The organism is Sphingobium sp. OAS761, assembly GCF_024168485.1.
Taxonomy (GTDB): domain Bacteria; phylum Pseudomonadota; class Alphaproteobacteria; order Sphingomonadales; family Sphingomonadaceae; genus Sphingobium.
Window position 1 is genome coordinate 1 of record NZ_JALJVY010000013.1, and the last position, 57671, is coordinate 57671.

The 57671-nt window shown below is 62.6% G+C and carries 53 protein-coding genes (1 of these 53 running past the window's edge); 24 read left to right on the top strand and 29 right to left on the bottom strand.

The window, feature by feature from the left end; translation table 11 throughout:
• Nucleotides 1-76: 76 nt before the first annotated feature.
• The 6 genes from J3E64_RS16695 to J3E64_RS16720 all read right to left on the bottom strand — a co-directional run bounded on the left by J3E64_RS16695 (nucleotide 77) and on the right by J3E64_RS16720 (nucleotide 6763).
• Entirely contained in the window at nucleotides 77-760 is a 684-nt protein-coding gene (locus J3E64_RS16695) for an MFS transporter (RefSeq protein WP_253344172.1), read from the bottom strand.
• A gap of 41 nt (nucleotides 761-801) precedes the next feature.
• The gene (locus tag J3E64_RS16700; protein ID WP_253344173.1) at nucleotides 802-1305 is read right to left on the bottom strand and encodes a nuclear transport factor 2 family protein; all 504 of its coding nucleotides are present in this window, start codon (nucleotides 1303-1305) and stop codon (nucleotides 802-804) included.
• 114 nt (nucleotides 1306-1419) lie between these two features.
• Nucleotides 1420-2628, bottom strand: a complete 1209-nt coding sequence (locus J3E64_RS16705; RefSeq protein ID WP_253344174.1) for an MFS transporter — start codon at nucleotides 2626-2628, stop codon at nucleotides 1420-1422.
• Between the two features lie 178 nt (nucleotides 2629-2806).
• Nucleotides 2807-4765 carry an NAD(P)/FAD-dependent oxidoreductase gene (locus J3E64_RS16710; protein WP_253344175.1) on the bottom strand — a complete coding sequence of 653 codons (1959 nt, stop codon included), beginning with the start codon at nucleotides 4763-4765 and terminating at the stop codon, nucleotides 2807-2809.
• Between the two features lie 245 nt (nucleotides 4766-5010).
• Entirely contained in the window at nucleotides 5011-5700 is a 690-nt protein-coding gene (locus J3E64_RS16715; RefSeq protein ID WP_253344176.1) for a hypothetical protein, read from the bottom strand.
• A 37-nt stretch (nucleotides 5701-5737) separates the two neighbouring features.
• Entirely contained in the window at nucleotides 5738-6763 is a 1026-nt protein-coding gene (locus tag J3E64_RS16720; protein WP_253344177.1) for an alcohol dehydrogenase catalytic domain-containing protein, read from the bottom strand.
• A gap of 242 nt (nucleotides 6764-7005) precedes the next feature.
• Between J3E64_RS16720 and J3E64_RS16725 the strand changes: the two genes are divergently transcribed.
• The 8 genes from J3E64_RS16725 (at nucleotide 7006) to J3E64_RS16760 (ending at nucleotide 14164) form a co-directional block, all read left to right on the top strand.
• Complete coding sequence (locus J3E64_RS16725; protein ID WP_253344178.1) at nucleotides 7006-7716, top strand: TetR/AcrR family transcriptional regulator C-terminal domain-containing protein; 711 nt, start codon at nucleotides 7006-7008, stop codon at nucleotides 7714-7716.
• A gap of 146 nt (nucleotides 7717-7862) precedes the next feature.
• Complete coding sequence (locus J3E64_RS16730) at nucleotides 7863-9029, top strand: amidohydrolase family protein (protein ID WP_253344179.1); 1167 nt, start codon at nucleotides 7863-7865, stop codon at nucleotides 9027-9029.
• A gap of 66 nt (nucleotides 9030-9095) precedes the next feature.
• On the top strand, nucleotides 9096-9485 hold the full coding sequence (locus tag J3E64_RS16735; protein ID WP_253344180.1) for a VOC family protein: 390 nt from the start codon (nucleotides 9096-9098) through the stop codon (nucleotides 9483-9485).
• Nucleotides 9486-9581: 96 nt separating this feature from the next.
• Nucleotides 9582-10748, top strand: a complete 1167-nt coding sequence (locus J3E64_RS16740; protein ID WP_253344181.1) for an acyl-CoA dehydrogenase family protein — start codon at nucleotides 9582-9584, stop codon at nucleotides 10746-10748.
• Between the two features lie 2 nt (nucleotides 10749-10750).
• Nucleotides 10751-11869, top strand: a complete 1119-nt coding sequence (locus J3E64_RS16745; protein WP_253344182.1) for a CaiB/BaiF CoA-transferase family protein — start codon at nucleotides 10751-10753, stop codon at nucleotides 11867-11869.
• Nucleotides 11866-12666: an acyl-CoA dehydrogenase gene (locus tag J3E64_RS16750; RefSeq protein WP_253344183.1), complete on the top strand. Its 801-nt coding sequence runs from the start codon at nucleotides 11866-11868 to the stop codon at nucleotides 12664-12666. Before J3E64_RS16745 ends, J3E64_RS16750 begins: the two co-directional genes overlap by 4 nt.
• Before the next feature lie 115 nt (nucleotides 12667-12781).
• Nucleotides 12782-13090: a hypothetical protein gene (locus tag J3E64_RS16755; RefSeq protein ID WP_253344184.1), complete on the top strand. Its 309-nt coding sequence runs from the start codon at nucleotides 12782-12784 to the stop codon at nucleotides 13088-13090.
• Nucleotides 13091-13339: 249 nt separating this feature from the next.
• A complete protein-coding gene (locus tag J3E64_RS16760; RefSeq protein ID WP_253344185.1) occupies nucleotides 13340-14164 on the top strand; it encodes a hypothetical protein in 825 nt (274 codons plus the stop codon).
• A gap of 518 nt (nucleotides 14165-14682) precedes the next feature.
• On the opposite strand, the gene J3E64_RS16765 is transcribed toward J3E64_RS16760, so the two are convergent.
• The 8 genes from J3E64_RS16765 to J3E64_RS16800 all read right to left on the bottom strand — a co-directional run bounded on the left by J3E64_RS16765 (nucleotide 14683) and on the right by J3E64_RS16800 (nucleotide 24198).
• Nucleotides 14683-15861: a replication initiator protein A gene (locus J3E64_RS16765; protein WP_253344186.1), complete on the bottom strand. Its 1179-nt coding sequence runs from the start codon at nucleotides 15859-15861 to the stop codon at nucleotides 14683-14685.
• A 151-nt stretch (nucleotides 15862-16012) separates the two neighbouring features.
• Complete coding sequence (locus J3E64_RS16770) at nucleotides 16013-17104, bottom strand: ParB/RepB/Spo0J family partition protein (RefSeq protein ID WP_253344187.1); 1092 nt, start codon at nucleotides 17102-17104, stop codon at nucleotides 16013-16015.
• A gap of 56 nt (nucleotides 17105-17160) precedes the next feature.
• The gene (locus tag J3E64_RS16775; RefSeq protein WP_253344188.1) at nucleotides 17161-18357 is read right to left on the bottom strand and encodes an AAA family ATPase; all 1197 of its coding nucleotides are present in this window, start codon (nucleotides 18355-18357) and stop codon (nucleotides 17161-17163) included.
• Between the two features lie 344 nt (nucleotides 18358-18701).
• A complete protein-coding gene (mmsB, locus tag J3E64_RS16780; protein WP_253344189.1) occupies nucleotides 18702-19580 on the bottom strand; it encodes a 3-hydroxyisobutyrate dehydrogenase in 879 nt (292 codons plus the stop codon).
• 45 nt (nucleotides 19581-19625) lie between these two features.
• Nucleotides 19626-20405, bottom strand: a complete 780-nt coding sequence (locus tag J3E64_RS16785; protein WP_253344190.1) for an enoyl-CoA hydratase-related protein — start codon at nucleotides 20403-20405, stop codon at nucleotides 19626-19628.
• Nucleotides 20406-20409: 4 nt separating this feature from the next.
• Nucleotides 20410-21468 (bottom strand): enoyl-CoA hydratase/isomerase family protein, encoded by a 1059-nt coding sequence (locus J3E64_RS16790; RefSeq protein ID WP_253344191.1) that lies wholly within the window; start codon nucleotides 21466-21468, stop codon nucleotides 20410-20412.
• Between the two features lie 14 nt (nucleotides 21469-21482).
• Complete coding sequence (locus tag J3E64_RS16795) at nucleotides 21483-22628, bottom strand: acyl-CoA dehydrogenase family protein (RefSeq protein ID WP_253344301.1); 1146 nt, start codon at nucleotides 22626-22628, stop codon at nucleotides 21483-21485.
• 73 nt (nucleotides 22629-22701) lie between these two features.
• Nucleotides 22702-24198, bottom strand: coding sequence for a CoA-acylating methylmalonate-semialdehyde dehydrogenase (locus J3E64_RS16800; RefSeq protein WP_253344192.1), 1497 nt, complete (start codon nucleotides 24196-24198; stop codon nucleotides 22702-22704).
• 109 nt (nucleotides 24199-24307) lie between these two features.
• Here J3E64_RS16800 and J3E64_RS16805 point away from each other — a divergent pair, with 109 nt between their 5' ends.
• A complete protein-coding gene (locus J3E64_RS16805; protein ID WP_253344193.1) occupies nucleotides 24308-25198 on the top strand; it encodes a LysR family transcriptional regulator in 891 nt (296 codons plus the stop codon).
• A 13-nt stretch (nucleotides 25199-25211) separates the two neighbouring features.
• On the opposite strand, the gene J3E64_RS16810 is transcribed toward J3E64_RS16805, so the two are convergent.
• A complete protein-coding gene (locus J3E64_RS16810) occupies nucleotides 25212-26366 on the bottom strand; it encodes an AraC family transcriptional regulator (RefSeq protein WP_253344194.1) in 1155 nt (384 codons plus the stop codon).
• On the opposite strand from J3E64_RS16810, the gene J3E64_RS16815 reads away from it, so the two are divergent.
• Genes J3E64_RS16815 through J3E64_RS16840 form a run of 6 tightly spaced genes read left to right on the top strand, consistent with a single transcriptional unit; the run spans nucleotide 26365 to nucleotide 31966 of the window.
• Nucleotides 26365-26997, top strand: a complete 633-nt coding sequence (locus J3E64_RS16815) for a nuclear transport factor 2 family protein (RefSeq protein WP_253344195.1) — start codon at nucleotides 26365-26367, stop codon at nucleotides 26995-26997. The genes J3E64_RS16810 and J3E64_RS16815 overlap by 2 nt on opposite strands.
• Before the next feature lie 5 nt (nucleotides 26998-27002).
• Complete coding sequence (locus J3E64_RS16820) at nucleotides 27003-28076, top strand: alkene reductase (protein WP_253344196.1); 1074 nt, start codon at nucleotides 27003-27005, stop codon at nucleotides 28074-28076.
• Between the two features lie 33 nt (nucleotides 28077-28109).
• Nucleotides 28110-28901: an SDR family NAD(P)-dependent oxidoreductase gene (locus J3E64_RS16825; protein ID WP_253344197.1), complete on the top strand. Its 792-nt coding sequence runs from the start codon at nucleotides 28110-28112 to the stop codon at nucleotides 28899-28901.
• 5 nt (nucleotides 28902-28906) lie between these two features.
• A complete protein-coding gene (locus tag J3E64_RS16830; RefSeq protein ID WP_253344198.1) occupies nucleotides 28907-29704 on the top strand; it encodes an SDR family NAD(P)-dependent oxidoreductase in 798 nt (265 codons plus the stop codon).
• A 19-nt stretch (nucleotides 29705-29723) separates the two neighbouring features.
• A complete protein-coding gene (locus tag J3E64_RS16835; RefSeq protein WP_253344199.1) occupies nucleotides 29724-30479 on the top strand; it encodes an SDR family NAD(P)-dependent oxidoreductase in 756 nt (251 codons plus the stop codon).
• A 26-nt stretch (nucleotides 30480-30505) separates the two neighbouring features.
• Complete coding sequence (locus tag J3E64_RS16840; protein ID WP_253344200.1) at nucleotides 30506-31966, top strand: FAD-dependent oxidoreductase; 1461 nt, start codon at nucleotides 30506-30508, stop codon at nucleotides 31964-31966.
• Nucleotides 31967-32018: 52 nt separating this feature from the next.
• On the opposite strand, the gene J3E64_RS16845 is transcribed toward J3E64_RS16840, so the two are convergent.
• The 5 genes from J3E64_RS16845 to J3E64_RS16865 form a co-directional block, all read right to left on the bottom strand.
• Nucleotides 32019-32777, bottom strand: coding sequence for an SDR family NAD(P)-dependent oxidoreductase (locus J3E64_RS16845; RefSeq protein WP_253344201.1), 759 nt, complete (start codon nucleotides 32775-32777; stop codon nucleotides 32019-32021).
• Nucleotides 32778-32852: 75 nt separating this feature from the next.
• On the bottom strand, nucleotides 32853-34265 hold the full coding sequence (locus J3E64_RS16850) for an efflux transporter outer membrane subunit (RefSeq protein ID WP_253344202.1): 1413 nt from the start codon (nucleotides 34263-34265) through the stop codon (nucleotides 32853-32855).
• Nucleotides 34266-34273: 8 nt separating this feature from the next.
• Nucleotides 34274-35824, bottom strand: a complete 1551-nt coding sequence (locus J3E64_RS16855; RefSeq protein WP_253344203.1) for an MDR family MFS transporter — start codon at nucleotides 35822-35824, stop codon at nucleotides 34274-34276.
• Nucleotides 35821-36996 (bottom strand): HlyD family secretion protein, encoded by a 1176-nt coding sequence (locus J3E64_RS16860; protein ID WP_253344204.1) that lies wholly within the window; start codon nucleotides 36994-36996, stop codon nucleotides 35821-35823. The genes J3E64_RS16855 and J3E64_RS16860 overlap by 4 nt, the downstream gene beginning before the upstream one ends.
• Before the next feature lie 370 nt (nucleotides 36997-37366).
• On the bottom strand, nucleotides 37367-39508 hold the full coding sequence (locus J3E64_RS16865; RefSeq protein WP_253344205.1) for an FAD-dependent oxidoreductase: 2142 nt from the start codon (nucleotides 39506-39508) through the stop codon (nucleotides 37367-37369).
• Between the two features lie 124 nt (nucleotides 39509-39632).
• Here J3E64_RS16865 and J3E64_RS16870 point away from each other — a divergent pair, with 124 nt between their 5' ends.
• Both J3E64_RS16870 and J3E64_RS16875 read left to right on the top strand, forming a co-directional pair.
• On the top strand, nucleotides 39633-40145 hold the full coding sequence (locus J3E64_RS16870) for a nuclear transport factor 2 family protein (RefSeq protein WP_253344206.1): 513 nt from the start codon (nucleotides 39633-39635) through the stop codon (nucleotides 40143-40145).
• Nucleotides 40142-41215, top strand: coding sequence for an alcohol dehydrogenase catalytic domain-containing protein (locus tag J3E64_RS16875; protein WP_253344207.1), 1074 nt, complete (start codon nucleotides 40142-40144; stop codon nucleotides 41213-41215). The genes J3E64_RS16870 and J3E64_RS16875 overlap by 4 nt, the downstream gene beginning before the upstream one ends.
• Before the next feature lie 5 nt (nucleotides 41216-41220).
• Here J3E64_RS16875 and J3E64_RS16880 read toward each other — a convergent pair whose 3' ends face one another.
• On the bottom strand, nucleotides 41221-41622 hold the full coding sequence (locus J3E64_RS16880) for a VOC family protein (RefSeq protein WP_253344208.1): 402 nt from the start codon (nucleotides 41620-41622) through the stop codon (nucleotides 41221-41223).
• Between the two features lie 99 nt (nucleotides 41623-41721).
• Between J3E64_RS16880 and J3E64_RS16885 the strand changes: the two genes are divergently transcribed.
• Genes J3E64_RS16885 through J3E64_RS16900 form a run of 4 tightly spaced genes read left to right on the top strand, consistent with a single transcriptional unit; the run spans nucleotide 41722 to nucleotide 45061 of the window.
• Nucleotides 41722-42816: a DUF1214 domain-containing protein gene (locus tag J3E64_RS16885; protein WP_253344209.1), complete on the top strand. Its 1095-nt coding sequence runs from the start codon at nucleotides 41722-41724 to the stop codon at nucleotides 42814-42816.
• On the top strand, nucleotides 42816-43268 hold the full coding sequence (locus J3E64_RS16890) for a nuclear transport factor 2 family protein (protein WP_253344210.1): 453 nt from the start codon (nucleotides 42816-42818) through the stop codon (nucleotides 43266-43268). Before J3E64_RS16885 ends, J3E64_RS16890 begins: the two co-directional genes overlap by 1 nt.
• A 28-nt stretch (nucleotides 43269-43296) precedes the next feature.
• Nucleotides 43297-44592, top strand: coding sequence for an MFS transporter (locus J3E64_RS16895; RefSeq protein ID WP_253344211.1), 1296 nt, complete (start codon nucleotides 43297-43299; stop codon nucleotides 44590-44592).
• A gap of 16 nt (nucleotides 44593-44608) precedes the next feature.
• Nucleotides 44609-45061, top strand: coding sequence for a VOC family protein (locus J3E64_RS16900; RefSeq protein WP_253344212.1), 453 nt, complete (start codon nucleotides 44609-44611; stop codon nucleotides 45059-45061).
• Between the two features lie 112 nt (nucleotides 45062-45173).
• On the opposite strand, the gene J3E64_RS16905 is transcribed toward J3E64_RS16900, so the two are convergent.
• Nucleotides 45174-46244, bottom strand: a complete 1071-nt coding sequence (locus J3E64_RS16905; RefSeq protein WP_253344213.1) for an alcohol dehydrogenase catalytic domain-containing protein — start codon at nucleotides 46242-46244, stop codon at nucleotides 45174-45176.
• Nucleotides 46245-46712: 468 nt separating this feature from the next.
• On the opposite strand from J3E64_RS16905, the gene J3E64_RS16910 reads away from it, so the two are divergent.
• A complete protein-coding gene (locus J3E64_RS16910) occupies nucleotides 46713-47714 on the top strand; it encodes a cyclase family protein (protein WP_253344214.1) in 1002 nt (333 codons plus the stop codon).
• Between the two features lie 65 nt (nucleotides 47715-47779).
• On the opposite strand, the gene J3E64_RS16915 is transcribed toward J3E64_RS16910, so the two are convergent.
• The 4 genes from J3E64_RS16915 to J3E64_RS16930 all read right to left on the bottom strand — a co-directional run bounded on the left by J3E64_RS16915 (nucleotide 47780) and on the right by J3E64_RS16930 (nucleotide 52014).
• On the bottom strand, nucleotides 47780-48973 hold the full coding sequence (locus J3E64_RS16915) for a DUF1214 domain-containing protein (RefSeq protein WP_253344215.1): 1194 nt from the start codon (nucleotides 48971-48973) through the stop codon (nucleotides 47780-47782).
• A 17-nt stretch (nucleotides 48974-48990) separates the two neighbouring features.
• Complete coding sequence (locus J3E64_RS16920; protein ID WP_253344216.1) at nucleotides 48991-49926, bottom strand: NAD(P)-dependent oxidoreductase; 936 nt, start codon at nucleotides 49924-49926, stop codon at nucleotides 48991-48993.
• Nucleotides 49923-51086, bottom strand: a complete 1164-nt coding sequence (locus tag J3E64_RS16925) for a sulfotransferase (RefSeq protein WP_253344217.1) — start codon at nucleotides 51084-51086, stop codon at nucleotides 49923-49925. The genes J3E64_RS16920 and J3E64_RS16925 overlap by 4 nt, the downstream gene beginning before the upstream one ends.
• 277 nt (nucleotides 51087-51363) lie before the next feature.
• Nucleotides 51364-52014 carry a TonB-dependent receptor gene (locus J3E64_RS16930; RefSeq protein WP_367398642.1) on the bottom strand — a complete coding sequence of 217 codons (651 nt, stop codon included), beginning with the start codon at nucleotides 52012-52014 and terminating at the stop codon, nucleotides 51364-51366.
• On the opposite strand from J3E64_RS16930, the gene J3E64_RS16935 reads away from it, so the two are divergent.
• Nucleotides 51999-52403, top strand: a complete 405-nt coding sequence (locus tag J3E64_RS16935) for an MBL fold metallo-hydrolase (protein WP_253344219.1) — start codon at nucleotides 51999-52001, stop codon at nucleotides 52401-52403. The genes J3E64_RS16930 and J3E64_RS16935 overlap by 16 nt on opposite strands.
• On the opposite strand, the gene J3E64_RS16940 is transcribed toward J3E64_RS16935, so the two are convergent.
• Entirely contained in the window at nucleotides 52370-53278 is a 909-nt protein-coding gene (locus J3E64_RS16940; protein WP_253344220.1) for a LysR family transcriptional regulator, read from the bottom strand. The genes J3E64_RS16935 and J3E64_RS16940 overlap by 34 nt on opposite strands.
• A 114-nt stretch (nucleotides 53279-53392) precedes the next feature.
• Between J3E64_RS16940 and J3E64_RS16945 the strand changes: the two genes are divergently transcribed.
• Nucleotides 53393-55696, top strand: a complete 2304-nt coding sequence (locus tag J3E64_RS16945) for an arylsulfatase (protein ID WP_253344221.1) — start codon at nucleotides 53393-53395, stop codon at nucleotides 55694-55696.
• A 76-nt stretch (nucleotides 55697-55772) separates the two neighbouring features.
• On the opposite strand, the gene J3E64_RS16950 is transcribed toward J3E64_RS16945, so the two are convergent.
• Nucleotides 55773-56858, bottom strand: a complete 1086-nt coding sequence (locus tag J3E64_RS16950; protein ID WP_253344222.1) for a hypothetical protein — start codon at nucleotides 56856-56858, stop codon at nucleotides 55773-55775.
• Nucleotides 56859-56992: 134 nt separating this feature from the next.
• Nucleotides 56993-57671, bottom strand: partial view of a mycofactocin-coupled SDR family oxidoreductase gene (locus tag J3E64_RS16955; protein ID WP_253344223.1) — the 3' portion only. It continues 275 nt past the right edge of the window; 679 of the gene's 954 nt are visible here — the last part of the coding sequence; its start codon lies beyond the right edge, outside the window; its stop codon occupies nucleotides 56993-56995.

Consider the following 57671-nt stretch of genomic DNA (forward strand, 5'->3'; position numbering starts at 1 on the left):
AGCTTGGAACAGGCTCGTCGATCAGCCGTGGCGCATCATGACAATCGGACGCCGCAAATGGGCATGTGGGTCGTGATCAATGCAGGTTGGTATAAACGGTCAGCAGCAGATAGAGGGGCCAGCGCGCAAGGACGGGTCGCCAGCTGAGCAAGGCGCCCGGCGCCGAACGACCCCGATGCAGACCGATCAGGGTGCTGGGCAGCAACAGCAGGCCCAAAGCGTAAAGGACGAAGGGCGCACGCCAGCCGAATTGTTCGACCACCAATCCCATGACGACCAGCAGGGCGAGCGAGGCGCCGGACCCAGCCGTGGACATGAGGCCTAGGATCGTTTCGCGGCGAGAGCCCTCGAAATATTCGCCGATGACGGCATAGACCGCTGTGAGCAGGACCCCGCCGGCAAATCCACTCACTGCGCGGGCAACGACCAGCAGCATGAGCCCGGGCGCGATCCCGCCCGCCAGACCCGCCACCGAATATATCAAAAGACACATGGCGATCACGGCGCGACGGCCCCAGCGTTCGGACAGATAGCCTGCGCCGGCCGCGCCCGCGATCATCGTGAATGCCGGAAGGGTCAGAACCAGTTGCGCCGTCAGCGCGCCGAATTCCTTTGCCATTTCCAGCACGCCCGGGGCGATCGCCAACGCGAGCATGGAGATGAGAACCGGAATGCCAAGCGCCAGAATGATGACGTGCGGCCCTCCATGAAAACGGGCGGCCTGTCCCGGCAATGGTCCGTCACTCTGTTCAGCTTCCACCGCCACCCTCCCCGTTTATGTTGTCCCGCTGTCCGCTGCTATTACGTGGCAGGCACCGCGCCGGAAGCGATCACGCTGATCGATCCATCCTCTCCAATCTGTTCGGACAGCATGGATGTCACCCGGCTGACCGAGCGCGCGATCCACCAGCGACCGTCCACCCGGCGATAAATGTCGTCATACTCCACTGCCAGCCGATTGATCTGGCGCGGACCGGTAAGGATCGTGCGAAAATTGAGCGACCATATGCCTCTCGCCTCATCCGGGCCGGTCAATTCGATGTCCCAGTTGGCGGCGTGGTGAATATCATACACCCCGCCCTGACAGGCCATGCTTTCATATGTCGCGACGAAGGCGTCACGATCGGTGAAAAGCGGAAAGCCCTGATATTCGATGTGCACGGCTTCAGGCAGGAAACAGTCGCGCACTTGCGCCGGCTGCTTGAGATCGCAGGCGCGCAGGTAGCGGGACTTCAGCACACGAATGGCTTCCTTGTCCTCCAGGACACTCAGGCGCTCCGCCAGTTGTTCGATCGTCGCGGTCAACTTTTTCTCTCCCTTCCCGAGTCCGGCTCCGGTTCGTTGCCCTTCCTAAGCACACCATCATCATTGCGCAAACGAACTTGGTAATCGCTACGCATTTCTGCATTTGGATATCGGTCAGGACCGTTCGATCGGGTTCTTGCGCGCCGGTTCCCTGCGACCAATCAGGCTGAAGAGAATGGCGATGAGGAACCCGCCACACATGATGGCGATCATGACCGGGAGGTAATTCCCCACTACGTCGTGCATCCAGCCAGCGAGCGGGGGCAGGCAGAAGGTAAAGGGCACGCTGAACATGCTGAACAACCCGATCGCCCGCGGCATCGACGCCCCGCCGAAAAGATGCCCGAACAGAAGGCTGAGGCTCGTGAACACACCCGGTCCTGCGGCGCCCAGCATCAGAATGGCGAGGATCATCATGGGCAACCAGCCGGTAATGGCTATGAGCGCCCAGCTGATGGCGAAGCCTATGGCGATCAGCGCGAGCGACCATGCCCCGCCAAGGCGGTCACCCAGCCAGCCGACACCGACCGCGCCGAAAATGCTCGCTGCCCCCATCAGGGACGCCAGCATCGCCGCCTGCGACGGGGGTAGCCCGCGTTCAATTCCAACCGCGACCATATGGACCGTGCCGATGATGCCCGCGGCGTTGAGCAACCCGCCTCCGATCAGGATGATCCAGAACAGGCGACGCGATACAATGGCCTGCAAAGTCATCACCCGGCCATGCGGAGGCGCCGACATGGTGGACGGCGATGCCCGCTCCGGAACCGGAGCCTCTTCTATGCCGAGCAGCATCGGCACGGTCAGCAAGTGCAGCCCGGCCAGCGTCAGGAAGAAGGCTGGCAGGCCGAACCGTGTGATGATCGCAACACCAGCTATCGGCGTGATCGCCAGCACGACCGGCATCGTGGTCACCCCGATCGCTCGGCCGCGCGCATGCGGATACCATCCGCTTGCCAGCATGCTGGACGGCAGCGTCCCCGCCAGTCCGACCCCCGGACCCAGAAGCAGGGCATAGGCCATCAGCGCCAGCGGCAGACTGGGCGCGATGCTGAGGGCGGCATAGCCCAGACAGCACAGCATCGAGCCGGTGACGATAATTCTCCGCAAGCCGAAACGCTGCGCCAGTGAAGCGACCAGCGGCGCCGCGAGCCCGGTGGACAGCACGACAAGCGAAAGTCCGAGCGATACCGCCCCACGCCCCGCATCGAAACGGTCCTGCATCGGCAGGATCGTCACGCCGAAACCGCCATAGGCAAGGCCCACGGCACTATTCTGCGCCAGAAACGCGCGCAACGCCATGCGTCGCGGCTTCCCGGGCATCTGGGCGCCATCGTCGGTTGCGGTCGGGGTCAATTGAGCATTCGGATCGTCGCCGCTCCTTCGGTCGGGCTGGCGACGGCGCGCTTTTCCCTGTTCGCCGGTTCCTAGCGGTCTAGGGTGGTCGAGGTCCAGGCCCGCCGCTCACCTTCCCGCTCCGTGGAAAAACTGGCTGTCGACCTCATGGTGAAACGGTTTCCATCGCGCGCGCTAGAGCATGGAAGTCATAATCCGCAAGTTGGGGAGCACGACTTTCCCTCCAATAGTCCACAAGCCGGAACGGCCAGGAAACAATGACCTTGCCCTTGCTGTTCTTGTAGTAGGTCTTGGCCTTCGGATGGGTCCAGATCATGTTCGGCATCTGGGCCTGCACCCGCGCATTGAACGCATCACAGGCCCCCTGGGTCGGTTCCATCGCCGCCTGCCCGTTTTCGACCAGATGGTCGAGGCATTCTATGACATAGTGAATCTGCGCCTCGCTCAACAAGTTGATGCCCGCCCCATGGTTGGGGCCGCTGTTAGGGCCAGTCATATGGAAGTAATTCGGGTAGCCGGGCACCGTCAGGCCCAGATAGGCTTCCGGATCCTCGTCACCCCATTCCTCACCCAGATTACGACCATCGCGCCCGATGATGTCGAGCGAGCCGGTCATACGGGCAAGATTATAGCCCGTTGCAAAGATGATCACGTCGAACGCATGGTCGGTACCGTCGGTGGTTCGAATTCCACTAGGCGTAATATGTTCTATTCCTGCCGTCTCCAGCGACACATTGTCGCGCATGAACATGGGCAGCCAGTTTGTGTCCATGACGATCCGCTTGGAAAAGACCGGGGCGTCGGGTGTGAGCTTTTCGATCAGGTCGGGGCGTCCCGCCAATTTGGTGTGCAGATTATGTAGGCAATAATCGCGCAATGCCGCGTTGGCCGCCGATATCGAAAGGTCGCCGCCATTCCATTCCGGGTCCTTCAGCAAATTTGGATATAGTCCGTCCGATCCCGTCCAGTAGACTGAAAAGCGGAACCATTCGAGATAGTTGGGTATGTGGCGCATCGCCCATTTGACCATCTCGGGTACGGGCTTTCCGGCGATATGATTGGGCAACACCCAGTGGCCGGATCGCATGAATACCGTCAGGCTGCCGACCTCCCCGGCGATGGCCGGGCCGCATTGTGCGGCGCTGGCGCCGGTACCGACCAACGCGACGCGCTTGCCTTTCAGGTCGACATCCGCCTTCCAGTCGCCGGTATGCATCTTCACGCCCTGGAAATCCGCGAGCCCGTCGATCTTAGGCCATTCCCAACGGCTAATCGGTCCATGGGCGTTGATGACGGCATTGGCGCGCAGCACGGAGTGGGTACCGTCGGCCGATCGAACCGTCACATCCCACAACAAGTCCGTTTCATGCCAGCGGATGCCGACCACCATCGTGTTAAACCGGGTATGCGTGCGCACGCCATATTTGTCGGCGGTGCGGACCAGATAGTCCTGCATCTCACCGCCCGCCGGCGTGTATGTCGTCCAGTCGGGATTGAGTTCGAAGGAATAGGAATAGAAGTGGCTGGGCGTATCGACCCCGACGCCCGGATAGCGGGCGTTCCACCAGGTCCCGCCAACCTCGGGGTTCTTCTCGATGATCTCATAGGCATAGCCGGCCTCGGCCAGCTTGATGCCGGTGGCAATGCCGGTCAGGCCCGCACCGATCACCAGGACCTTGTAATCGGCCGGAATGGACCGACGCGCCGGACGCCCCGAACGTTCATGCTGGGGGCCAAGCCCGGTTTGTTCCAACAGCAGCGGAATGAACTCGTCTTCGACCGGTTCGCCCATGCCGATGCTCATGATCCGGTTGAGCAGGGCCAACGACATCGGTTCCGCCGGCACCGCGCCCGGCGTCGTCAGCAAGACGCGCATCCGTTCATGCAAGGAAGCCAGCAGTTCGTCCGACGGATCGGGCACGCCACCCAGGCTGGCGGATGGCAAGTGCGGCGCAAAACGATCGAGCATCGTTTCATCCCGACTCAGATGGACATAGGTCATGAGCAACGCGCGAATATCCGTCGCCGCGATCGACTCCCGCAAGGCGGCGCTGTCCTCCAGCGGAAGATTTTCCAACTTGTGGGGTATGACGCCGTCCTGCACCGTTCCGCTCCTGTCTGCCGTCCAAGGGGAGATCGCCGAATCCGGCTTTCAAGCCCCGTTGTCAGATCAATATGGGATAACTCGCATTTATCAAGTGAGTATTTACTTATATAACATGAACATTGGGGATTTTTGCGCATCAATAAGAAAACGGACGCCCTCCCCTCGGCCGGCGTCCGCCTTTACAATGTGATTTCAGCGCAGATCACGCTGTGCCGCTGGCGTTCAAACAGCAGCTTTCCTGCCTATTCCCACTCGACGATCGACAGGACATGACGATCATAGCCGGGAAAGACATAGTCGAATTCCAGCATCATCGTCTCGCCCAAAATACCGCTGGACAACAGGTCGGTTTCCAGAAAGGCCTGCACGCCATTCTTGCCATAGGCGTAGCGGGTAACCCCTCCATAGATCGGCGACGCATCGAGACGCGCATCGACATCCGGATTGCCCGGCAGCGCACGATTATAGACCAAACGCAGCCGCCCCTTGAGTTCGGGGTCATTCTGATTGGCATCCTCGAGCGCCAGGAAAATGGCTTCGAGATCCTCCAGGCTTTCGAGCAGCGTGCCATAATGGAAACTATATTCCGGGTCCTGGTCCATCTTCTCGCGCATGGCGACGACGGCGGCATGCTCATGATCGGTGCCGACATCCAGCGCCTTGTGAATCGCATCCATAAGATCGCGCTGCGCATCGGGAATCAGCGAGAGATAGACGATGCCGTCGCCGCGCGGCGAGTGCTTCGGGTCGACCACGAACCGATAGAAATGCGCGCCGTTCGGCAGCAGCAGATCCTGGGTCAGTTCGTAGCCCAGCATCGTCAGCAGGCGAGCGGCCAGAGGGCCTTCCTCCTTGTTCTTGTAGTGCAACGCCATGTGGCCCATCGACCGGGCGCCCTGCATCTCCACTGATTTCTCCAGCACTGTCGCCATCGTCATTCTCCTGGTTTTCAAGTTCGCGCCGCCGCTTTCAGGACGGCTTAATCAGCACCTTGCACTCCCGGGGCTGGCCCCGCAGCGCTTCAAACGCTGCGGGCAACTCATCAAGGCCGACGGTCGAGGTGTGAATGGGACCAGGCTTCACTTCCCCCTTCGCGATCGCGCCGATCACCGCCTCGAAATCGCGCTCGGTATAGGCCTGACTATACTGTATCGTCACCTCTTTGCCCAACGCGACGATCGGCAGGAAGCTGTCCTGCTTCAGGATCACGCCCGCAACAACGATCTGTCCCCGCACGCCCACCAGAGCGATAGCCTCATCCAGCATGCCCGGAAGCCCGACGCATTCGAACACCACCTGCGGCTTGCACCCGCCGGCAATGGCGGCGAACGCGCGCCCGACATCGCCGGCCGCCGGATCGATGACGTGCGTGGCGCCGGACGCCCGCGCAAGCGATCGCCGGTCCGGCGATCGTTCGCTTACGACCACTTTCCGCGCCCCGGCGTGGCGGGCGAACAATGCCACAGCGATACCGATTGGCCCTCCGCCAAGAATTAGCACGTCGGCATTGTGCGGCATGCGCGCCATCGAAACGATGTGATGGCCCACCGCGAGCGGCTCCACCATGGCACCTCCCTCGAATCCAACACCATCCGGCAGGCGTTGCAGCATCGACCCCCGGGCCTTCACGAGCTGGGCGTAGGCACCCTGAATGCGAAGCGTTGTGCCGGTAAACAGATTATCCGGGCACAGGGCAGGCAGGTCGGCATCGCACGCATCGCAATGGCAGCAGGCATTCAGCGGAAGCGCCGTCACCCGATCGCCTATGCGCCAAGACCCGCTTACATTGCTGCCGATTTCCGCAATCGTTCCGGCAAATTCATGCCCCAGGATGATGCCGGGCGTCATATTGGGATTTTCGGTCATGTGCAGATCGGATCCGCAGATACCGGCATAGGCGACATCCAAAATCACCTGGTCGGGATCTGGCACCGGGTCTGTGACGGTTTCAACGACCAGCGGCTGTCCGGTCGCAATAAAAACGGCGGCCCGCATCAGATCGCTCTTGCGCCACGAGGCATCTGACAGGTCATCTCGCTCATCCTGCTCCTCAATCCGTGCCGGTTTTCGTCGGTGCTGTCCGCAGACCGTTCCGCAACAAGGCGATCTCGCCCTGTCGCACCTGCTTATAGCGCAGCACATAGCATTAATTGCAACGCACGATACAAATTTCCGACCGACCATATATGCAATATCGCGGCCTTGAAAACCAATATGGTCACCCGCTAGCTAGAAGCATGTCCGTCACTACGCCCTCACCCATCGGCAACGGGCCGGCAATGAATGCAGGCACCGGATCGCCGCGACGCGCCGGACGCCCCCGCCGATTGACGACCAATCAGGTGATCGAGGCGGCAATCGCATTGGGTCTGGACGACCTGACTATGGCGGCTCTGGCCAAAAGCCTGGGCGTACGGGTCGCGGTCCTCTACAACTATGTTAAGAACCGCGAAGAACTGATCAGCCTCGCGGCCCGCCACGCGATGGCCGACCAGCGCTTCCCCATCGATGAAGGGCAGGACTGGCGTGCTTATGCCCGCGCTTACGCCCGGGCAGCCTACGGATTGTTTCGCAGCGATGCGCAATTGCTGCCGCTCCTCATCGCTGGCAAGATCAGCCCTGCCGCCAAACTCGACAGCGCCGAAGGCTGGCTCGCAGTCATGACATCGCGGGGTTTTTGCGCGGATCGCGCCCTGCGTCTGCTGCGCGCCGTCGATGCGATCATCATGGGGTCCGCCTTGTTGGCATCGCACGCCAGAGCCCATGCCGCCGACTACCCCCGGACCGTGCGCGGCACCATCCTCGCCCGTCCCCGTTCAGACCTGCCCCTGCTCTCGACCCATGCCGAAATGCTGGCCGCGACGGCCGATCCGGACAATTGGGAAACATCGCTGGACATGCTGCTGGACGGCATCGAGCCACATGCGGGCCATGCGACGGACACATAAAAGAACGCTTGTTCGTAATTGCCTTGCCTCAGGTAAGCGACGGAATAGAAGTAGCAGGTGACAATGCGGCGCGCGGAGTCCCGGACGCCACCGGAACACCGTGTGACGGCTGAAACGCGTGGCCAAGATGAACTGGAGAGAGGCAGATGCGCATCATCGATGTTGATAGTCATTTCAACGAACCGGCCGACTGGTTCGCCAAGGCCAACCCCAGCCTGGCGGCGAAGCTGCCGAAGATGACTGTTGCCGAACAGTTGCTCGATGTCCTGGTCGGCGATCTCTTTTCCTCCGTGCCGCCGGCCCTGCGCCCTGATCCGCTGACGCTGATCCCGGAATATGTCGCCGATGCTTATAAAAGGTCGCTGGAGGGCGGCGACCCGCCCCAGATCGCGATCGATTCCGGCTCCTATTCGCCCGAAGCCTACCAGCCCGAACCGCGTATCAAATGGATGAACCAGCGGGGCATCGACAAGCAGATATTGTTGCCGTCGAACGGCTATCACCCCTATCGCCACGCCATGCGCAATGCTCCTGAGCTCGCGCTGGCAACCCTGGACACATATAATCGCTGGTCGACCGAACAGCTCGCAGGCTACACTGATCGCCTCATTCCCGCGACGGTCATCGACCTGATGGACGTCGAATGGTCAATCGCGCAGGTCGTCGCCGGCCGTGAGCGCGGCGCGCGCGCCGTATTCGTGAAGGCCGATCCACATGGCGGCAAGGCGCTCAATCATCCAGACTTCGAACCCTTCTGGGCCACGTGCGAAGATCTGGGCGTCGCCATCCTGTTCCATGTCGGCGGCGGTCGCGCGGCCATGCACCCGGGCTGGGCGAACAATGGCGGCGACATGGCGGCCTTCTACCGGATAGCCAATCTTTCGCGCCGTCTCGTGCCTCAATTGGCAGTCGCGTCGCTGGTGTTCGGCGGCGTGCTGGAGCGCTATCCTCGCCTGGCTGTCATCGTGTCGGAACTTGGCATCGACTGGCTTCCGGACTTTCTGGAGGCCATCGACCTGGAAGCCGACGAAAAACGACCGCGGATGCTCAGTTTCGCGCCCTACGAATATCCGCTGAAGCCAAGCGAATATGTGCAGCGCCAAGTGCGCGTGTCGGTCGTCCACCAACAGGATGTTCTGCGCCCGACGATCGACCGGGTGCCCGAAGGCATCATCGTCTTCTCGTCCGACTTCCCCCATGTCGAGGGTCATCAGGAGGCCGTGGCATTGTATGACAAGCAGCTTGAGGGTCTGCCGCAGTCGGCCCGTGAGAGTTTCTTTGGAAAGTCGGCGGCCGATCTGCTCGGCATCTGATCACCGACGATGGAACGGAAATGACGGCGGGATATTCGCCGTCATTTCGGATGGGGAGAACTTTGCATGCTTATCAAGAGCTTCGCCTTCACCAAGATCATCGTCGCGGACGTCAAGGCGATGGAGCGCTTTTATTGCGATACGCTGGGACTGACCGTGGCCGCAAGGATCGACATCAATGAACGAGGCTGGGATCTGGAGGAAGTGGTCCTGTCGGTCGGAGGCGGGGCGACGCAGCTCAACCTCCTTCAGTATCGCGACCGCCCCGCCCCGCCGCTGGGCGAAGCCGTGGTCGGGCTGAACGTGGACGACATGGATGCAACGATCGCCGCAGCCAGGGCCGGTGGCGGAGCTCTGGTAACGGAGCCGGTCGAAATTCCCGATCACGGAATCAAGATATGCTATGTCGCCGATCCCGAGGGACATCTTCTGGAACTGTTGCAGGTGATCCGCTGATATGCGCTGATGACATATCTCAGCATGAAGTGGCGACTTTACGGCAATGTTGCCGTTGCCTAGTCGTCTATGCTTCCGCAACGCCGACGGATCGTCATGAGCATCGCCCAGACCGAAGAAACATTTCCCGATATTCGAGAGGGCGTGCGCCGACTATGTGCACGATTCCCCGGTCCTTACTGGCAGGCGCTGGACGCTGACCGGCGATACCCGACCGAGTTCGTGACCACGCTGGCGAACGAAGGCTGGCTTTCGGTCCTTATTCCCGAAGCCTATGGCGGATCGGGCCTGGGCCTTGCCGCGGCAACCGCAGTGCTGGAGGAAATACACCGGTCAGGCTGCAACGGGGGTGCCGCCCACGCCCAGATGTACACGATGGGCACGCTGCTACGGCACGGGTCGGAAGGCCAGAAGGCGAAATATCTGCCAAAGATCGCGGCAGGGGAATTGCGGCTTCAGGCCTTTGGCGTGACAGAACCGACCAGCGGTACCGACACGACCCGTATCCGCACCTTCGCCCGGCGCGAGGGAGATCATTTTGTCGTCAACGGGCAAAAAATATGGATCAGCCGTGCCGAGCACAGCGACCTTATGGTGCTGCTGGTGCGGACAACGCCGCGCGAGGATTGCGCCAAGCCGACCGACGGCATCAGCGTCCTGCTGGTCGACATGCGCGACGCGGTGGGCAATGGCCTTTCCATCAGGCCGATCCGCACGATGTTGAACCACGCAACAACCGAGCTGTTCTTCGACAACCTGCGCGTCCCGGTCGAAAATCTGATCGGCGAGGAAGGCAAGGGTTTCCGGTACATCCTTTCCGGCATGAACGCCGAACGTATCCTGATCGCATCCGAATGCATCGGTGACGCGCGCTTCTTCATCGACCGCGCCAGCGCCTATGCAAAGGACCGGCAGGTATTTGGTCGCGCCATAGGGCAGAATCAGGGCGTCCAGTTTCCCATCGCCCGGGCCCATGTCCAGATGACGGCGGCGGCGGCCGTCGTGGAAAAGGCGGCCGCCTTGTTCGATTCCGGTGTTCAGCCGGGGACCGAGGCCAACATGGCGAAAATGCTGGCGTCGGAGGCATCCTGGTTTGCCGCCGACATGTGCGTGCAGACGCATGGCGGCTTCGGTTTCGCCGAGGAATATGACATCGAGCGCAAGTTCCGCGAAACGCGCCTCTATCAGGTCGCGCCGATCTCCACCAACCTGATCCTCAGCCATGTGGCGACGCATGTGCTGGGCCTGCCCAAGAGCTTCTGACTGTGGCGGCGCTGGACGGTATCCTGGTCGTTTCGCTGGAACAGGCTGTTGCGGCACCGCTTTGCACCGCCAGACTGGCCGAAGCGGGCGCGCGCGTTATCAAGCTCGAACGACCGGACGGTGATTTCGCGCGCGGCTACGATCATGTCGTCAACGGCCAGGCATCCTATTTCATATGGCTCAACCGCGGCAAGGAATCGGTGCGGATCGATCTAAAAAATCGGCACGACGCCGCGATGATCGGCCGCATGATCGGAAAGGCGGATGTGTTCGTGCAGAATCTGGCACCGGGCGCAGCCGCAAGGGCCGGTTTCGGGTCGGCTGACCTGAGGGCTTCCCACCCCCGGCTGATCACATGCGACATTTCCGGTTATGGCGAAAGCGGACCGGCTGCAACGATGAAGGCCTATGATTTCCTGATCCAGTGCGAAGCGGGGCTGGCCAGCATCACCGGAACTGAAGAGGGGCCCGCCCGGGTCGGTGTGTCGGTCGCGGACATAGCATGCGGCATGAACGCGCATGCCGCGATCCTTCAGGCACTGCTGGAACGAGCACAGACCGGTCGGGGTCGGGGCATCGCGGTTTCGCTGTTCGATGCCTTGGCTGACTGGATGGCCGTCCCGCTGCTCCATTATGATTATAGCGGCAATGCGCCCGCGCGCGCGGGGCTCAAGCATCCCTCGATTGCGCCCTATGGCGCCTTCGTCATCGCCGACGGGTCGCAACTGGTGGTGTCGATCCAGAATGAGCGCGAATGGGCGAAATTCTGCGCAATCGTCTTGGGCGACGCTACCGTCGCCACCGATGAGCGCTTTGCGTCCAACGCGTTGCGGTGCGCCAACCGGACCGTACTGGACGCGCTGGTCGGCGAGACGTTCGGCGCGCTGATGCCCGATATGCTGATCGACCGGCTGGAGCGTGCGGGCACTGCCTGGGCACGGCTGAATGGGGTCGATGGCCTGTCCCGTCACAGCCAGTTGCGGCGAGTGACCGTCGAGACCGAAAGCGGACCGGCCAGGGTACCAGCGCCGCCCGCGCGTTGGGACGGCGACGAGTACCCCGCCCTCCCCGTGCCGGCGCTAGGCGCGCATGATGTGGCCATTCGCGCGGAATTCGGATGAGCACCCTCCCGGTCGCCTTAGATCTGGCAGCCGCGCGCCACGCGCGCCTGCTCGCCGCGCTGCTCGATCATGACGATCCTCCATGGGCATCCGGCGTCCTGCCGCCGCTCGCCCACTGGCTGATGTTTCCGCCCGACACGCGCCAGTCTGAACTGGGTGCGGACGGCCATCCCCGCCGCGCCGACGACGGATTGCCACGACGAATGTGGGCCGGGAGCCGCATATGTTTCCTGGCGCCGATTCCGCTCGGCAGCGTGGTTGAACGCCGAACCGAGCAGGTTGCGGTTGAGGACAAGCAGGGGCGGAGCGGCCGCATACGCTTCACCACCCTGCGTCATCGACTGTCTGTGAACGGCACGGTCTGCATCGAGGAAAAACAGGACATCGTTCACCGCGAAGCGGCTGACGGCACGATGGCGCTACCTGCAGTAGATGTGCCCGCATCCGTCCCTGCCCTCGCCCGCACGGTCATGACCGATCCGGCATTGCTGTTCCGATATTCGGCGCTGACCTTTAATGCGCACCGCATCCATTATGATCTGCCCTATGCACGCGATGTCGAGGGCTATCCGGGGCTTGTCGTCCATGGACCGCTGATCGCTACCCTGCTGATCGACCAGTATCTGCGGCATCATCCAAAAGCGCCAATTACAGCGTTTCGCTTCCGCGCGAGGCGTCCCGTCATCAGCGGGACGCCGCTCATCCTCGGGTTTTCCGGGGCCACCCATGACGGCGCGCTGACCGCGATCGATTGCATGGGCGGCGCGGCGATGGAGGCTATGGTCGAGACGGCATGATATAGAGGCACGAAGCGGGAGGAGACAGGCACGGCGACCCTGATGGAACGTCCTACGACCGACTGGAGCGAGTTACGCGACCGTTTCAGCGATACACAGGCTGTACGCGATCATCATGGCCGGAGCGGAGCCGGCTCATCTGGAACGCGTCCTGCCCCTGCTTGAATTGATGGGTACGCCCATCGTCGATTGCGGCGGTCCGGGCACGGGCACGAGGAATAAGATCGTCAATAATTTCGTGGCGATTGGCTTCACCCAGCCCAACGCGGAAGCTTTGTCGCTCGGCGCGGCGCTGGGACTGGAGGTCGAACGGGACTTGAAAACCATTGCTGCCGAAATGAGCGCTTTGGACAGGCTCGGCGCCGCAGGTGGAGGACTGCCTCCGCTTGCGAGCCGATGGCGCAGCCGGGCAATGGGCTATTGATAACTGGCGTCAGGATCACAAGGATGCTATGGAATTGATGCCTCCCGAACGGCATCTAGTTGCCATACTCGGCCCTCTCAAAGCATCAAAGACAATGTAACCAACTTTGACTTTGGTTACATTACACGATCGGCTATAATGCCGATTATGGCGGTTTCTCGCGACTTTTCCGATCTTGCCCTGCTCCTGCTGGGTCGCCTTGATGGGCGTCTATCCAACAGTATCGCAGCAGATATATGGATGGCGAGGATGCGACTGCGCGGTGCGTCGATACTGGCCACCCTGGCCGGCGTGCCCATCGGTATCGAAGCGCTTGAGGACTGGATCTGCGCACGTACCCCACCCCCCCGCCACAGCGAGGGACTGGATGACCCCCTTTCCATCGCAGCGTTGTTCCATTTCGCCCTGTCGGCCGAGGAAAGCGGCGCCGACCCGATTGCCCGGGCGACGCTCAACATGGTGCGGACTTTGCTCGACGACCGTGCCGAAGCGGCGCTTTGGGCGCCGGACGACCTCGTACGCTTTGGGCCCGTGTGGAGAGAAGCCGAAACGCTTCTTCGCGCACCCTACCCTTCTGTCGGTCTGGCCCCGCTGGCGGACCGCGTTCTGGCGGTTCGTGCGGCTTTGCCTGCCATGCTCACCGCCCGGGATCAGCTTGTGACGACGATTGATGGGCGTCAGTTGCGCTTTGAAGGGCGCAGTTTCGATCTCAACTGGATCATAGCCTGTCATTTTCCGGCAGCGCTGGAGGCGAACGGACTGGCATTGCGGCGCCTTCCGCTCATGGTCGCCCTTCCCCGCTTGCTACCGGACAACAGGGAAGCCCTGGAAGAACAACTTCAGGTGATGATCGTGGATCAGGCGCGGAGCGGCTTGTCGGAACTGGACCGATTGGAACGGCTGCTGCGGGCCTTGCCTGAGGACGCTGGCCTGACACGAAGAAGTCATGTGCCTTTGTTCCGGCGCCTCAATCTCGTTTATCCGGGGTTGTCACGGGTTGCGGTCGCGCGCCTGTTGGGGATTTCGCATCAGGGTGCGACCAAATTGATGGAACGCGCAGCCAGCGGTTGCTGACAATCTTCCTCATTTCCAAAATGGAAATCTCTGCGTGGTTACCAGGTTAATTGTTTAGTTAGAAGGTTACCGGCCTGCCATTGGCCGAGTCGAGCCGCCGATGCTCAGGAGTCGCGACATCGACTGGTTCCCGATGGATCGATATTTCGTTCCCGGAATGTCGAAAGTGTTGTTCCCGAAATGTCGGGGGATCGTTCCTCGAATGTCGAATGCCGTTCCCGGAGTGTCGATGATACAAGGAAATGGCCAAATGCAGCATTGCAATTGAATCACTTTCACAGGTCCCTGGCGATAAGTGGTTCAAAACAGTTTCTCGCTACGCGGCATGTCACCGGATTGATCAATCATAGCTGCGTGGACGACGTCTGTGCCCGACACTTCGGGAACGGCTGTTACCATAAATACGATGCGTCACATTGATCGCACGGCGATCCTGCAAATTCCGGCATAACCGCGCGACGAAGCCTGGGATGCAGCATTAGCCCGCGGCAATGGCGCAGAGCGGCTTGGAAGAGCATCTACAAGAGGTGCCGGTTCTTCTCATTGAACCGGCGGACGAAGCCGATGAAGGCTTTCTGGTAATTGACCGGTGTGCGCTCAGGATCGGCCCCGATCCAGTCCCGGAATTCCTGATGTAATGTCTGATAATCCCAGCCCGGACATTCGGCACGAAGCACGGCCATGGTGGCGTCAGTTATCCCTCCGGCCGTGGCTCGGGCGGACAGGCTGGCGACGCTGCGCCGGATCAATGCGCTGGCATCGACATCGTCCGGCTGGGCTTCCGGGCCGACATGAAGAGGTCTTGGCGCGCCTTCCACCTTTTTGCCCATCGATCGGCGGGGCGATGGGGTAGCCGGCATCTCCTTACGCCGGCGCATGCGTAACGAGGGTTCTCGCTTGCCGTCCGGCTGCTCCAATTCCAGGCTGTAACCGGGCAGCGGGTCGCGCTCGGCGATCTTCGCGAGTTCGAACTTGAAACGGCGATAGGCACCCTCTGCCCCTGACTTTTCGAACAATGTGGGTAGGGAAATGGCGAAGCCCCCCTCCCCTGCTCCACCCGCATGTTTGCGGGCGACCTTGTAGAGCCAGCGTTCGCGTCCGCCGGTCAGATCGAAATACGCGCGGTCGATTGACAGCACTCCGCCCTGCATCAGCACGCCTTCGTAGAACCAGTTGCTGAGTTCGATGGTCATGCCTCTGGATCGCTCGGTGCGGTCGTCGACAAGTTGGGTCCAGCCATCAAGCCACGAAAAGGTGGCTTCGCGCCGGTTTTCGGCCCGGATATTGGTTTTGATGGTCGTGGCGACGAGGCGATCGAGCGATTGTCCGAGCAGTTCATAGGCGCGGCCCGTCGTCGGCCGATGAATCGCGCGCAGCAGGTCGTAGGGCATAAGATGAAGTTTGCGGGGGATGTCGTTGAGGCCCCGCCGGGCCATGTCCGCGAGGACGGAAGCGCAATAGATCAATATGTCGGCGTCCCAGATTGTCGCCATGCCGTAATCGGGATTGGCGGACACATGGACCCAGGCCTTGCCGTCGGGGGACGTGTAATCGATCGGCTTCACGCGCTTGGATTTGGCGAGCGAGAAGAATGGTCGTTCCATCATCTCGCGCTGATCCCGCAAGGGGATGTCCGCAATATAGGGCAGGAACAGTTCAAACTGGTCGTTGACTGCGGATTTTCCGGCGCGGGTCATGGAGACAGATGCCTCGCACAGGTCACATGTACGGCTTCGAACCAGCGGCCGGGGCTCTGGGGAGTCGACCGTTTCCCCGGGGAAACGATATGTTCAAAAGCGAGTGGGGAGGGCTGCTGTTTCCCCGGGGAAACAGCAGCGTGCGCTGCATTCACCTTTGCAACCCCAGGCCCTGTCGCTCCAGATGATCGAGCGTGTCGCGCAACGCCTGGACGAGCGCATCGGTATCCGCGCCCGAGCCCGCATGGAGGCGAAGCGTGATTCCCTGGCGATTGACGGATTGTACGGACAGGGCAGGGCGGCCATGGCGGCTGGTCCAGACATAGGGCTCATCCTTGCGTGTCGCATTCACGGCGCGAGGGGCAGCAAGCAGCCGGCGCACGACTTCTCCCGCCGGCAGAGCGGCATCGCCCCGCGCGGAAAGGCGCGTCTGTTCGTCGCGCAAGATGCGGGCCTCGTCCATGATGGCACGCGCTGCGGACTGATCGTCAAGAGCCTGAGCAAGACCATATGCGGGCTTGAGTTGCACATCCGCCGGGGAAGCGAACGCTGCAATTACCCCCTCTGGAAGGCCCGCCACCTTGATCATCTTCGACAGCCAGCCCTTTGACAGCTTGAGCCGTTCGGCCATGCGGGTCAGGTGATTGCCATAATGTGCGGTCAAGGCGGCGGCGTAATTCTGTGCGCGTTCCAGATCGGAAACATCCTTGCGCGCCCGGTTCTCAAGATCCGCGAGACGAAAAGCTGCCTCGTCGTCCAGCATTGCCACCTGCGCGACAAAGTGCAGGTCGGGATAGCTATGCGATCGTAGCCAACTGATCGACCAGTGGCGCCGCGTTCCGGCGATGACCTCATAATCATGATCGGGATCGCCTTCCACCCGCCGGACGACGGCTGGCACCTTCTGTCCGCCCTCGGAGACAATCGAGTCGATCAGTTCACGGCAATTTTCTTCCGTGAGATGGGAATAGTGGCGCGCGTTGCCGGACCAGATTCGCACGCGCGCCGGATCCAGCAGCAATTGCGTCACCTGCCGAACCTCGCCAGACGCCAAACGAGCTAGCGCCGATTCCCTGCCCAGCAGCGTGGTACCGCGCGCGCGATCATGACGCGCGGTCGGGTTGGATTGGATGGCCGGTGCTGTTTCTTGTGTCGGCGCAGAGGGTGCCGTTGCGGCAGGAGAGGAGACCTCGGTCTCATCCGACAGCAAGGCAGCCAGATAATCTGCTTGCTTACGCGCCATCCGCACCTCCCTTTGGCGAGGAACATAAAGAGAACATGTGTGCGGGAGAAAGAGGATCAGGCCGCATTGACGATGTCCTCTTCGCGTGCCGGAGCGACACGACCCCATCCCTGTCGCACCAGCGCTTCTACTTGGCCCATCGCTTGATCCAGGTTGGCGCGGCATCTCTTGTGCGTGCGGGGCGTTCCGATCGGCTTTTCAAGCTCATAGATCGTCATCATGCGCATGGCCGCATGGCTGATTTCCGCCGAATCGAGAATTGGAACAGGTAGCAGTGCCGGACCGAAACTCTGTTCCATGATTGCCCGGACCATGGCATGGCTGGGATCGTTGGCGTCAAACTTGGAACAGAGAAGGCGCACGAAACTGTAGTCGACGGCGATGCCGGCACCCTGCAACTGACCGATGACCTGATCCATCATCGAAAGGAATTGCACGGTTGAGCAGAAATCCGGTGTCGTTGCCGCCAGCGGCACAAGCAAGGCGTTGGCCGCCTGCATCACCGCCAGGCTGATGGTGCCGAGCGCGGGGGGCGGGTCCAGCAGCACGACGTCGTAATTACGGGCCAGATCCATCAGCCCCTGCTTCAGCTTGCGAAACCGGGCGGCGAGCACAGACCCACCGTCGCTGCCCGCCGCCGCCAGTTCATATTCGACGTCGAACAGTTCCAGATTGGAAGGGATGAGGTCGACATTGGGCCATGGCGTCTGCTTGACCGCATATAGCAGATCGACCTGCGTCGGATCGATGGACAGATAGGGATAGAGCGTTTCATCGCGCTGGATATTGAAATGCGGGTTGAATCCAAACAAGGTAGTGGTGGTCGCCTGACTGTCGCAGTCGACCACCAGTACGCGATAGCCCTGTACCGCCAGATAATGAGCAAGATGGGTCGTGACTGTCGATTTGCCGACGCCGCCCTTGAAATTCTGGACGGCGATGATGGCCGGTATGTCGAGCGGCGCCCGTTCGGGCGAAGCGCCCAATATGCTCCGCATGTTGAGCATTTCAGCCACGCTATATCCCGGACGGCGACCATTTTGTGTCGCCGGGGCAGGGGGAAGCCGTCCATCCTCCTCCGCCATGCGAATGCGATTCGTTGAGCAGCCGAGCAAATGTGCCGCCTCGGCGATGCCGAAACGAACATTCAATTCCTTCCGGCTTTCGGGTAAAAACGCCTTGCGACGCAGGCGTTCCACCATCTTTTCGCCCGCTTCGGCCAAATCACCAATCTGGTCCACAATTGCATTCATCGGTTGACCCGCCCGGCATATTGAAGCTTGAAGGCCGGAAATATCGCAGATTGGCTTCAAATTCGCAACAGCGTATGCGATAAACTTCATGGGTCCCGTTTATGGCGACAACCGATCCAGGCCAGAGGCGTTGACAGCATGGCCGGCCAATGATTTCCCGGTTGGGAAAATGAGCGACGGAGGCGGGCAATGGATAACAGGCCGACGTGGAAACAACGACTCGACAGTCCGATGCCGGACCCGACGCCGGCGCATTGCAGCCGGACGGAGCAATGATCGATCATCGTCATCTTGTGCGGGCGCATGGCATCCTGTCCGCGATCAACGATCGCGGCAAAGGCGGTTCAGGCCAGCAGTTCGATCATCGCGGAAAAGTCGCGGTGGTCCTGACCCCTGTTGGCAAGCATCTGATAGAGCGCTTCGGCCGCATGGCCCATGGGTACCGACGCTCCAACGGCGGCGGCGGCTTCGGTCGCAAGCTTCAGGTCCTTCAGCATCAACGCGGTGGCGAAGCCGCCTTCATAGTCGCGATCGGCGGGGCTTTGCGGGCCGACACCGGGCACCGGGCAGTAGCTGGTCATCGACCAGCTCTGGCCCGAAGATATGCTGGCGATATCGTAGAATGTCTGCGGGTCCAGGCCGATCTTTTGTGCCATCGCAAAGGCTTCGCAGGTGGCGATCATCGTCGCGCCCAGCAGCATGTTGTTGCAGATCTTGGCCGCTTGTCCGTTACCTGGGCCGCCGGCATGGATGACCGCCTTGCCCATGGCGGCCAGGATCGGCCGGGATTGCGCAAATGCGCTCCCGTCTCCACCCACCATGAAAGTCAGCGTACCGCTCGCCGCCGCGGCGATGCCGCCCGACACCGGCGCATCGACCATCGCGAAGCCATTGTCCTGCGCCGCGGCGATGACCCGACGACTGGTGGCGACATCGATGGTGGAGCAATCTATGAAGACCGCGCCGGATTTCGCAGCCCCGAACACGTCCCCGGTATAGACCGCCTCGACATGCTTGCCGGCCGGGAGCATCGTGACGACGGCGTCCGCATTGGCAACCGCGTCGGCCGCGCTCGCCGCGCGCAGGGCACCGTGGCTCTCGGCTTTCGCGAGCGCTTCGTCCGACAGATCGAACGCGCGCACGGCGAAGCCGTTTTTCAGCAGATTGGCGGCCATTCCGCCGCCCATATTGCCAAGGCCGATGAAGGCGATCGTGCCGGTCATTCCCTTATCCTCTTCAAAGCCTGAAATATCGGGCGGGGAGGGGCATCAGCGCCCCTTCCACACCCCGGCGCGTTTTTCGACGAATGCGCTCATGCCTTCCTTCCTGTCGTCCGTCGCGGTCAGGATCTGGAACAGGCGACGTTCCGTGAGCAGGCCCTGCGCAAGCCCGGTTTCGAAGGCGATATTCACCATTTCCTTGTTCACCATCGTCGCCATCGGCGGCATGGATGCGATGGTCGCCGCCGTCGTGAGCGCATCCTCGATCATATCGGCGGCGGGAACGATGCGCGACACCAGGCCCGACCGCTCGGCTTCCTTGGCGTCCATCATCCGTCCGGTGAGGCACATCTCCATCGCCTTGGCCTTGCCCACCGCGCGCGTGAGGCGCTGGGACCCGCCCATGCCCGGTGCTACGCCCAGCTTGATTTCGGGTTGCCCGAATTTGGCGCTTTCCGAAGCAATTATGAAATCCGCCATCATCGCCAGTTCGCATCCGCCGCCCAGCGCAAAGCCGTTGACGGCGGCGATCCATGGCTTGCGGGTCGAGACAACATGCGATTGCCAGCCGGAAAAGAAATCCTCCAGGAAAAAGTCGGCGGCGGGTTTGTCCGCCATTTCCTTGATGTCGGCGCCGGCGGCAAAGGCCTTGTCCCCGCTACCCGTAAGCACCGCGCAAAGCTGCGTCGGATCGGCGTCATAGGCCGCGAAGGCAGCGCTCAGATCCTTGAGCACCTGGCTGTTGAGGGCGTTCAGCGCCTGCGGCCGGTTGAGCGTGATCAGCGTCACTGCGCCGCGCTGTTCTACCAGGATCGTTTCGTATGACATGTCTTCAAGCCTCCAGTTCGGGGAGCGGGGTCCATTCCCTTTCCGCCGGTAGCGGGGCAAACAGGCTGCCGACAAGGGCATCCGTCACGTCTTCGGGCGTCGCCGGGTTCCAGCGCGGGGCATTGTCCTTATCGAATATGACGGCGCGCACGCCCTCGACAAAGTCTGGCCGGCGAATGACATGGCAGCCAAGCCGATATTCGTTGCGCATATTGTCGGCGAAGTCGGTGAAGGCAGCACCTTCCCGCATCTGACGCAGCGCGACCTTGATCGCCTGAGGCGATTTGGTGGCAAGCACGGCACGCTGGGCGTTGGCCCACGCACCGCCATCGGCCGCGAGAGCGGCAAGAATATCTTCGTATCGATCAGCGGCGAACAGACGGTCGATGTCGGCGCGCTGCGATTCCCAGTCGGATGGCGGCGGGGCTTCTGCGTTTCGATCCAGTATCTCGGGCAACCTTGCAGGATCGGCCAGTATTTCGGCCTTGACCAGATCCAGCCTGTCCGATGCCATATAATGGGTTGCGATGCCGATCGCGGCGCAATCGGCGCCTTTAATTCGCGCGCCGGTCGTGGCAAGCCAAGCGCCGGTGCGGCCGGGCATGCGTGGCAGGAACCAGCCGCCGCCGACATCCGGGAACAGGCCGATGCCGCTTTCGGGCATGGCATAGGTCGTGCGTTCGGTCGCGACGCGATAGCGCGCCGGATCGGAAATGCCGACGCCGCCCCCCATCACGATGCCGTCGATGAACGCCACGACCGGCTTTTGATAGACGAAGAGCAGGTGATTCAATCGATATTCGAGGAAGAAAAATTCTTCCGCTTCCCGACAATCGCCTTGTGCACTGGTTGCTAGCATGGCGATGTCGCCGCCGGCGCAAAAACCTCTTCCCTCCGCATGGTCGATCATCACCGCGACCATATTGTCGTCCTTGCGCCAGGCCAGAAGCGTGTCGATCATGCCTGCGCACATCTGCGACGTCAGGGCATGAATCGCCTTGGGACGGTTGAGCCGGATGCGTCCGACGCCATTCTCCACCGAAATCAGAAGTTGATCGGTCACGACGCGCCTTCCCCCTATTGCCGCAGCATGTCGCGCGCTATGATCATGCGCATGACCTGATTGGTGCCTTCCAGGATCGAATGGACGCGCAGGTCGCGCCAGAAACGCTCCACCGGATAGTCCATCAGATAGCCGTAGCCGCCATGAAGCTGGAGTGCGCGGTCCACCACCGCGGATCCCGTATCGGTCGCCAGCCGCTTGGCCATGGCGGCGAAGCGCGTCTTGTCGGGGGCGTTGGCGGTTACCTTGACGGCTGCGGCGTAGAGCAGGATGCGCGCGGCTTCCAGTTCCGTCTGCATGTCGGCCAGCATGAACTGGCTGTTCTGGAAATCCGCGATAGCCTGTCCGAACTGCTTGCGATCCTTGGTGTAGGCCAACGCCTCGTCGATGCAACGCTGCCCCCCCCCCAGCGAGCAGGCGCCGATGTTGAGCCGGCCCCCGTCCAGCCCCATCATCGCGATGCGGAAACCTTCCCCCTCGCTCCCGACAAGATTTTCCGCCGGCACGCGCACGCCATCGAAATTGACCTGCGCGGTGGGTTGCGAATGCCACCCCAGCTTGCGTTCCTGTGCGCCGAAGCTGACGCCGGCCATGTCCTTTTCGATCACCAGGCAACTGATCCCCTTGGGGCTGTCGTCCCCGGTGCGGACCATGGTCACGTAAAGGTCATTCTCGCCGCCGCCCGAAATGAACTGCTTGGACCCGGTAACGACAAAATGATCGCCGTCGCGCACGGCGCGCGTCTTGAGCGCGGCGGCGTCCGATCCCGATCCTGCCTCGGTCAGGCAATAGCTGGCCATGATGTCCATGGGGACAAGGCCGGGCAGATATTTGTCCTTCAGTGCCCTGGAACCGAACCGGTCGATCATCCAGCTCGCCATGTTGTGGATGGATATGAAAGCGCTGGTGGAAGGGCAGCCATAGGCCATCGCTTCCATGATCAGCGCCGCCTCCAGCCGCCCCAGGCCGATACCGCCCGCCTCCTCCGACACATAGATGCTGCCGAAGCCAAGCTGTGCGGCAGCGCGGATCGTGTCCCGCGGAAAGATATGTTTCTCGTCCCACTCGGCGGCGAAGGGCGTGATCGCGTCGGCGGTGAACTTGCGCGCCATGTCCTGGATGGCGCGCTGGTCATCGGTAAGGTCGAAGGGATTGTCCATCATGTCCTGTCGATACATGGATTGGCGGCAAATGTTGAGGCATCCGGCTTCGGCGTCGGATGCCTCAGGCAATTCATCCCATGGTCGGGATGATGAAGGCGCTGTCGCCGGTCGCTCCGCCGTCCGGCCACCGTTGCGTCACCGTCTTGACCTTGGTCCAGAACCGGACGCCTTCCATGCCATATTGATTATGGTCGCCAAAGCCCGACCGTTTCCATCCGCCGAAGCTGTGGTAACTGACCGGCACCGGGATCGGTACGTTGATTCCGACCATGCCGACCTGCACCCGCGACACGAACTCACGCGCTGCGTGGCCGTTGCGCGTGAAGAGCGCAACGCCATTGCCATATTGGTGCCGGGTCGGCAGCGCCAGCGCCTCCTCGAAATTGGCGGCCCGTACCATCTGCAGCACCGGGCCGAAAATCTCTTCCTTGTAGGCGGTCATGTCGGTTGTCACGCGGTCGAACAGGGTCGGGCCGACGAAATAGCCTTGTTCATGCCCCTGAAGGGTGAAGCCGCGTCCGTCGACCACCAGTTCCGCCCCCTCGTCGATACCGGTCTGGATCCACTGTTCCACACGCTGCTTGTGCTGGGCGGTGACAACAGGGCCATAATGTGCATCGGGGTCGGTCGAAACACCCACGCGTAACGTGCCCATCGCCGCGACCAGCTTTTCCCGGAGACGGTCGGCCGTGTCCTCGCCCACCGGCACCACTACGGGCAGCGCCATGCATCGCTCGCCCGCCGATCCGAAGGCTGCGCCCATCAGGTCGGCGACGGTCTGGTCCATATCCGCGTCGGGCATGACGATGCCGTGATTCTTGGCACCGCCCATGGCTTGCACGCGCTTGCCGGCTTCGGTGCTGCGCCGATAGACATAATGGGCGATGTCGGAAGACCCCACGAAGCTGACCGCCGCGATGCCTGGATGGTCCAGGATCGCGTCGACCATTTCCTTGTCGCCATGGACGCATTGCAACACGCCCTCGGGCGCGCCGGCTTCCAGAAACAGTTCGACCAGACGGACGGGAACGCTCGGATCACGCTCCGACGGCTTCAGGATGAAGCAGTTGCCGACCGCGACGGCGGTCGCGAACATCCACATCGGAATCATCGCGGGAAAGTTGAACGGCGTAATGCCCGCGCCCACGCCCAGAGGCTGGCGCATTGAGAACACGTCGATTCCCGGCCCGGCGCCTTGGGTATATTCCCCCTTCAGCATGTGGGGGATACCACAGCAAAATTCGACCACTTCCAGTCCGCGCTGGATGTCGCCCTTGGCGTCGTCGACCACCTTGCCATGCTCGGACGACAGCAATTCGGCGAGCGATTGCATATTGTCCTCGACCAATTGCTTGAAGCGGAACAGCACCCGGGCGCGCCGCTGCGGATTCATCGCGGCCCACGCGGGTTGCGCAGCGTGCGCGGCGGCCACCGCACGATCCAGCAGCGCCGCGTCTCCAAGAGGCACACGCGCCTGAACGACACCGTTATTTGGATCGAACACGTCACCATGGCGGGGGGCCGAACCATCATGGGCGAAGGCAAGCTTGTGGGTGATTTCGCGCACGGTCGCATCTCTCCTGAAATTCCGGCTCTGCTTCTAACTGCCTATCACTTGCAGGCAACGGCGAAATTTTGCACTATTTTACTGCAAAAATGCAGCAATTGGCGGTGAAATGTTCGATTGGGACGATGTGCGCGTGTTCCTGGCGGTTGTCCGCGGCGGCAGAATGGCACCCGCCGCAAGAGTGCTGGGTATCGACGCGACGACGATCGGACGACGGCTGGCACGGCTGGAACAAGCGCTTTCGGCCAGGCTGTTCGAGATCGGGGCAGGCGGCCGCAAACTGACTCCGGGTGGACACGCGCTGTTGCGTCATGCCGAAGTGATGGAAAGCGCGGCTATGGCGGCCATGGAGGAGGTGGCAGGGCATGGCCAGCAAGTGGCCGGGCCGGTGCGCCTGTCCGTCGCCGAAGGGTTCGGGACATGGCTGCTGGCGCCCGGGCTCGCCGATTTCAGCGCGCGGCATCCGGGAATAAGACTCGATCTCGTCACCGCCTCCGGATTCCTTAACCCCTCGAAACGGGAGGCTGACATGGCCGTCATGCTGGCGCGACCCCAGCGTGGGCGACTGGTGGTGCGACGGCTGGGCGATTACCGTCTGCATCTATACGCCGCGCCTCAATATCTGGCGCGCGCCGGTCGACCTGCGGCAGCGGCGAAGCTGCGTGATCATGTGTTGGTCGGCTATGTCCCGGAATTCATATTCTCACCAGAACTGGATTATCTGGATGAAGTCGAGGCGGGGCTGGAAGCGCAGCTACGGGCGACCAGCATCAACATGCAATATCGCATGATCCGCGCGGGCGCGGGGATCGGCATCCTGCCCGACTTCATCGCCATGCAGGACCCGGATCTGGAACGTGTGCTGGCGCCGGATGTGGAAATCACCCGGTCCTTCTGGCTTGTCCTTCACGCCGACCTGCGCAATGCCGCCCGCTTCGAAGCGGTGGCACGCTGGTTGCAGGACAGGGTGGATGCGCTGCGATCCGATCGCTCGGCCTGAAGTCGGAGCATGATCAGTTCGCCGCGGTTTCGCGCCAGCGGGATGGCGATTGCCCTGTCCATTGGCGAAAGGCGCGACGAAAGGCGGTCGCGTCGCTGAATCTTGTGCGTCGCGCTATTTCCGTGATGCTGAGGCGCGGATCGGCCAGCAGGCGCCTGGCAATATGATGACGTGCCGTCGCCTTGAGGTGCGACAGCGACGTGCCTTCCGCCTCGAGCCGCCGCTTGAGTGTCGCCAGGCTGATGCTGAACTGGCGCGCCAGCATCCCTGCGGTCGGCAATGCCTCTCCACTGGCAAGCATCGAAGAAAAGAGATGGCTGATCCGTTCGGACAGCGGCATCGCCTTGGATTGCGGTTCCTCGATATCGAAAGGGAAACGGGCCAGCATGCCGTCCAGTTCATGATGATTGCGCACGACCGGCCGGTCCAGATACAGGGCTGGGAAGCGAACGGCATTTTCGGGTGCGTGATGCTGCACCGTATGCGGAAGCAGGTAGGCGACAGTCTGCCGGCTAAGGAGAGGGGGGTAGCGCAACGCCACGCCGGACAGCGGGATATCCTCTCCGATCAGCCAGCCCAGCAGCCGATGATAGGACGCCAGGCCGGTCAGGTCCGACAGGTAGGAACAGCCGTTGCGGACATTGCGCAGCGTCGCCATGGTCAGCCGGGCTTCGTCCCCGAATATAGCGAGAGTCAAAGCGCCGGTGCGCGGCGCCAGCAGCTCCGAAAAGCGGGCCAGGCGCGAGATTACGTCGCGGAGCGTGCGGCAGGTGATAATGGCATGGCACATCATGTCCACGCCGGTCTTGGTCAGCGGATCGCGCCCTTCCTGCCGCGCCGCATGCGCGTCGAGCGTCGCCGTGGCACGCGCGTAAAACAGGGTAAAGTCGTGCCGGGCGATAACCTCTGGTCCGTCTTCATCGAGCAGATGGAGCAGTTGTCGAAGCCCGGCCATGCGCAGGAAACGACGACTGTCGCCGTCATGCTGATCAATGATGCGCAACAGTTCGCGGGCCACCGACGCAGGGACGTGACCCGGCCCGGGGCGCGAAAGCTCCTTTGAACGAATGAGCGATTTTGTCATGGCCTTTGAGCCATTGAGCCATTTGCGTTGCGCCTGCAATCGGGGAAACAGCGCACAGGTGAAAATATGGGGAGGCAGGGCCATGGCCGCCGACGACAGCCTGATGGCGCGGATAGACCGGCTGGAATCGCTGGATGCGATCCGCCAGCTGGTCGCGAAATATTCGCTCGCGCTCGACATGCGCGATTCCGACGCCTGGGTGAACCTGTTTCCGGAAAACGTGCGCGTGGGCGGGGGCAAGAGCGGGCGTAAGGCGCTGCGCGACTGGTTCGACGAAACTCATTCGATGCAGTTCGACGGGACTTCGCATCATATTGGCGGGCACGTCATCGACTTCGACGATCCCGATCATGCGCAGGGCGTGGTCTATTCCAAGAATGAGCATGAGACGGGTGCCGAATGGGTCATCATGCAGATGATGTATTTCGACCAGTATGAACGGATCGATGGGCGCTGGTATTTCCGTCGCCGCCTGCCGCTCTACTGGTATGCGACCGATCTCAACAAGCCGCCGATCGGCGATCGCAAGATGCGCTGGCCGGGCGTTGCGCCTTATCATGGCAGCTTCCACGACCTGTTCCCGAGCTGGAAGACCTATTGGGACCGGCAGGGCCAGCCGCATGACGGGCCGGTAGAGCCGCCCGCACCGCTTGAAAAATTCATCGAGACGATGCGGCGTGGCGCCCCGCTGCCCAAGCCTCGGGTAAGGAGCTGAACGCCATGACCGACATTTTCTCGCCCGTCAGGCTGGGCGACATCGAACTTGCCAACCGCGTCGTGATGGCGCCGATGACCCGCGACCGGGCCGGGCCGGGCGACGTACCGACCGACATCATGGTGGAGTATTACCGCCAGCGCGCCGGCGCGGGCCTGATCGTGACCGAAGGCACGCAACCTTCGCGCGTGGGCAAGGGCTATTGGCGCACGCCGGGCATCCATAGCGAGGCACAGGTCGAAGGCTGGCGCAAGGTTGCCGACGCCGTGCATGGGGAGGGCGGCAAAATCGTCATGCAGATCATGCATGTCGGCCGCGCGGCGGTGCAGGCCAACAAGGATGCCGACGCGGAGACGATCGCGCCCTCGGCGATTGCGTGCCCGGACAAGATCCCCGGACCCGACGGCGTGCCGGTCGATCCCGTCATGCCCCGCGCGCTGGAGACCGATGAGATCGGGGGTATCATCGCCGATTACGTAACCGCTGCGCGCAACGCGATCCGCGCCGGGCTGGACGGCGTGGAGCTGCATTGCGCCAGCGGCTACCTGCCGATGCAATTCCTCTCATCCAACAGCAACCAGCGCACCGACCGCTATGGCGGTAGTGTCGAGAACCGCATCCGCTTCGTCGTCGAGACGTTGCAGGCGATGGCGGACGCGATCGGGCCGGGGCGCGTGGGCTTTCGTGTCTGCCCCGGCATCAAGTTCAACGGCATGGACGATGCGAGCCCGCATGAGACCTATGCCGCGCTGTTGAAGGCCGTGGACGGCAAGGGCCTGGCCTATTGCCACCTGATGCACGTGCCGATGGAGGGACAGGACGCACTCGACCTCGTCCGGGCGAACTGGACTGGTCCCATCATCGAGAATAACGGCCTGACGCTCGAGAAGGCGAAGGCGGTGCTGGCCGAAGGGAAGGCGGACGCGGTGTCGTTCGGTTACCTCTTCATCGGCAATCCGGACCTGGTCGAGCGCTTCCGCGCCGGTGCGCCGCTGGCCAAGGCGAACCGCGCCAATTTCTACACCGGCGAAGGCGTCGATCATGTCGGCTACACCGATTATCCGCCGATGACGGCCTGAGGCCGTCACACATAATATAAGGAGAGGATGACCATGACGAAATTGCTGGAAGGCCGCGCCGCCATCATCACCGGCGGTGGGCAGGGCGTGGGGCAGGGTGTCGCGCGCGCACTGGCGGCGGCCGGGGCGAACATCTGCATCGCCCAGCGCAAGGTCGAGCAGGGCGAGGAAGAGGCGCGCTACCTGCGCGACACCCATGGTGTCGATGCCCTCTTCCTCCAGACCGACGTGACGAAGCGCGATCAGGTCGAGGCCATGGTCGCGGCGGCGCATGCGCGGTTCGGCAAGCTCGACATATTGGTCAACAATGCCGGCGCCAGCTTCCCGCGCCGTCTTGAGAAGCATAGCGACGAGGAGTTGCAGGGCAGCTTCCTGCTCAACTACTGGGCGGTATTCTGGGCGATGCGGGCGGCCTTCCCGATCATGAAGGCGCAGAATTTCGGCCGCATCATCAACATGGGGTCGCTGAACGGCGTCAACGCGCATATGTTCACCATGGCGTACAACGCCAGCAAGGAAGCGATGCGCGCGATGACCCGCACCGCCGCCGTCGAATGGGGGCCGTTCGGCATCACCTGCAACACCATCTGCCCCTCCGCCACCAGTCCGCAGGCGCAGGAATATTTTGCCTCCAATCCCGAGATGACGGCGGCGATCCTGCAACAGGTCCCCGCCGGGCGCTTCGGCGATGCTGAAAAGGACGTCGGCCCGCTCGCCGTCTTCTTCGCCAGCGAGGCCGGCGGATATGTCAACGGTGAAACCGTCCACGCCAGCGGCGGATCGCAGGTCAACGGCGTGGCCTGGCGCCCGCAGGTCGAGGATTGATGGCGATGGAGCGGCTGAAGGGCAAGCGCTGCGTCGTCACCGGCGGGGCGCAAGGGATCGGCGCAGCGATCGCGCGGCGGCTGGCGGCCGAGGGCGCTACCGTCGCCGTGCTGGATCTGGACGCGGAGCGGGCCGGCGCGGTGCTGCCCGCGCCGCATGTCGGCATTGCCTGCGACGTACGCGACAGCGCCGCGATCGACGCCGCCTTTGCGCAGGTCAGGGACCGACTTGGCGGCGTTGACGTGCTGGTCAACAATGCCGGGCGCGGCAGCGCGCCGGGCGACGGCATGGCCGAATATTATGCGGCGCAGGGGAAACAGGCGGCGGGGGAGGCGGTCTTCGCCGACCAGACGATCCATTGCACCGACGAAGGCTGGGTCGGGGTGATGGCGATCACGCTGGACGGCACGTTCAAGTGCAGCCGCGCGGCGGTGCGCATCATGGCCGATCAGGGGACGGGCGGGTCGATCGTCAACATCGCGTCGACTTCGGGCGTCAAGGGCGACGGCCCGGTGCCCTATGCCGCCGCCAAGGCCGCCGTGCTGGGCATGACGCGGGCGATGGCGCGCGAACTTGCGGCCCGCGGCATCCGCGTCAACGCGGTCAATCCCGGCGCGACCGAAACGCCGATCTACGCGACGCTGCCGTCCGAAACCAAGGACGCCATCGCCGCCGACAGCCTGATGAAGCGGTTGGCCCATCCCGACGAGATCGCCGGGGCGGTCGCGTTCCTGGCGGGCGACGATGGCAGCTTCGCCACCGGCAGCATCGTCACCGTCAATGGCGGCGCCTACTTCACCTGATCGCGAGGGACGCAAGAACATGGAACAGCTTAAAGGCAAAGCGGCGATCGTCACCGGCGGCGCGCGCGGCGTGGCGAAGGGCGTGGCGACGGCGTTCGTGAAGGCGGGCGCGAAGGTGCTGATCGTCGACCGCGAAGCCGAACTGGGCGCGGCGACGGAGGCGGAGTTGAAGGCGCTGGGCGGCGATGTCGTCTTCATGGCGCTCGACCTGGCCGACCGCGCGGCGCTGCCCGGCATCGTCGACAAGGCGTTGGAGGCGTTCGGCCGGATCGACATAGTGGTGAACGCCGCACAGGCGTCGCGCCAGAAGCTGGTCGCGGAAACGAGCGACGAGGATTTCGAGGTGTCGCTCGACACCGGCCTGTGGCCGACCTTCATCCTGATGCGCACCGCCTATCCGCATCTGGTGGAGACGAAGGGCTGCGTCATCAATTTCACGACCGGCGCGGCGATGGACGCGATCCCGACGCAGGGCAGTTACAGCGCGGCGAAGGAAGCGATCCGGGCGATCTCCAAGGTGGCGGCGAGCGAATGGGGGCCGCAGGGCGTGCGGGTCAACATCATCTGCCCGTTCGCCAATTCGCCGGGTGTTGAGGCGTGGAAACAATGGGCGCCGGACGATTATGCTACGCAGATCGGCAAGGTTTCGCTGCGTCGTATCGGCGATTGCGAAAAAGACATAGGTGCGGCCGCTGTATTCTTGGCAAGCGAAGGCGCGGCTTATATCACCGGGCAAACATTGATGGTGGATGGCGGTCAGACCAAGGCGTTCTGATCCACCGTTCGGAGAGGAGCCTAAGCTTGGCAGAGATTTCGTTGTATCACCCTTATCCCGCCGCGCAGGTGGCAACCTGGGATTATGAAACGGACGTAGCCGTGATCGGCTTCGGCGCGGCGGGAGCCTGCGCCGCCATCGAAGCGGCGGATGCAGGCGCCCGGGTCATGCTGTTCGAACGCGGTTCGGGAAGCGGCGGCGCGTCGGCACTGTCGGGGGGTGAAATCTACATCGGCGGGGGCGGTGGTAGCGACGCCCAGCGCGCGGCGGGTTTTGAGGACAGTACGGAAGATTTTGCCGCTTATCTGAAGGCGGCAGGCGGTCCCTGCGCCGATGAAGAAAAATGCGATCTCTATGCGCGCGAGTCCCTCGCCCATTATGCCTGGCTCAAGTCGCAGGGCGTGCCTTATCGCGGCAACTACCTCCCCGGCAAGCATATCGAACCGACCGACGATTCCACGCTGATCTGGTCGGGCAGCGAGGCGGCGGCCCCTTTTTGCGACATCGCCAAACCCGCGCCCCGCGGCCATGTGATCGCGCATATGGGCTGGGGCGGTGGCCGCCCGCTGGTCGACATACTGGAGTCGCGCGCACGCGACCTGGGTGTTGATGTCGTATCCGATGCCCGCGCTGTCGCCCTGGTGCAGGACGGTGACCGGGTTGTGGGTGTAGTGGTGCGGATCGATAATCAGCCCCGCTTCGTAAAGGCAACCAACGGGGTCATTCTCTGCACGGGCGGTTTCGTGTTCAACGACGAAATGCGTCGCCGCTATTGTCCTGAAACCTTCAAGATCAACAGCCCCATCGGCGATCAGGACGACGGGTCCGGGATCGAGTTGGGCGTCGGCGCGGGTGGTGACGCCATCCACATGGATCAGTTTTTTACTACCTGCCCCTGGACCATGCCTGAGCCGCAAGCGCATGGGGTGTTCGTCAACCGCGCCGGTCAGCGTTTCATCAACGAGGATTGCTATCATGGCCGCGTCAGTCGCTGTGCGCTGGACCAGCCGGGGGAGGGGGTCTATCTTCTCCTCGATATCGCGCATTTCGATCAGCCGCTGGAAATGGCGGGCATGACCATCGCGGGGACCGGGGACAGCTGGGAAGAGGTCGAAGGTGAACTGGGGATGGCGCCCGGTACGCTCAGCGCCACCATGGCATTTTATAATGTCCATGCGCGGGAGGGCCGCGACCCGCTGTTCGACAAGAAGCCCCCGATCCTGACCCCGCTTGACCAGGGGCCGTTCGTCGCCTTGGAGCTGAATTTCGCAACCAGCTATTTCAGTTTCTTCACCTTGGGCGGCCTGCGGACATCGACCGACGGTGAGGTAATGGGCCGCGACGGCAAGCCGGTGTCCGGCCTGTTCGCGGCGGGCCGTTGCACCTCGGGGCTTCCCGCATGGGGTCACGGATATAGTTCGGGTTTCAGTCTTGCCGACTGCACGTTCTTCGGGCGACAGGCCGGCCGAAAGGCGGCGGCGGGCTGATAGTGGCGGTGTCGGGGCAGCGGAATTTCCGCGCTGCCCCGACATATATCGATCAGTTCAGCGTCGAACCACCATCGACGGCAATACATTGGCCATTCACCCACTCGCCATCTTTCGACACCAGCAGGGCGACCATGGCGGCAATATCCTCGACTTCACCCAGTCGCGTCGAGCGGCCAGCGGCCAGAACCTGTTCCTGAAGGTCGCTGGGCATGGTCGACCGCTTTTCCGGTGTGATCACCAGGCCCGGCAGAATTGCATTGGCACGCACCCCTTTCTGACCCCAGGCGCTGGCGACATGGCGGACCAGTGCGTTGATGCCGGCCTTGGCCATGGCATAGCAGGGGCGCACGGGTTCGCCGATCTTGGACGCCGTGGACGACGTATAGACCATGGCGCCGCCACCACGCGCAATCATGTGCGGCAGGGCGTGCCGGGTTATCCTCACCATGCCCTTCAGATTCACATTTAGCGTGCGTTCCAGCACGTCGTCGGACACGCTCAAAATGTCCGAATCGTCGAAGATCACGCGCAGATCGGCGAAGTTGGCGTGGACAGCATCCAGGCCTCCGAACTTGTCAACGGCCGCGTCAACCAGGGCCTTGACAGAGGCTTCGTCCGTTGCGTCGAATGCCATGCCGATGGCCTTGCCGCCCGCCGCTTTCACATCCTCGACCAGACTGTCGATATGTGCACTTTCTCCGGCTGGCGATGCCGCGATGATGGCCGCGCCCTCGAGCGCCAGTCTCAGGGCGGATGCGCGACCTATGCCGGTTGCCGCGCCTGCGACTACCACGACCTTGTCGGACATTCGGAAACAGGATCTATTCGCGTTGTTCGCCATCGGTCTTTCCTCGTCAGTTCGCCCGCTTCACGCCGGCGATCGCTATTGTCCGGTCTTTCGCGGCAATCCCTGCCAGCCAAGGCCCAATGCCTTCTCGACCGCGATGAACGCTCGGGTCATTTCCGCCGCAGCGTCCTCGCGGGCCTGAGTTGCCGCAATAGACGCCTGCTGCGCGGTCAGATAATCGCTCATCGCGATCGTTCCTGCGGCCTGCCGCTGGCGCGCGAGTTCGGTGCCGTCCTTCGCTTGTTGTTCGGCGCGCGCGCGATCGGCCAGACTGTCCCGGCTGGCGGCGAAGCGGGAGAGAGAGCCTTCGGCATCTTCCAATGCCCCAAGGACCGTCGAACGATACTGCGCCGCCGCCTCGTCCCGTTGCGCTTCGGCCCCCTTCACCTTGGCCCGGCTGCGGCCAAAGTCGAACAGGGTCCAACTCAGGCGGGGAACGGCGGCCAATGTCACTTTGTCGAGATCCACCAAGTCCGCAGGCGATGATCCGCCCAGACCGAAGAGGCCCAGAAAACTGATATGGGGCATCCGTGCCGCTTCGGCGATACCGATGCGTGCGGTCTGGGCGGCGAGCGTGCGCTCGGCGACACGTATGTCGGGGCGCCGTCGCAGCAGCGCGGCGGGATTGCCCACCGTCACGCGGGCGGGGGGCAAGGGAATGGCAACCGGCTCAGCCAGCTCGGCGTCGAGGGTGCCGGGCGTCGTGCCCACCAGCATCGCCAGCTTGTCCTTCTGGGCATCGATGTCGGCCCGCACCGGCGCGAGAAGCGCCCGCTCGTCGTCACGTTCCTTTTCGGCCTGCAACAGAATGGAGCGGCCCACGGTTCCGGCATTGAAGCGCTGTTCGGCAAGCGCCACCTGTTGCGCATGTAATGCCAGCGCCCGGTCGCCCAGCGCCAGTTGCTGCTGACGGGCGCGCAACGCGACATAGGTTTGCGCAACCTCCGCCGACAGGCTGACCCGTGCATCGTCCAGACTGGCTTCCCGCGCACCGATATCTGCGCGCGCGGCCTCCACCGCCCGATGTTGGCCGCCAAACAGGTCAAGCTCCCAGCTTGAATCGAAGCCCAGATTATAGAGAGTCAGGTCGGTTGCGCCGCCGTCGCTTTCCTGACCCGGAAGCCGCGCCTTGGCATAGAGAGCGGACGAGTTGACCGCGGGCAAGCCGGCGGCCTTGCGTTCGTTGAGGCTGGCGCGCGCCTGCCGGATTCGGGCAGCCGCCGCATCCAGATCGGGATTGTCTGCCAGCGCGCGCTCGATCAGGCGGTTGAGTTGCGCGTCGCCGAGGCTGGACCACCAGGGTGAGCCGGCCGGCTGCTGCGGGTCATTGCCATCGCCCCGGACGAAACCGTCTGACACGGGGGGCGCCAGGCTTGCTGGCCCTGCATAATCGGGGCCGGATGTGCATGCCGCGGTTGCGAGCAGCAGGATGAGAAGGGCTGGGCGCATGGACGGTCTCAATGGGCGGCCACCGGCACCGCATGTTGAGGCAGCGGTCGCAGGAAGATGGCGAAGGGCGTGGCAATGGCGATGCCGATGATCAGCATCCAGAAAAGGTCGACGAAGGTCATGGTCAGGGCCTGCGCCTGGATCATCTGCTCAATCGCGCGCAGCGCCGCGGCTTGGCTGCCTAGCAGGCTCGATTGTGCGTCCAGATAGCTCTGTACGGTCAGCGCATTGGCGTCCAGGCTTTCCTCCATGCGGCGGCTATGCAGCCAAAGGCGCTGGTCCTGGACGACGGCGATACCGGCCAGGGCAAAGGACCCGCCCAGATTGCGCGCGGCATTGTACAGGCCTGCCGCATCGGGTGCCAGCGAGCGTGGGACGGATCGGATTGCCGCCTGATTGAGAAACATCATCACGCAGACCGTTCCGAAACCGCGCATGAGCTGGGACACGACGAAATCGGAGCCGGTCGACTGCACCGTCAATTCCGTTTCCATATAAGCGCTGATTCCCAGCAGGGCCATGCCGAACAGCACGGATATATGAATCGGCACGTTTCGAATGATCCAGGGCATGAATGGCATGAACAGGATCATGGGTACGCCCGAAAGCAACACGACCTGCCCGGACTGCAACGCATTATAATGGGCAATCGCCGACAGGAACTGCGGGATCACATAGGATGTGCCGTAAATCACCATGCCGATCAGGATCGCCATGATGATCACGGCGCCGAACTGCCTGTCGAGCAACAGGCGCAGACGGATGACCGGGCGCGGCGCCCAGAGTTGACCGGCCATGAGCATGGAGAAGCCGGCCACGGCCATGATGGTGAGCCACACGATCGTGGCGGACGCGAACCATTGCTCGCGCTGTCCCTCCTCCAGCACCACGGTCAACCCGCCCAGACCGAGGATCAGGCCGGCCACACCGAGCCAGTCTGCCTCGCCGATCAGATCGAACCTGGGTCTTTCGTTAGGCATCGCGACGACCAGCAGCAGCAGCAGCGCGGCGCCGACCGGCAGGTTCAGGAAAAAGGAATAATGCCAACTCATATTCTCGGTCAGCCATCCGCCCAGAACGGGCCCCATCAGCGGGCCCAGAATGGCGGTCGCGCCAAACAGCGAATTGCCGATAGCCTGCTGATGCGGCGGCAGGCGCGTCGCGATGATGGTCATGCCCGTCGGGATCAGCGCGCCGCCGGTAATACCTTGTCCGACGCGCCCAAGGATCATCATGTTCAAATTCTGGGCGAACCCGCAGATCATCGAAAATGCGATGAAACCGATGGTGGAGATCAGCAGGAAATTACGCATGCCCAGCAGGCGCTGAAGCCAGCCAGCCAGCGGAATGATGATGATTTCGGCAACCAGGAAGGACGTTGCGATCCAGGTGCCTTCAGTGCCGCTGGCACCGATTTCGCCCTGAATGGTGGGCAAGGCGGAATTGACGATGGAAATGTCGAGCATCGCCATCATCGCGCCTAAAGTGCCGGCCGCCACGGCAAGCCAGTCGGACGCGCTCGCGCGTTCCACCGTTGCAGCCGCAGCCGGATTGCTCACCGCTTGCCATCCCGATAGGCATCCTGCCTGGCACGCATTTGATCCACCTCATCTTTTGCCGAGCGCGTATCGACGGAAACCTCGACCGAAAGACCAGGGATCAGAAGCCGTTTGAGTGCGGGATCGGCGTCAATGGCGATCCTGACCGGAACGCGCTGAACGATCTTGGTGAAATTGCCGGTGGCATTTTGCGGCGGCAGCAGAGAGAATTGCGCGCCGGTGCCTGGTGCGAGGCTGGCGACATGGCCATGGATATCGAGTCCTGGCAGGGCATCCACGGCGATATGGGCGGGCTGCCCCGGCCGCATCAGGCCAAGCTGCGTTTCCTTGAAGTTCGCTTCCAGATAAATCTGTTTGACCGGAACGACCGACATCAGACGCTGCCCCGGTTGCACGAACTGGCCCGCACGCGCTGTGAGATCGCCGACACGGCCAGCGACGCTGGCGCGCACGATCGCGCTGCCCACGTTGACCTGGGCTGCCTGGGCTTGCGCGCGCGCATTGCGGCCCTGCGCCTGGGCCTGGGCCAATTGCGCGCGCAGGCCCGCTATGTGACGGCGCGCACTTTCCAGCGCGGCCTGTTGGGCGGCGACGTCCTGTCGCGCCTGCGCAGCCTGATCCCGCAACATGGCCAGCTTTTCGGCCGGCTCCGCGCCGGTCGCGACCAGCGGGGTATAGCGTGCGACCTGCCCGGCAGCGAATCCCGCCTTGCTGCGCGCGGAGACTAGCATCGCCTGTGCCTGGTCGATCGCCGCGTCCTGTTCGCTGATCATGGCGCGCGCGTTATCCGCGTTGGCGGCCGCCAGGTCGATCTGCGCCTGGCCCTGCGCCGCTTGCGCGTCGTAATCGCGCACGTCGATGCGGAGCAGGGGCTGACCCGCCTTGACGTCCTGATTTTCCGTGACCAGCACCTGTTCGATATAGCCGGACACGCGTGACGACGCGGTGACGCTATCCGCCTGGAAATAGGCGTCTTCGGTGCTCTGCTGAAACTTGCCGTAGGTCTGATGACGAATGAACCAGCCAACGCCCAAAATCAGCGCCAGAATTGCGGCACTACCCAGCACAAGCCGCAATCTGCGCTTCTTCGCCGGCCCGGCGGCTTCGATCTCGGCCGGATCGCGGACCGTATCCTGATGCCCGCCTGTATCCGGCGCGTTGTCGTCATTCATAGATTGCCCCACGGTCTCGGCACTGCCTGAGCGTGCTTATGGTTCGACCGCGTTATTTGGCAACCCAAATTGTAATTTGAAACGGAAATGTGGATTCAGGTCAGCAACACATAAACGCACAACGCTATCAGACCGGACATTGCGCTGGCCGCGCAGAGTAGCCGGAAAGGACATGCCAGCACAAAAGCGTTACCCGTTTCTTCCATCACCTCTCACCCTTCGATTCTTTGTCGATAAGGAACGCCTAGCATAGCCTAATCACGGCCATTCGCCAAGACAGATCGGGCGTTCACAATGCGCGAGAGGCAAACAGGCGCCAAGGGCATTGCCGGAACGCCTCGATGGGCGACGTTCCGGCCATTTCATGCAGTCACCGTCCCATGGCCGCAATCGCTTCGGCTGCGCCGCGGATCGCACCTTCGATGTAGGTGACACCCGTGCCGTCGCCGATTTCGACGACATCCTGGCCCGCAGCCCGCAGTGCATCTGCCAGGCTCGAATCTCCATGTGCGCCCATGGCAACCACGACATGATCGGCCGGCAGCGTTTGCGCAGTTCCGTCTGCATCGACGAACGTCACCTTGTTGCGACCGATGCCGATGTCGCTCGCGCCCGCGAACATGCCGACTCCGTGCTCCTTCAGTTCCGCCAGCAACCGCATTCGCCGGACGAGCAGCAGGCCGCCGCCGAATTTCGGCGCTTCACCCACGATGAAGACGTCGCGCCCCCGTTCCATCAGAAATTCCGCCAGTTCGCACCCGACCAGTTCGCCGCCGATGATGACAACACGCTTGCCCAGCGGCATCCAGGCATGGGTCGCCTTGCGGACCAGGTCGAGATTGGCGGTGGCGCCGGTCGCGGCACCGATCTTGGTCGCGATGCGTGTGGCCCAGTTCGTCTTGCGACGAATCTCGGCATTGTCCTCACCCAGCATCATGCCCCGCAGGTCGTCGCCCGACAGGACGAAATCCTGATCATTGCCCGGAATCGGCGGCATGTCGCGCACCGCACCGGTTGCCACGATCACCTTGTCGGGTCCCAGGCTGGCGATCAGTTCGGGCGTTGCCACGGTGTTGAGCCGTACATCCGCGCCCGCGGCTTCGACCTCACGCCGCAGCCAGTTCAACAGGCGTTCGTTGGGCTCATAGGCCAGTCCCGCGAAACGCAGCGTGCCGCCCAGCCGGTCCGACTTTTCAAGCAGGGTCACTCTGGCGCCGGCCTCGCGCAGTCGTCGCGCCGCTTCCATGCCGCCGGGGCCGCCGCCCACGATGACGACATGTCCCGGTACCCGTGCCGGCGACCAGTCCAGATCCTCGTAGCCCGTCTCGGATCGCACCGCGCACCGCACCTGCTCGCGCAGATAGGCGGTGGACACGCAGGTGTAGCAATAAATGCAGGGACGGATGGCATCGATGCGCCCCTCGGCTAGCTTGCGGGGCAGGTCCGGGTCCGCCAATATCTTGCGCCCCATGGCCAGGAAATCGAACTGGCCGCTTGCCAGGCCCTGATCGCCGCGATCGATTTCGACCCGGCCGGACGCAATGACTGGGATGTCTACCGCTTTGCGGATCGCGGCGGCAAATTCCAGGTGGACACCCGGTTCATGGGGAATGTTGGACGCGGAATGCAGCTTGCCCTGACCGACGTCATGATAGGCCGTCACGGTAATGCCGTCGGCGCCCGCAGCCTCGACCATCGGCGCCAGTTCCACGGCATTGTCGATGGTAATTCCGTTCTTCTTGCCCATTTCACGCGAATCGATCTTGACCCACATGGGGAAATCCGGGCCGACCGCGTCGCGGACGGCGCGTACCACTTCCAACAGTAGACGGGCGCGTCCTTTCAGGTCGCCGCCATATTCATCGGTGCGCTTGTTGGTCGACGGCGACATGAAGGAGGACAAGAGATAGCCATGGCCGCCATGGATTTCTATCCCGTCGAACCCGGCATCCTTGGCGCGGCGGGCCGCGGCGGCAAACTGGCCGACGGCGACTGCAATATCCTCTTTTTCCAGCACCTTCACTTGCGGGATGGCGCCGCCGGCGAAGGCGGCCATTTCCTCCGGCAGGAAATAGTCGGGGAAATCGCCCGCCAATTCAGGCGGCAGCGACGGTCCCCAGATCGGATGACCATATTGCGCGGAATGGGTCGCAACCAGACCGCCATGATGCAGTTGTGTGGCGATCCTTCCGCCGGCCGCGTGTACCGCGTCGACCAGCTTGCGCAATCCGGGCATGAAGCGATCGTCAGAAATCGCGGTCTGCTTTGGTTGGACCGCACCGACCGGCCAGGCAACGCCCATGACACCGGTAACGATCATCGCGGCGCCGCCCTTTGCCTGTGCGACATGATAGTCGACCAGGCGTTGGCCGACGGTCCCGTCCTCTTCCGCCAGGCTGACGCCCATCGCCGTCACGAAGATGCGGTTGGGCAGGGTCAGGGTGCCGATACGGCCCGGCGTGGTCAGATTGACGGGACCGTTTGCCCGGCTACGGGCGGTGGCTGCGGACATCCGAGTCTCTCCTCTATTCGGCATGTGCGTATGATTGACCTGGCCCTATCACGCCCCTAACGATCCGTCCCGGCAAAACTTGCCCGCTTCGCGTAGCGGCAGGTGGCAAAAGGAGAGGTGGGTGATGCAGCAATGGATGGACCGAATGGCGCTTACCGATCTGGTGATGCGCTATTGCCGCGGGTGTGACCGGCGCGATTTCGCGCTCGTTCGTTCGCTCTATCATGACGATGCGATCGACGACCACGGTGCCATGTTCCGGGGCGGTCCGGACGCCTTCGTCGCCTGGCTGCCCGAAGTCACGTCGCACTGGTCGCTGACCCGCCATTCGATCAGCAACAGCGTGTTCGTGATCGACGGCGATCAGGCGGAAGGCGAGCATTATGTCGAGGCCTGGCATCGCACCCAAGGCGACAATGCCAAGCAGTTCATCGCACTCGGCCGTTATCTCGATCGTTACGAACGGCGCGAGGGCATCTGGAAATTTACCTATCGCAGCTTGGTGTTCGATCATGGCTCCATCGTCCCGGTGGATGACAAGGCAATGGAGCGCATGGGCAAGGATGCGCCCAATGGCAGCGCAGACAGGAATGATCCCTCCTTCACCTATCCCTTGCTCGCGAGCCTGTCACGATGAAGGCGGCAATATGGGACGGGCATGATCTGTTCGTCACCGACCGGCTCACGCTTCGTCCGGTAGGCCCGGGTGAGGTTCGCGTCCGGGTCCTGCGGTCGGGCATATGCCATACCGACCTGTCGATGATGACGCCGCATTTCCCGAAATTGCCGGTCGTGCTGGGGCACGAAGCGGCGGGCGAGGTCGCGGAGCTGGGTGAGGGGGTTGAAGGGTGGGCCGTCGGTGACAGGGTGGCTGTCGGCACTCAGACGCCGTGCGGAACCTGCCGAGAATGCCAGCGCAACGAACCGCATAATTGCGACATCAACTGGGGTTTCGCACCGATCTTCCCCTTTGCGCTCGACGGTGCGCCGGTTGCGTCCTTCGCCAATATTTCCTCTTTCGCATCGGAAATCGTCGTGAAGGCGGCGCAACTTTTCCCGATCGGCGACATGGCGCCCGAACAAGGCGCGCTCATCGGCTGCGCCGTCTCCACAGGCGTATGCGCTTCGCGCATCCTGGGGCGGGTCCGGGCGGATGACACGGTGCTGGTGTTCGGTGTGGGCGGCATCGGCGTCAATGCGATCCAGGGTGCCGCGACGCTGGGCGCACGCGTTATCGCAGTCGATGCCAATCCCGCGAAGGAAGCAGTTGCGCGACGATTTGGTGCGACGGAGTTCGTCTTGGCAGATTCCGCGCAGCACGCAACGGAAGCGGCCGGCGCTTTGGCGCAGGCCTATGGTCCTGTCGACGTAGTGGTTGAATGCAGTGGCGCCGTGGGCGCCATAGAAACGGCACTGCGCAGTATCAAACGGGGTGGTCGCGCAGTCCTGATCGGCATGTCACGCCCGGACGCGACCGCCACGCTGCCGCTTCATCAATTCGTCACTGGCGGGGAAGTGATTGCCACAATGAATGGCGGCGCCATACCGGATCGCGACTATCCTGGCCTGATTGCCGAAGCCCGCGCCGGAACATTGAACCTTGCCGATCAGGTCAGCGGCATATGGCCGCTCGACAGGATTGCCGACGCGATCGCGGCCCTGAGGGCAGGTGAGGTGACGCGTGCCCTGGTCGATCATGAAGGGTAGGGGGGTCAGCCTTTGGCGATCTGAAGCAATTCCACACGATGCCCCTGCGGATCCAGGATGAACGCGAGGCGCAATCCGTATTGCGGCAGGTCGGTAGCCGGGACGTCGATCGACGCACCGGCGGCGATGGCCTTCTCGATCGCCGGCTCCAGCGCGTCGACCCGAAAGCCGATTGTCGCTTCGCCCGGCGGCGGGCAAGGCGAGTTGGGGAAGCTGATCAGGATGAAATTGGGGGCGCCGTGTTCGCTGCCCGGCACGGACATGATCCGTTCGAACATCAGGCTTTCGCCCTCCCCCTGCGTGACTCGCCCGACGACCTCCAGGCTCAACGCCTCGACATAAAAGCGTTCCGCCGCGTCGATGTCCGCCACCTGGATCTTTGCCAGGCTGAACGCCTTTGCCGTCATAACCCGTCCATCCTTACGCAAACCGTCAAATTATTTGTCTTTCATATTGGCATCATAAGCTAGAGCGGGCAATATGATACGCAAATCGAGGAGAAGATCATGGCTGAGACAAATCCGGCCCAGACAGTCCGGCTTTCCCATGTGTGGCGGGAATTTTGCGAGCGGCTGGCACAGGCGGGCGAGATACTGGACCGCCCCGACGCGCCCGGTGCGCCGATCGATCAGGCGGAAGGGCTGCGTTATCTCTCCCGAATGACGCGTACCGCACTCAACATGATGGTGGATTCAAGCGATCCGGATTTCCCGCGCATTTTCCTGCTGACCGACGATGCCATCAAGATCGGCGCCGATAATCCTGACAATCTTTATCAGCAGATCGTCGTACGCGGTGACCGCGACTATCGCATCACCGGCACACGCGGCACCGTGCCCTACCTCTCGATCGGATCGAAGGCCAATCGCTACGCGATCGACGGGACGATGGCGTCCACAGGCGAGATCGAGTTCGCAAATGTCGAGCTGAGCCCGGACGGCGGTTTCGAGATCATCGCCAGCCGGGACGAAAGGCCGGGCAACTGGCTGCCGATGGCGGACGACACCACGCTCATCATCATCCGGCAGACTTTCAACGACAAGAAGACGGAAACGCCTGCGGAAATGCGCATCGAGCGGATCAGTGAAGGACCAGCCGTGCCGGCCATCCTGACGCCGGACGCAATCGAGGCGCAGTTGATGGGATCTGCCGCTTGGGTGCGCGGTACCGTCAATACCTTCGCCGACTGGTCGGAATGGTTCAAGGCGGAGCCCAACCGCATTTATATGGGCAAGGACCAGTCCGTGTATCAACGGGCCGGCGGTGACCCGAAAATATGGTATGGCCACATCTATTACGACCTTGCCCCTGACGAGGCGCTGGTCATCACAGCGACGCCTCCCGCCTGCCGCTTCTGGAATTTCCAGATCGACAATTGGTGGATGGAATCGATGGACCATGTGAACCGGAAGGTCTGGGTCAACGGCGCACAGGCAAAATATGAAGCGGACGGCAGCGTCGTGGTCGTCTGTTCCGACAAGGATCCGGGCTATGGCAACTGGATAGACCTGTCGGGGCATCGGCAGGGCACGGGCCTTTGGCGGTGGATCGAGGCCAGCGAACATCCGGTCCCGGAATGCAGGATCGTCAAGATTTCATAATGGACAACGCCGCCCGTTTCGCAGCGCTGGAAGATCGGGAGGCGATCCGCGACCTTATCGCCCGCTACGGGCCGCTGGCCGATGCGGGCGACTGCGCCGGGGCGGCCGCCCTGTGGACGCCCGACGGTGTCTATGACGTCGGCGGCTACGGCGAATATCGCGGACGCGCGGCGATCCGTGCCTTGCTGGAAGGGGATATGCATCAGGCATTGATCGCCGGCGGCTCCGCTCATCTGCTCAGCCCGCCGGTCATCGAACTGGCGGGCGATCGGGCGACCGCACGGACCTATTCGGTGGTGTTTCACAATCGTGGCGGACAGTGGGAAGCGCACCGGGTTTCGGCGAACCTGTGGCATCTTGAACGCACGGACGAAGGCTGGCGCGTCGGCAGACGCATCAATCGCCTGCTTGACGGATCCGTCGAAGCGCGGGCACTGATCGGCGGAGGATAGCGCGGTCATCGGACCGTAAGGGGGCGAAATGGCTGGGGCGACCGAAACGTCGATGAAGGAATTGCGGACGGTCGTGGGGGCAAGTCTGATCGGGACCATGATCGAATGGTTCGATTTCTTCATTTACGGCGTTGCGTCGGCGCTGGTTTTCAATCGATTGTTCTTCCCCTCCTTCGAACCGATCATCGGCACGCTGCTGGCCTTTTCCACCTACGCGCTTGGCTTTCTCGCCAGGCCGCTCGGCGGCATCGTTTTCGGCCATTTCGGCGACCGTATCGGGCGCAAGACGCTGCTGATGATCTCGCTCTTCATGATGGGCCTGTCTACGACCGCCATCGGCCTGTTGCCGACCTATGCGACGATCGGGGTGTGGGCGCCCCTCCTCCTGATCCTGTTGCGGCTGGTGCAGGGGTTCGCGGTCGGCGGCGAATGGGGCGGAGCCGTATTGATCGTAGCGGAAATCGCACCACCGCGAGCGCGGGGTTTCTGGACCTGCTGGCCGCAGGTCGGGGCGCCCGCAGGCAATCTGCTGGCCGCCGGCGTATTCGCCGTGGCATCCGCATCGCTGACCGACGCCGACTTCAACGCCTGGGGCTGGCGTATCCCGTTTCTCCTGTCCTTCGTCCTGGTAGCGATCGGCTGGTGGTTGCGCCGCGCCGTGTCGGAGAGCGCGGTGTTCAGCGAAGAGGCGCGTGAGGGTGTCGAACGGTTCCCGGCAGTGGAGGTCATCCGGCGCCGGGGCCGTGCCTTGCTGACCGGTGCAGGTCTGCGGTTCGGAGAAAATCTCTGCTATTATGTCGCCGCCACCTTCGTCATGACCTACGTCACGGAAATTCGCGGCGGCGACCGTTCGATGGTGCTCGAGGCAGTGCTGGTGGGATCGGCGCTCGAATGTCTGACGATGCCGCTCTTCGCCGCGCTTTCGGACAGGGTCGGCCGGCGTCTCGTCTACGGCGTTGGCGCAGCCTGCGTGGCGGCCTGGTTCCTGCTCTTCTTCCCGCTGATCGATATCGGCACGCGCCTGTCCATCACGCTCGCAATCAGCGTCGCAATGGTCGCACATGGAGCCATGTATGCCCCGCAAGGCGCCTTCATCACGGAACTTTTCCCGACCCGCCTTCGCTATTCGGGCGCATCCATAGCCTATCAGGCGACCTCCATACTGGCTGGATCGCTGGCGCCGCTCATCGCCCTGTCGCTGTATCGGGCCACGGAGTCGGTCTGGCCGGTCGCCGCCTATGTGATCGGTGGACTGGCGGTCACATTCGCCGCTGCGCTGGCCGCGCCCGAAACGCGCGGCATCGACTTGCGGCAGGTTCAATAGGAAAAGGGAAGCGGACATGGGGCTGAGGGGCGTAAATCGCATCATGGTGGCGGTCCGCGATCTGGAACAAGGAAAGGCGCTCTACAGCGATATGTTGGGCGCGACGTTTGACGACGCTCACTGGACCGGCGAGCCGTTCGGTATCCTGGTATCCATCGCCTGGGACGCAGGCATAGAGTTGTGCGCGCCGATGCCGGGCCGGGAAGAGGACAGCATTATCTCGCCCTTTCTGCAGCATCATGGCGAAGGCATAATGACGGTGTTTTTCGGCGTAGACGATGGAGACGCAGCGATGGCACGGGCGAATGACGCCGGCTTCGCCTGCGTTCACGGCCTCGATTATACGCAGGCGGAAATCGACGCGCATCTGGGTGCGCGTTTCAGCCGCTATCAGGAGCAGATGATCGATAGCGTGGAACGGTGTGGATTTACGGTTGCCCTCGCACGGCTCGATCCAAAACCTGCCTGATCAAGGCTCTGGAACCATAGCCGGAGCCGGAAACAGCGCCCGATACGCGACCGGGCGCTTTCCTTTATCAAATTGACAGCATCGGCATGGGACGGCGCATCATCCGTGGACTTCAGATTGTCATGTCGAGCACGGCGCGCGTGACCTTGCCGGCCTCAAGCGCGGCGATAGCCTCTTCGAACTGCGCCATGGGCCACACCTGCGTCACCTGCGCAGCGACATCGATCCGACGCGCGCGCGCATGCTCGATCAATTCGGGATAGTCGATTTCCGGTCGCGCTCCGCCGTTCAGCCGGCCGATGATTTCACGGCCGAAGGTCACATCGTCCAGTGGCAGGTCCATCCGCGCACCCGGCTTGGTCTGGCCAATCAGGACAACGCGTCCGCCGCGTTTGGCGGCGCGCACGGCGACCTCCGCCGCGATCGGCGCGCCGCTGCATTCGATGATGACGTCGATCGGCGCGAAGGCATCCCCGATCGCGCTGACCAGCGTTTCGCGATCCATGTCGCGCCGCGTCGCCAGAAACTCTGTCGCCCCCGCCTGGCGGGCTGCGGCTTCCTTTTCAGGATTGAGATCCACTGCCATGACCTCCGCGCCCGCCAGACACGCGCCGGCAATCGCGTTGACGCCGATGCCGCCGACACCGATCACTACCACGCGGTCCTGTGCCACTACCGCGCCCAGTACCGTGGCGGCGGCATAGCCGGTGGATACCGCGCAGCCGATGAGCGCGGCCTGTTCGGGCGGCAGGTCGCCGATACGATAGAGCTGCGTGGTTCGGGCGACGATCTGTTCGGCGAAGGACGAGACATTGGCAAAGGAATATGTTGGTTTGCCGTGCCAGGTAAAAGGCGTGCGCGGCGTTATGCCCCAGGTCTCGTCGCAATTGGCAGGCGTTCCGCGCCGGCATTCCCGGCATTCGCCGCAAGGGGTCTGCGTGCCGACCACCACGCGTTCGCCCACCGCGAAATCCGTCACCTCCGGACCCAGCGCCACGATCTCTCCTGCCGCTTCATGGCCCAGCACTATCGGCGCACGGCCTTTGCCCGCAATCATGTTCAGATCGCTGTGACAGATGCCTGACCGCAGCACACGGATCAGGACCTCGCCCGGGCCAGGATCGCGTACCGACAGCCTGTCCGTCAGTTGCAGTCGCTCACCATCAAAAATGATCCCGCGCATCCTGCCTCCTCCATGTCCCTGCCCCAGTCCTATGGGGTGTGATCGGGGCGATCAAGTCGCGAGCGTTGGAAGGAAACGGTCGCAATCATTCATCCGGCACTGCGGAAATGTCGGCGTCGTTGGCGCGAACCTGCCTTCGCTCAGGCGAGCGCGGCCCCCGGTTGCAAAATATGCCGGGCAGGCTTCTTCCAAGAATATTGCCGACGCAGCCACCATCATCGCGCATGCGCTTGCCGCGACGCCGGGCCGATTGCATGACCGCGCGGCCGGTTCCTCAATCCTGTCGTCATCTATCCACTGGCCGCTCTGGGAGGCATCGGCTTTGCCGCGAACAGCTTCGGTATTGTCTATCTGCTTGCGGCGATACCGTTCATTCTTGCATGCGCCTTTGCAGGACGGGCGCGGGCTGGGTCATGACGATGCACATGGCCCAGGCCAGAAATATAACCAAAGCGAGAAGGAGAGAATATGCCGAGGTGGATCAACAGGCCCGAAGGCTCCAACTGGGGTGATTTTGGCGAGCATGACCAGATCGGTCGTATGAACCTGCTGACTCCCGAACGTCGCCGCGCGGCCGTGGCAGAGGTGCGGGACGGCATTGCGTTCACGCTCAGCCTGCCGCTTGACATTCCGACGATTCCCCTTGCTCCCTCGCGCAGGCCGCCGCGATTGAGCGCCGCCGCCGATGAGGAGGGAGATGTCTACAACCGGCAGGATGCCGGTGGCGAGGAATTGACCTGCGACGATAAGGTTACGCTTCACACCCAGCATTCGACGCAATGGGACTCGTTGGCACATCGGGGTCGCGCCTTTGATGCGGATGGCGACGGCGTCGCCGAGTTTGTCTATTATAACGGTTTTCGTGCGGGCGAGCATGTGCAGGGTCCCGAAGGCTGCGACCACGCCACCCGCGCGACGGCGCTTGGGATAGAGACGCTGGCGATGGCCGGTGTGCAGGGCCGGGCTGTGCTCGTCAATCTCGAGGCGGCATTCGGCAATGCCAGCCGCGCCGTCTCGCTCGCCGATCTGCGACACGCCATGGATGCGCAGGGTGTTGAGGTTCGTCCCGGAGACTTCCTGCTGCTCTATACCGGCTTCGACAAGCTTGTTCTGGAAAGGGAAGCCCGCGGTGACGGTGCCTGGATCGCCAGCGAATGTTGTGCGCTGGACGGCACGGATGAAGCGCTGCTGCAATGGATCGTCGACAGCGGCATCGTCGCCATATGTTCGGACAATGTCGCTATCGAGGCGCTGCATCTGATCATGTCGCCGCAGCCCCCGCCGATCCGCCTGCCGATCCATGATCTGTGCCTGTTTCGCCAGGGCATTTTCCTGGGCGAACTCTGGTATCTGAAGGATCTGGCTGCGTGGCTGCTGGAACGGGGGCGCCATGCCTTTCTGTTGACCGCGCCGCCGTTGCGACTGCCCGGCAGCGTCGGTTCGCCGCTCACTCCGATCGCGACGGTCTGATTTCACCGGAGAGACATCATGCACGTACAGGGATTTGCCCATATCGGTCTCAGCGTTGTCGGAGGTTACCAGTGCAGGCGCATCTGGTAACCCACGCGGCGCTTGCGGATCGCCTCGGCGCGCTCTCGCGCTGAATAGGCCGGCGTATCGGACGGCAGATATTGGCGAACGTCGGCAACCTTGCAGCGGGTCACGGTCGCATCCGGGGCGTCGCTGGGCACTTTCCACCGCATCTGGATGATGCCCCAGGGATTGTCGGCCTTGTCCATCCAGTTCTGTACGCCCGGATCCAGCCTTGAAATCACCACCCGCAGCTTGCCATCGCTGTCGAGCCGCGCCTGCGCCTCGTTCAGGCTCGACTGGCGGTTGGCCCAGTCGACGGTGCTGAAGCGGTCGTCGGCAACGAGCAACGACCAGTAGAGACAGGATCGGGGCAGTGCCGTCTCGATCACCAGCGCCTCGTCATCGTCGATCTCATAGGCGCCGTCATAATATACCTGATTGGGCATGCCACCGATGCTTTCGATCTTTTTCGATCGCGTCAGCACGTTCAATCCGTGATTTTCACGATACCAGCGCGCGAGGTCGATGTCGAAACGGACCATGCCTTCCGCCCACGGGCCGAGGTTGGCGATGCGCCGTTCTATCTCCTCAGACGTGGTCGGCGGGCAGTCGTCCAGCCGTTCGATCGCCATGCGCGCGTCGGTTTCGTTGATCCAGTCGACCGCGCACTGGCGCAGCAGCAGGCGGACCGTGGCGGGCTGAAGCGGCCACCAGTCGCCGTCATGACCTGCGGGACGGTCAGGGCTCAGGATGACGCTGAACGATCCGTCCGGGGCTATGGTCAGGTCGTCGATGCTGTGCTGCATCGGCTTGACCGAGGTAGGGCCTTCATGGCCGAGCAACTCGTAGCTTTGCTGCCCGATCTCGACGAAGCGGTTGGTGCCGCGAAAGCCGGACAGGCGATAGGTGCCCCGGGGGTCCACGTCGGTCGTCCTATAGGTATAGTCCGGACAGGGACCGCCCATGTTCATTGAGATATTCCAGCACGGCGTCCATGTCGGCCGGGCCGGGTCCAGCGCGACATGGGAGAGATAGCCGTTGGCCACCGCCGACAGGGCGAGGCGGAAAAGGTCGCGGCGGTCGTCCGCGGACGGGTCGCTGCGGCCCCAGCGGTTGATCAGCTGGTCGCCCACCGGTGCGATATTTTCCAGCATCGCATTCCATTCGGGCATGTGCAGCATCTTGTCGGTCATCATCGACTCTCCTTGACTGGTCACGCCGATGCGCGAACGCGGTCGGGACACAGTTCCTCCAGCACGCGACGCATGCCGTCCTGCCAGCCGACCTTGCATGGCCCCGTGATCGACAGCCGTTTGGTGCTGTCGACGCCGGACCCTGGCTGCGCGCCGGGTGCCGGGACTACGTCGACCCGGGCGTCCATGCCGAGCAGTGCGCCGGCATGCGCCGCCATCTCCTGCGCGCTGACCATGTCGTCACCACCCCAGTTGACGATCGTGGCCGGAACGCTCGCGGCCGCGAGCAGCGGGGCGACATGCGCGAACATGTCGTCGTCATGGATCGGATTGTAGGGGCAGGGGTCGGATCGTGTCGTCCATGGGCGGCCTTCGGCCACGGCGCGGGCGATATATGTCGGCAAGCCGCCGCGCGGGCCGTAGGACGCGCCCATCCGCGCCAGCGTTACCGGAATCCCGAACTCGCGCGCACAAAAACGGGCGACGGCCTCCTGCGCGATCTTAGCGATCGAATAGCACGCCATATTGGGCAGCATCGCATCGCCCAGCGGATCGCCTTCGCTGTAGGGGTAGCTCGGATCCGGATGCGGCTTGTAAACGGACACAGTCGACATCACCAGCGCGGCCTGGACATCCCGGCAATGGGACAGGAGCAGGCCCGTGCCTTCCGCGTTGGTGCTGATCGCCTCGTCATAATCCTCACCCGAAATGGTGGCGGCCAGATGCAGCAAATAGGTGAAATCGCGCGGCAGACCGGAAAAATCCGGATCGGCAAGGTCGATTGCCAATGTCCGGATACCGGCATCCTCGACCTCGCGCCGCTGCACAGGGTCGCTGAAACGCGCGATGCCCCAGACCTCGTTTTCGCGTGCCAGCGCCCGCGCCATGGGGAAGGCGATCTGTCCGGCCGGACCGGTCACCAGTATTTTCGCGCCCCTGATAGGGTTCATCGTCATGCTTTTGCTCCCGTGTCGATACCGAATGCGCGCGTGTAGAATTCATAGTCGCCCCGGATCGCGTCGGCCGACAGGCCGTATTGCTCCGGCGTGTAGCTATGCGCGCCATGAGCGCCGGAACCGTTACCGGCAAACCACTCCCTGAACCTGGCACGCAGCCCGTCCGACATCGGCAGGCCGAGCCAGCCATATATGCGGTCCAGCGTCGCCATGGGATTTGCCAGGAAGTCGGCATGATGGACATCGAAGAAATGGTCCGGACCCAGAATCTCGCGCGCTGTCATCGCCTGCCGCATGCCGGTCAGCAGATGGTTATGGATTTCCCGCCCGATCTTTTCGCGCCCGATCTTCGCCACGACGTCGGGCGGATAGAGCGACGCCACGAAGCTGGCGTAGGATGGCACCGACTTGCCGGGATCGCGGTGGGCGAAGATGAAGCGGATGCCGGGGTAGGCGTCGACCATGTGATCGAGGTGGAATTTGTGATGCGGTGCCTTGAACAGCCATCGGTTGGGGGGGCGATGAGACTGGAGCAGGCGCGCCACGCGGGCATGGTAGCGGAAGGTGGCGCGCAAATCCTCCGCTCGCCACCATGCGTGATATCGCCACACCGGCATGGTCATCTGCTGTGCGTGAAATTCAAGTCCCAGCACCTCGGTATCCTCCACCGACGCGTCGGTTTCCCAGATGTGCATGGACGCCTGCTCGGGATCGTCCCGCATCAGCGTCTCGACCATATGCGCATAGGCGGTACGGCGGGGGTCGTCCCGCTCCGTGTCGATATGGGGGGGAGGGCAGGGCTGCTCCTGCTCCCAGGCGCGAAGAGATCGGAATTGCGGGTCGAGCGAGAGCAAATTGCCCAGCGCGGTCGTGCCGGTCCGCGGCAGGCCGACTATAGACACCGGGCTTTCGATGGACGTATTCGCCGCCCAACAATGGTCCGCGAACCATTTTTCGATCGTCAGCCGATTGACCAGTCGCCGTTCGATGAGCGCGATTGCCTTGTCCCGGTCCGCAGCCGCGTAGGGGACGTCAGCTGCCAGACTTTCAAGCATCATTTCAAGGCCGGGCAGGAAGCTGGATCCACCGAAATCCTCCAGACCGGTGGCGTCGGATGCCGCCGCCATCATCTGCTGCGCCGAAGGATAATCTCCGGTCATATCGTCTCTCCATCAGCCAAGCACCCGATCGGCGCGCGCGCCGGCGCGACGCTGCGCCGGGCGCTTTTAGACCGTCGAGCCGGGTCCGGAGCCTCTAACAGGATAATTACGCATGAGCGGACCGGCTCGGAATCGCAGGGGAAGGTGAGCAGTCTCAAAAGATCAGCCGGGCGTCGACGCCATAGGTGCGTGGCTTCTTGAACGTCCCGCCCGCAAAGCCGAGCGATCCGAAGTCGACGCCATATATCAGACTTTCCTGGTTGGTGAAGTTGTCGCCTCAAACGCCCAGTTCCAGCCGGCCGCTGCCGAGGTGGATGCCCTCCGGCGACAGCCGCGCCTTCAGATTGTCGTCGGGTGGCGACTTGGTGGCTTCGTTGAACGGCGCGGTTATGTCCAGCGCGTTGAAATATATCTGCGTACGGTGCGAATAATCGACGCGCAGTCGCATCGCCATGTCGCCCAGTTCGGCCAGATATTCCCCGCCGACATGGACGGTCCATCGCGGGGTGTAGACCGGCCTGGCCTGATCTGCGACATCCACCAGCGTGTCGGTCGTCGGGTCGAGGAACAGGAAGCGCTTGTAGTGTGTGTCGGTAAAGCCCACTGACCCGTCGAGGGTAAGCCCCTGCACAGGCACGGCCGTCAATTCTGCTTCAAATCCTTTCAGCTGCACCTTGCCCGCGTTGGCGATGATCGACCTTGCACCACCGGACCCGGCCGCGAACTGCTGCACCTGCAGGTCGCTATACTGTGTCACATAGGCGGCCAGGTTGAAACGCAGATGGTTGTCCAGAAGGTCGGACTTGAAGCCCGCCTCATGGCGGCCGGGTTCCGACCTTCCCGAATGCGCGCTACCTGTTTTCGCGTTGGGAATGGAACCATTGGCATGCAGCCAAGGAAAAAGGCTGTGCCATGACGCTCGGCAAATGCGTACAGCCTATCATTGATGCGAGGCTGGCCGATCTGGTCGAGATGGACCAAGTCATTACCGACGAGGTGCGACTTGTCCAGGCCCCGGGGCACACGCCCGGACATGTGTCGGTGGCGATCGAATCGGGCGGCCGCACGGCCTTCATCACCGGCGACCTTATCTTTGATCCGGTGCAGTGGGCCGAGATCGAACGGGGTTCGGACGCGCATGGCGATGCGGCGGCCGCAGAATCCATGCGTCGCCATATTCGCGATCGCTATACCAATAGCGGCCATCTGATCATCGGCACGCATTTCGCGCCGCCAACGGCCGGCCACGTGATAAAGGACGGTGAGCGATGGAGCTTTCGGTCCTATGTGGAAGCGTCGCAGGAAGCTTCCTCCTGATACGGGCTGAAATTAGCGAACCCGCGCAGTAAATGTTCGGACTCTTCCGCTACCAGCAATGCCGCGCGGGACAGGCGCCTTCGCCGCCGGCGAATGACAGCCATGTCGAAGCTCTGCGGACCGATGTCGGATATCGGCAAGGCGACCAGACGTCCTTGGGCAACGTCGTCGGCCACGAAACAGGCAGGAATGAACCAGTAGCAGCTGCTGGTCAGGACGATTTCCCGCAATATATGATAGTTGTCGCATACTACCCCGCGTAGAGAGCTTTGCCAGGGTCCCTGCTGATAGGCGAATGGCCAAGCCGACAATTCCGCCATCGCCACCGTTTCGCGCGCTGCAAGCGGATGGCCGGCGCGGACCATCGCGACCAGAGGCAGCGTCGCAACAATCTGGACGTCGAAGTCGAGCGCAGCCTGCATGTGACTTGGACTGGCGAGCACGAAATCCAGTTTGTCGGCCGCCAGATCGGCAAACAGGTCCGGTCCCGATTTAATCGATGCCGTGATGCGCAGGCCGCTTTCCCCATTGAAAAGGGCTGCCCCCAGCCGGGGCAGAACCAGACTGGCGATCATAGGCCCCATGCCTATAGAGACATCCCCCGCCATGGATGTCCCATGTGCCTCCAGTTCGCCGGCTAATCCGTCAGCGATATCGAGGATGGCCTTGGCACGCTCTACCATGACCCGCCCTGCGCCTGTGGGAACCACGCCATCGCGGCGGCGATCGAACAGCCTTATCCTGTGATGACGTTCGAACGCGGCAATGGAGCGGCTGAGCGCCGATTGTGTAATACCCAGATCTTCGGAAGCACGTGAAAAGCTGCCGATGCGCGCCAGTGCGACCACGTGATGAAGTCGGGCAAGATCGATCATCTATTCCTCCAGATCATAAAAATCAGGACTAATATGAATTAGACAGGCAGGTCCGACGCACTAAGATCGCCGGCAATGGCGGGTCAAGCCGTCTGCTCATGACAGGGGAACGGGATGCGCCGGCTGGCATTGGTTTCGACACTGACGGTGGCTGCTGGCTTCATGCTCTCGGCACCGGCCACCGCCGACGCGGCGGACGAGGCGCCCGCGCCATTGACTGCGCCGACACCCGCAGCCGCACCCGTTCAGACGCGGCCCAATGTTTTGATTTGGATGATCGACGATGTGGGCTTTGGCCAATTGTCCGGCTTTGGCGGTCTGGTTCCCACGCCGAACATCGAACGGGTTGCGCATATGGGGTTGCGATATGACAATTACCGCACCGCACCGATGTGTTCGCCAGCGCGTGCGTCGCTTCTGACGGGACGGATGCCGCATAGCGTGCACATGGGCGGCCATCCCCTCCAGGCTTTTCCGTTTCCCGGCTACGACGGCAAGGTTCCCGCGGAAGCGGGTACTATCGCCGAAAATCTGCGCCAGGCGGGATACCGTACTTACGCCGTCGGAAAATGGGATCACCTGCCGCCCTCTGAAGCCTCGCCGGCCGGCCCGCTCACGCACTGGCCGTTGCAGCAGGGTTTTGAACGCTATTACGGCTTCCTTTCTGCCGACACCGACAATTTCTTCCCGACGCTGGTGCGGGACAACAGCGCGATCAGCGCTCCGATCAAGCCCGGTTATCACCTGAGCGCCGACATGGCCGACCAGGCGATCGCCATGCTGACCGATCGGGACGGCAGCGATGCCGACGAGCCTTTCTTCCTATATTGGGCTACCGGCGCCGCGCATGCGCCGCACCACGCGCCGCAAGCGTGGATAAACCGTTTCAAGGGTCAGTTCGACATGGGCTGGGACAGGGCGCGCGAAACCATCCTTGCGCGGGAGATCAAGGCCGGCCTGATTCCCGAAGGCAGCAAACTTGCTCCGCTACCCGATGCGGTTCCGGCCTGGGACAGCCTGGATGCCGACCACAAGCGACTATATGCGCGACAGATGGAAGCGTTTGCCGCTTCACTCTCCTATGCCGACGCGCAGTTCGGACGTATCCTCGACGCTCTTTCTGCGCGCGGCGAACTCGACAACACCATCATCATCATAACTACGGACAACGGCGCCAGCGCTGAAGGCGGTCCCGGCGGAGCGTTGACCGAATCCTACATCGGCAACGCGACACCACCTGCCTTTTCCGACAATCTGGCAATGATCGACAAATGGGGCGGGCCCGATACCTATCCGCATTACAGCCTGGGCTGGGCGGTCGCGGGCGACACGCCGTTCCGCTACTGGAAGCAGACGGCGCACGATGGCGGCATCCATGTGCCGCTCGTTATGGCCTGGCCCAGGGGGATCCCGGCGCGGGGCGAGTTGCGTCACCAGTTCGTGCACGTAAGCGACATCGCGCCTACCGTGCTCGATCTGGCGAAGGCACCGCTTGCCGACACCGTCAACGATGTGAAGCAGGCTCCCATGGAGGGGCTCAGCTTCGCGGCGACCTTCGCTGCGCCGGGTGACCGGCGCCAGGGTGAGGGGCGTTACGCCGAACTGTATGGCAACAAATCATTCTGGCAGGACGGCTGGACCATCGTCACCAGCCATCGGCTGAAAACCTGGGATTCGGCCGTCAATACCGGGCAGCCCTTTGATGATCCGTGGCAGCTCTACGATACCGTCCGCGACCCGGGCCAGACGACTGACCTTGCGGCCGAATATCCCGACCGGGTCAAATCCATGGCCGCCGCCTGGCAGCAACAGGCGCAGCAGCATCGGGTCTTTCCGCAACATAATATTGGCGATGATACGCCCGAACAATCCGCGGGCTTCGTCGCTGCATTAAAGAGCCGGAATGGCAAGTGGCGCTATCCCGGCCCGGTCAGCAATCTCTATTTCTCGTCGGCGCCGCCCGTCAATCTGATGCCCTTTACGGCCACCATTCGGCTCGACCTGTCCAGCACGAACGAAACCGGACCCGTCTTCGCTTATGGCGGGCGCGTTCCGGGCATGGCGCTTTATCTAGACCAGGGCCGTCCGGTGTTCCTGTTCAACGAGATTACCGGTGCCCAGCACCGGATCGAAGGATCCGAATTGCTGCCCAAGGGTGCGAACAGGCTGGAGCTGCGATTGCGCACGGCGGGCAAGGCCGATACGCAGAACCGGTCGGACTGGACAGTCGCCATCACCGCGAACGGAAAGCAGGTCGCGCAGGATGTGCTGCACATCGAAATGCCGCGCATGATGGGAATTTCCGCGACATTCGATGTCGGTAACGACACCGGGTCGCCGGTGATGTCTGGCTACCCTGCCGGGACGCCGCTCAATGCGACGATCAAGGAGATGACGTTCGATTTCTTCGCAAAGTAAACAAGGTCGGCGGTTACAACCGCCGGCCCATCGTCGGCAAACCTCCGCGCCGGTCACGGCGCGGATGAAGGGCGCATCAGGCAGCCATGCGCCCGGCTACCGGGGCCTCGGCCGGATATTCCCTGGGCGATCCGATTGCATATTCCGCCATTAGCAATGCCTTGAAGGCGGCGTCGTTCAACGGATCCGCCGGCATGGTGAAGGCAATGTCGCGCTTGGCCAGGTCGCTGGCGAAAATGTCCATCACCCGATCAACGCTCAAATCATCCAGATGATCGGCGCGAATGCGGAACGCGTCATAGTCTGCATAGCATTCCGCCGTCCAGTGGAACAGCCAGCGTATTTCTTCCGTCGCCAGGCGGGCGATCACCGTGTCGCCGTTCCGCACCTGCCACTGGCCCAGGTCGCCGGGCGTGCCTTCGATAACCGAATCGAAGGTCAGCCCTTTGACCTTGCCCCACTGATCCGGCGTGCCGCTGGTTTCGCCGCGATGATACATATTCTCGTTCTCCGCCACGACGGCGATGTTCCAGAACGGCGCCGGAATACGTTTGGGCGGATTATGGCCACCATCGGGCCAGTAGGTGAAGCCCCCTCGGTCCGACGCTCGCCAGAACCATGTGACAACGGCGGCCAGCTGAATCTTGTATTCGCGGAACAGGCGCGAATTCGTCATTACCGACAAAAGCCAGATCGGCGTGTTGGTGCTGTCCATGCCACGATAGGACGTGGCATCGAAATGTCCTGGGTCGGCCGACGGTTGCGGCGGACCATAGTTGAAATGGAGCTGGCGCGGCATCACGATGCCCGCGTTGAAATAGTCGCGTGCCCAATCCATCAGCTTGGGATTATAGAAGGCGCTGGCGACGACGGGGTCGAGCACGGCCGAATTCTTGGCCAGATAACCATGAAACATCGGCGCGAGAAAATGATCGAGCGTCAGCCCCTCGGGCATTTTTCCTGATGTGGCCGCGACGATCTCCTCAGCTGATCCAAAGAGCTGTTTGACCAAAAGCCCGTTGGCTGGTCCCCGGTGGACAGCCGTGAAAAGCGCCTCGACCTGCTCCGGCGTATAGACGTCCGACTGCACCTTTGGCGGCGAAAAGGGGATCAATTCGGCGGCCCGGATATCTGCCCGCGACGCTGCGTCCATATGTGTCATGATGATCCTCTCCCAAGTGTCCGGCGACGAACCCAGGTCTCGAACCAGAATAGCATATCGCAGATATGGCACAAATGCCGTGCGCAGGCTCAACTATGCCATTTCGCTATATGATGGCATGGTCGTCGGTCCCGTCAGGCTGCATTGTTCGCCATGGCGCCCGCCGCGACATCGATCGCTGATCCCGTAATATGCCGTGCCTCTTCCGACAGCAGGAACAGCACCGTGTCACTGACGTCCGATGGCTCCACCCAGGCGATCCCCTGTGGTGAATGGGGATTGGCCATGCGCTTTGCCTGAAATTTCGCGCGCGTGGGTTCGGGGTCGCCCGGCAGCGCCTTTGCCCATCCGGCCGGATTGTCGATCAGCGGCGTATTCACCGATGTCGGACAGACGCAGTTCATGGTGATGTTCTGCCGCGCGACTTCCAGCGACGCGGCCTTCACCATGCCGATAATGCCCCATTTGGATGCGCAATAGGCTGAACCCGTCGCATGTCCGCTGCGGCCGGCCAGCGAAGAGGTGACGACGATGCGGCCGAAACGCTGGTCGACCATGCCGGGCAGGACTGCCCTGATCGCATGAAACACGCCGTAGAGATTGGTCTGGATGATGTCGTCGAACAAGGCGTCGCTCATTGCGGCGATGGAGGAGGTGCCATAGATGCCGGCGTTGGCCACCATCAGGTCGATGCGACCGAACATGGCCTGCCCCTGCCGGACCACGTCCGCCGCCGACGCCGCGTCGCGTATGTCCGACCGGATTGCGAGCACGCGCCCGCCAGCGGCACGGACCATGTCGGCCGTATCGTCC

Coding starts and splice junctions, on each gene's coding strand:
- J3E64_RS16705 (WP_253344174.1), bottom strand. CDS start 2,628: ATGCCCGGGAAGCCGCGACGCATGGCGTTGCGCGCGTTTCTGGCGCAG.
- J3E64_RS16715 (WP_253344176.1), bottom strand. CDS start 5,700: ATGGCGACAGTGCTGGAGAAATCAGTGGAGATGCAGGGCGCCCGGTCG.
- J3E64_RS16720 (WP_253344177.1), bottom strand. CDS start 6,763: ATGCGGGCCGCCGTTTTTATTGCGACCGGACAGCCGCTGGTCGTTGAA.
- J3E64_RS16725 (WP_253344178.1), top strand. CDS start 7,006: ATGTCCGTCACTACGCCCTCACCCATCGGCAACGGGCCGGCAATGAAT.
- J3E64_RS16730 (WP_253344179.1), top strand. CDS start 7,863: ATGCGCATCATCGATGTTGATAGTCATTTCAACGAACCGGCCGACTGG.
- J3E64_RS16735 (WP_253344180.1), top strand. CDS start 9,096: ATGCTTATCAAGAGCTTCGCCTTCACCAAGATCATCGTCGCGGACGTC.
- J3E64_RS16740 (WP_253344181.1), top strand. CDS start 9,582: ATGAGCATCGCCCAGACCGAAGAAACATTTCCCGATATTCGAGAGGGC.
- J3E64_RS16750 (WP_253344183.1), top strand. CDS start 11,866: ATGAGCACCCTCCCGGTCGCCTTAGATCTGGCAGCCGCGCGCCACGCG.
- J3E64_RS16755 (WP_253344184.1), top strand. CDS start 12,782: ATGGCCGGAGCGGAGCCGGCTCATCTGGAACGCGTCCTGCCCCTGCTT.
- J3E64_RS16760 (WP_253344185.1), top strand. CDS start 13,340: ATGCGACTGCGCGGTGCGTCGATACTGGCCACCCTGGCCGGCGTGCCC.
- J3E64_RS16765 (WP_253344186.1), bottom strand. CDS start 15,861: ATGACCCGCGCCGGAAAATCCGCAGTCAACGACCAGTTTGAACTGTTC.
- J3E64_RS16770 (WP_253344187.1), bottom strand. CDS start 17,104: ATGGCGCGTAAGCAAGCAGATTATCTGGCTGCCTTGCTGTCGGATGAG.
- J3E64_RS16775 (WP_253344188.1), bottom strand. CDS start 18,357: ATGAATGCAATTGTGGACCAGATTGGTGATTTGGCCGAAGCGGGCGAA.
- mmsB (WP_253344189.1), bottom strand. CDS start 19,580: ATGACCGGCACGATCGCCTTCATCGGCCTTGGCAATATGGGCGGCGGA.
- J3E64_RS16785 (WP_253344190.1), bottom strand. CDS start 20,405: ATGTCATACGAAACGATCCTGGTAGAACAGCGCGGCGCAGTGACGCTG.
- J3E64_RS16795 (WP_253344301.1), bottom strand. CDS start 22,628: ATGGACAATCCCTTCGACCTTACCGATGACCAGCGCGCCATCCAGGAC.
- J3E64_RS16805 (WP_253344193.1), top strand. CDS start 24,308: ATGTTCGATTGGGACGATGTGCGCGTGTTCCTGGCGGTTGTCCGCGGC.
- J3E64_RS16815 (WP_253344195.1), top strand. CDS start 26,365: ATGGCCGCCGACGACAGCCTGATGGCGCGGATAGACCGGCTGGAATCG.
- J3E64_RS16810 (WP_253344194.1), bottom strand. CDS start 26,366: ATGGCCCTGCCTCCCCATATTTTCACCTGTGCGCTGTTTCCCCGATTG.
- J3E64_RS16820 (WP_253344196.1), top strand. CDS start 27,003: ATGACCGACATTTTCTCGCCCGTCAGGCTGGGCGACATCGAACTTGCC.
- J3E64_RS16825 (WP_253344197.1), top strand. CDS start 28,110: ATGACGAAATTGCTGGAAGGCCGCGCCGCCATCATCACCGGCGGTGGG.
- J3E64_RS16830 (WP_253344198.1), top strand. CDS start 28,907: ATGGAGCGGCTGAAGGGCAAGCGCTGCGTCGTCACCGGCGGGGCGCAA.
- J3E64_RS16835 (WP_253344199.1), top strand. CDS start 29,724: ATGGAACAGCTTAAAGGCAAAGCGGCGATCGTCACCGGCGGCGCGCGC.
- J3E64_RS16845 (WP_253344201.1), bottom strand. CDS start 32,777: ATGTCCGACAAGGTCGTGGTAGTCGCAGGCGCGGCAACCGGCATAGGT.
- J3E64_RS16850 (WP_253344202.1), bottom strand. CDS start 34,265: ATGCGCCCAGCCCTTCTCATCCTGCTGCTCGCAACCGCGGCATGCACA.
- J3E64_RS16860 (WP_253344204.1), bottom strand. CDS start 36,996: ATGAATGACGACAACGCGCCGGATACAGGCGGGCATCAGGATACGGTC.
- J3E64_RS16865 (WP_253344205.1), bottom strand. CDS start 39,508: ATGTCCGCAGCCACCGCCCGTAGCCGGGCAAACGGTCCCGTCAATCTG.
- J3E64_RS16870 (WP_253344206.1), top strand. CDS start 39,633: ATGCAGCAATGGATGGACCGAATGGCGCTTACCGATCTGGTGATGCGC.
- J3E64_RS16875 (WP_253344207.1), top strand. CDS start 40,142: ATGAAGGCGGCAATATGGGACGGGCATGATCTGTTCGTCACCGACCGG.
- J3E64_RS16880 (WP_253344208.1), bottom strand. CDS start 41,622: ATGACGGCAAAGGCGTTCAGCCTGGCAAAGATCCAGGTGGCGGACATC.
- J3E64_RS16885 (WP_253344209.1), top strand. CDS start 41,722: ATGGCTGAGACAAATCCGGCCCAGACAGTCCGGCTTTCCCATGTGTGG.
- J3E64_RS16890 (WP_253344210.1), top strand. CDS start 42,816: ATGGACAACGCCGCCCGTTTCGCAGCGCTGGAAGATCGGGAGGCGATC.
- J3E64_RS16895 (WP_253344211.1), top strand. CDS start 43,297: ATGGCTGGGGCGACCGAAACGTCGATGAAGGAATTGCGGACGGTCGTG.
- J3E64_RS16900 (WP_253344212.1), top strand. CDS start 44,609: ATGGGGCTGAGGGGCGTAAATCGCATCATGGTGGCGGTCCGCGATCTG.
- J3E64_RS16905 (WP_253344213.1), bottom strand. CDS start 46,244: ATGCGCGGGATCATTTTTGATGGTGAGCGACTGCAACTGACGGACAGG.
- J3E64_RS16910 (WP_253344214.1), top strand. CDS start 46,713: ATGCCGAGGTGGATCAACAGGCCCGAAGGCTCCAACTGGGGTGATTTT.
- J3E64_RS16915 (WP_253344215.1), bottom strand. CDS start 48,973: ATGATGACCGACAAGATGCTGCACATGCCCGAATGGAATGCGATGCTG.
- J3E64_RS16920 (WP_253344216.1), bottom strand. CDS start 49,926: ATGACGATGAACCCTATCAGGGGCGCGAAAATACTGGTGACCGGTCCG.
- J3E64_RS16925 (WP_253344217.1), bottom strand. CDS start 51,086: ATGACCGGAGATTATCCTTCGGCGCAGCAGATGATGGCGGCGGCATCC.
- J3E64_RS16935 (WP_253344219.1), top strand. CDS start 51,999: ATGACGCTCGGCAAATGCGTACAGCCTATCATTGATGCGAGGCTGGCC.
- J3E64_RS16940 (WP_253344220.1), bottom strand. CDS start 53,278: ATGATCGATCTTGCCCGACTTCATCACGTGGTCGCACTGGCGCGCATC.
- J3E64_RS16945 (WP_253344221.1), top strand. CDS start 53,393: ATGCGCCGGCTGGCATTGGTTTCGACACTGACGGTGGCTGCTGGCTTC.
- J3E64_RS16950 (WP_253344222.1), bottom strand. CDS start 56,858: ATGACACATATGGACGCAGCGTCGCGGGCAGATATCCGGGCCGCCGAA.